This window comes from Planctobacterium marinum, assembly GCF_020687805.1.
Classification (GTDB): domain Bacteria; phylum Pseudomonadota; class Gammaproteobacteria; order Enterobacterales; family Alteromonadaceae; genus Planctobacterium; species Planctobacterium marinum.
The window spans coordinates 353079-410749 of the sequence record NZ_JAJEWQ010000003.1; the positions used below are offsets into that span (position 1 = coordinate 353079).

Sequence of the window (57671 nt, forward strand, 5' to 3'; positions counted from 1 at the left end):
TTTCAGGCTTCGTTGCCGCCTGGTTTTTTATGTTTCTGTTAGGCGCCTTGTTTGGCAAATTCATGGAAGACACAGGCGCTGCAGATGCTATCGCCCATACCATTATTGGTAAATTAGGTAAGAAGCACGCCGTCGCCGCAGTGGTGCTGGCCTGCGCCGTTTTAACTTACGGCGGTGTCAGTGTATTCGTGGTGGCCTTTTCTGTTTATCCCATGGCCCTTAGCTTGTTTAAAGACGCCAATTTACCCAGGCGATTTATCCCGGCAGCACTGGCCTTTGGCTCAGTAACATTCACCATGACCAGTGCAGGCTCACCGGAAATTCAGAACTGGATCCCCATTAAATACCTGGGCACTTCCCCCTTTGCCGCCTGGGAGGTGAGTCTGGTGGTATCGCTGTTTATGGCAATATGGGGGTTTTACTGGATCAATCGCATGATTGCGAAAGCGGTGGCCAATGGTGAAAAGTTTGAGGCCAGAGACATCGATCCGGACCTGTCACAACATCAGGATTTACCCAATTTCTGGTTGAGTTTGTTGCCGCTGTTTGTGGTCCTTACACTCTCTTTTATGTTTCATAAATCATTACAGCAACTGGCTTTAATCGTCGCGCTGGGGGGCGGTGTATTAACCCTGGTGTTGATACACCACAAGCGCTTTAAGGATATTTCAGCGGCGGTAAATCAGGGTACCATAGGCGCATTGCTGGCCATCGGCAACACCGCCGCGGTAGTGGGCTTTGGTTCTGTTGCCAAAGTCACGCCGGCATTTGAATCCGCCGTGGCGGTTATGACCAGTCTGCCCGGCAACGAACTATTGGGAGCCGCGGTTGCCGTCAGTGTAATTGCCGGTTTAACCGGTTCCGCCTCCGGTGGGCAGGCTATTGCTATGCCCCTTTTGGGGCCTCACTACCTTGAGCAGGGCGTTAACCCTGAGCAATTGCACCGCATTGTCTCCATTTCCTCGGGCGCTATCGATACCCTGCCCCACAACGGTTACATCGTTACAACTATCCGTGCCATCTGTCATGAAACCCACCAGCAGGCATACTGGCCCGTGGCAGCGTTAACGGTGGTAATCCCCATGGTAGGTTTAATGCTGGCAGTGTTGCTGTTTAGCGTTTTTTGAAACTAAAAAAGGCCGCGTTAAAAGCGGCCCTGGCGTAACTGGTTTAATACTAGGCTTTTTGCATTCGTATCACAACTCTGCGGTTTTTAGCTCTGGCATTGGCGGTAGTATTGGGAGAAGCATGGCGTCGCTCTCCGTGACCGGTAATATCGATACGCTCAGGATTAACCCCCATTCCAACAAAATAGGTTTTAATCGCATTGGCCCGTTGCTCGGATACCTCAAGGTTCTTCGACTTGCCACCATAACTGTCGGTGTAACCATCCAGGAGCACCAGCTCCAGGTCAGGGTCTTCCTGTAAGTAAGCCCCAATCATATCCAACTTGCGTTTTGATGCTTTGGTCAGATCCGAGCCACCAAACTTATAGGTAAGCACTGTATATTTAATGTCATCAAAACTGTAGGGCAACAGATTAGACACACAGTGTACGAACTGCTCATAAGGTTCGTGGAAGTTACTGGCATTTAACGCAACAGCGATTTTGTCATATTGGCTATACCAGTCCTGGTAATACAGTGTTGGCCAAAAGCCTTTCTCCAACTCGGAAAGCATTGTCCAGGCGGCCTGCTCCGGTAAATCACCGTCAAATTGTTTTCTGATGGTCATATCCGCGATGTTTTTATGCATCAGGCCGGGCATCCATTTCGGCGGTACTGAATACACTACCGCGACACCATAATTTTTGGGCAAGCGCAACATGTCCAGATTGAATTCCATATTCAGTAACTTACTGGCAGCGCTGGTAAAAGAGGCTGTACCGTAACCGGGAATTTGGTGATTAAGCGTACACTGCAGGCGATTTGGCTCCTCGTTGAACCACACGGACTCTTCCACATCGGCCTTGTACTGACGCAAATTGGCCTGAGCCAATAGCGGGATAATTAATAATAGTGCCAATAACTTTTTCATTATTGCCTCGTTCTATTGATTCTCTTCTTTTTTATTACAGTCACAAACAGAAGCACAGTTTCTGCTCTCTCCAATGCCTGTATCGACCACATTAAAAAAAGGTTGAACATTAATGCTGTTGTCTCATGGGTAATGACCCGGAACACCATCCAGCCTTTTTAGTTTATCAGTGCATGATGTGGATTGCACAAAATGTTAGCGAATAAAAGCAACAATTCGATTAATCATGGATAACTCCTGCCAAGCCTGCAATAATCGAGGTTTTTCGGCCTGAGGTTTCAGTTAGGATTTGTATGCAGGATGATGGACACGCCATAAACGAGCGTTTCAGAGGTTATTTCCCGGTTGTGGTAGATATCGAAACGGCGGGATTTAATGCTCAGACAGATGCACTTTTAGAAATAGCTGCCGTCACGCTAAAAATGAATTATGAGGGCTTTTTATCGATAGATAAAACCATTCATTTTCATGTAGAGCCGTTTGCCGGTGCTAACCTCGAAAAATCAGCGTTAGACTTTAATGGTATTGATCCCCATTGCGCTTTACGCGGTGCGGTTACCGAAGAATATGCATTGAAAGAAATGTTTAAGGAAATACGCAAGCATCAAAAAGATGCCGACTGTCAGCGGTGCGTGATGGTGGCCCACAACGCCGCCTTTGATATGAGCTTTTTAAATGCAGCGACCGAAAGACAAAGTATTAAACGCAGTCCTTTTCATCCTTTTGTGTCTTTTGATACCACCAGCCTGGCAGCACTGATATATGGTCAGACAGTGTTAGTTAAGGCGTGTGAAGAAGCAGGTATTGCTTTTGATCAGGATGAAGCGCATTCAGCGCTCTACGATGCCGAAAAAACCGCGCAGCTATTTTGCAAACTGGTAAATCGGGTTAAACACCTGGGTGGTTGGCCACTTTAACAGGTTATATCGGCATTAAAAAACCCGGCTGATGCCGGGTTTTTGCTATTCGGGAACACTGCGCCTTACAGGCCTTCAGCATTCTCAGACAGGTAAGCAGCAACGCCTGCAGGGCTTGCGTCCATACCTTTTTTACCTTCAGACCAACCAGCAGGACATACTTCACCGTGCTCTTCGTGGAAGTTCAGCGCGTCAACCATGCGTAGCATTTCGTCGATGTTACGACCCAGAGGCAGATCGTTAACAACCTGGTGACGAACAACACCTTCTTTGTCGATTAAGAAAGAACCACGGAAAGCCACACCAGCTTCTGGATGCTCAACATCATACGCCTGACAAATTTCGTGCTTAACGTCAGCAACCAGGGTGTATTTAACCTGGCCAATACCGCCGTCTTTCTCGGCAGTGTTACGCCACGCGTTGTGAGTGAATTGCGAATCGATAGACACACCGATCACTTCAACACCACGCTTTTGGAACTCTTCGTAACGGTGATCAAACGCGATCAACTCAGAAGGACATACAAAGGTAAAGTCTAACGGATAGAAGAAAACAACCGCAGCTTTGCCTTTAATCGCGTCTGCAAGATTGAATTCGTCAACAATTTCACCATTACCCAGTACTGCTGCAGCAGTGAAATCAGGAGCGGGACGACCAACTAATACACTCATTATATTCTCCAATGATAGTTAACTTAAACTTCCCCACCAACCGGAGCCAGTGGCGAATAAAATTCGAATACGGCAAGGATATAAGGACAATTCAGTAAAAACCAATCTATTAATTCAATCAAATGATTCAAATAATCTAATCACTCACTGAAAACATCATCCTTATTCTAATCCGCGGGCAACTGCCTGTACTGAATTCATTCCAAAATGGACCAGGTTTTGTGCTGGCCAACAGTAAAAATGCATCAACAAATGCTTGCAATATTATAAATAACAATTATTATCATTTGTAACGGCAAGTGAGAACGATTTTCAACTTCAAACTTACCCAAACATTAAATTTGTTTCATATTTAACCACAGGAAGCCATAGATGTACGTGTGTCTTTGTAACGCCATTACAGACAAAGATATAAAACAAGCTGTCACCGAACAAGGTGTTGGCAACATCCGTGATCTTCGCGCCCACATGGCAATTGCTAATCAGTGCGGTAAATGCACGCAGTTAACACAGCAAATCATCGACAGTACCATCATCGACGAATCACTTTTCAAAGAAGTTTGCTAACCCTGTAAATTTCAAAGGGCCAAAGACTTTGAAATTAATTTTGGTTTTCAGCGACGTTTATCTCTATATATTTCAGAAACAAAAAAGCTGCTCAGAGTAAAGCAGCTTTCGGTGTTTTTGGTGTTGGGATTTAGGCGTTGTCGCCTGCGGCGTTTGCGCGTTCCGCAGCCGCTTTTATCAGGGGTTGCAACTCTCCCTGCTGATACATTTCCAACAAGATATCACTACCACCTATTAATTCACCTTCGATCCACAGCTGCGGAAATGTTGGCCACTCTGCGTATTTGGGCAGCTCTGCGCGAATATCAGGATTTTGCAGGATATCAACATAAGCAAACTGCTCACCACAACTCATCATGATTTGCGCCGCCTGCGAAGAAAAACCACAGCTGGGTAACTTAGGCGAACCTTTCATATACAAAAGGATTGGGTTTTCAGCGATTTGCTGCTTAATTTTATCTAGGGTTTCCATCTTCAGGTCCTGTAAATTGCGTTACTGATGCAATCATAATTGCGGTAATTTGTATTTTTTCAAGATCCGAACCGCTTAGCAACCTGCTTTTAATAACGAATTTTGTGCTGACTGGTTTAAATATTTTAATACGTACCTATATATCGGAACTGAAATAGATAAACGTTTTCTTTTTAAGAAAAAAGGCACAGTGTCTTTTCATCCTGCGATTTAAGGACTAGGATTGTGCTTCACAAACTCATTAGCCGATTACTTGGAGATCATTATGGCGTTTGAATTACCCGCATTACCTTATGAAAAAAATGCTCTTGAACCACACATCTCTGCAGAAACCCTGGACTTTCACTACGGTAAACACCATGCCACATACGTAACTAAGCTAAATGGTTTAGTTGAAGGTACAGATATGGCTGGCAAATCTTTAGAAGAGATCGTAAAAACCTCTTCTGGCGGTGTATTCAACAACGCAGCTCAGATCTGGAACCACACTTTTTACTGGAACAGCTTAAGTCCAAATGGTGGTGGCGAACCGACTGGTGCATTGGCCGACGCCATCAACGCCAAATGGGGTTCTTTTGATGAGTTTAAAGCTGCGCTTAACGACAAAGCCGTTAACAACTTTGGTTCCAGTTGGACCTGGTTAGTTAAAACCGCTGACGGTGGTTTAGACATCGTTAACACCAGCAACGCGGCGACCCCATTAACTGAAGAAGGTGTAACTCCGCTGATAACTGTGGATCTGTGGGAACACGCTTACTACATTGACTACCGCAACCTGCGTCCTAAGTACATGGAAGCTTTCTGGGCGTTGGTAAACTGGGAATTTGCGTCTAACAATTTTGCTTAATTCCTAAGTAAAAGACCCGATTAAGGCCCGCTGATCCAGCGGGCTTTTTATTTGCCGTTTAGCGTAAATTTGCTTCTAAAAACCCCAGAACCCGGCGTTGCACGTCTTCCTGATGTTTGGAAAGACTGTGATCCCCACCCGGATAAACCACCAGCTCATGTGAATGCTGCAATTCGGTCAAACGCTGTGAAGCCATCTGTGATTGGGTCACGTCCACGCGCCAGTCCATGTCCCCATGCAGTATTAACACAGGTACCTCATTATTCAGTTCCTGCATCCAGTTTATCGCAGAGCGCTTTTTCAACTGGCTCTCGCGGTTTTCCGCAAAATCGGGGATCATTGAATGCATTAGTTTGTCCATTTCTGGTCTGCGCTGCAGTTCCGGTGCCATATCCACAACTCCGGCCCCTACGATGGCGGCGCTGATATCCTGAGTATTTTGGCGCAGGGCTTGCCAGGTCATCATGGCCCCGCGACTCCAACCATATAAGGCGATTTTACTGGCATCCGCATTGGGAATGGTTTTGGCGATTTCAATCAGGCGCAAAACATCATTGACGTCCTCTCCACCGAATTCATCCCTAATACCAATCAGTAATAATATGTGATCTACTCGGTGGGAATTGAAACGCATTTAGGCAAGGCAGATGTTTGCAGGTCTAGTGGGGCTAAATCAAAAACATCTAAAGCAGCATAAATGCGTTTCAAACCCATCTTCGACGTTGCTCATAGCCATGATCTCTTTGTTGCGCGAGACTCGAAAGACCACCAGTATTCCTTCACTCGCGCGTCGCGACCTCATGGCTAAGAGACTAACGCTGAGCGATCACATATTATTACTGATTGGTATATCCTCGCTGTATCGGGAGCCCCGATAATTACTGGCCAGTACCAGGTAGCCCTGTTCTGCGATGGGTAACAACCTCTTCACCAGTAAAACACGGCTAACATTTTGCCTGAAATTACCGCCGCGATTCATATACCCAAATCACCTCAAGATACTGTTTCAGAGCTATCACAGCGCTTTCAGTACAAGGCGCATGTGAGAAGGAATGTCGGCTACCTTTCAAACACATGCAACACAGTAATGGAAGTGCTGTGTTGCTCCCGAAGGGCGTGGCTAAAAAACGTTTATACTGCATTAAAATGACTTGACGTGAGAACAACCATGCCTACGTCATTTTTACTTGTCTAAACGTTTTTTATCTCACGCTGAAAGCTAGCATCTTGAGGTGATTTGGGTATACATAACTACCGGCAGCTTACCGCCCTGCCAGTTTTTAGGATACGCCATAACTCCAGAAATTTTCAGGCCATCTGACTGATAAGCAATCCAGTGACTTTCGGTATTGGCAAGCAAACGGTCAGTTGCTCCGTTACCAAGGTCTCTCTTAAAACCATTGACCACTTTCTCGTTTCTGAAGTTCTTTTTTACCTCTACCAGCCACTCTTGCAGGTTCGCAAATGGTAAAGCCTTATCCACCAAGGTAATCGCATCCGTATGATATCCCGCTGGCTCCAGAGGCACTTGCAAGGGAAAATTACTGGCAGACTCTGTGGCGCCTGAATTCTCAGGTATGGCTGATTGTGCGGTGTTACAGGCACTAACAAGCGCGAGCAACAATCCAGATATGAGGTACTTATTCATTTAAATTCCCTTTAATAATAATGCGTTACAGTAGACTCACAAAATAACAGCCATCGCCCTTACAGCCAAGCTGGCGAGCAAATATTGCCACAGTATAAATTGTAAAATTTTTTCACCGCCGCCATCTTTGCCGGGTAATCTGGTGAATAAATCCTTGCTGAAAACATGGCAATCTTGCCAATTGATACTATGCTGAAAGTGTCCGGTTTAACTATTTTCAAATTGAAACGGAACGCTACAACATATTGATATCCTAAAACAATTTGTTACTGGTTTTCTTAGCTAAATTTAATCTAAAGGTGCAACACATTAACGATTTTTAGGGTCTAAGATTAGAGAGCGTGTTGACCTTTGTGGTACGAAATTTGTTCCAGGTATAAGCGCTTTAATCGCGGAACAGTCCTACAGACCTGGTGGCTCTGAGTCAAAGGACTGTGACAAAGGGTAAAGCGCTTATATGACGATCACTTCGGGCAGCGCCTGTATGCAAAATTGTACCGCAAAAGTCTACACGCTCTAGAAGCGCTATCTAAATCTAGCCTTTTCAGGCTTGCCATGTTGGGGGTTTTTTCATGGGAATTTTCGAACATTATCAACAAAGGTACGAAGCTCACAAAGAAGAAGAATTCAGCATTCAGGAGTACCTTGAACTTTGTAAAAAAGACAAGTCAGCCTATGCCAATGCCGCCGAGCGTCTGTTGCAGGCAATCGGCGAAGCTGAACTGATTGATACGTCACAAACACCTGCGCTGAGCCGAATTTTCTCCAACCGGGTGATCTCCCGATATCCGGCATTTGCAGATTTTTATGGCATGGAAGACGCCATCGAACAAATCGTCTCTTATCTGCGCCATGCAGCTCAGGGTCTGGAAGAGAAAAAACAAATTCTCTACCTGTTAGGCCCTGTGGGTGGTGGCAAATCCTCGTTGGCTGAAAAACTCAAAGAATTGATGCAAAAAGTGCCCATTTATGCCATCAAAGGCAGTCCGGTAAACGACAGCCCTTTGTGCCTGTTCGATGCCCATGAAGACGGCGAGCTTTTACAGCGTGAATACGGTATTCCTCAGCGTTATCTGAAACCCATCATGTCGCCCTGGGCGCGCAAACGCTTGCACGAGTTCAACGGCGATATCAGCAAGTTTAAGGTGGTTAAGCTGTTTCCCTCAATTCTTGACCAAATGGGCATCGCCAAGACCGAACCTGGTGATGAAAACAACCAGGATATCTCCGCACTGGTAGGCAAGGTAGATATTCGCCGCCTGGAAGAATTCGCCCAAAATGACCCGGATGCCTACAGCTATTCGGGTTCATTGTGTAAGGCCAATCAGGGTCTGATGGAATTTGTAGAGATGTTTAAAGCTCCCATCAAGGTGCTGCATCCCTTGCTGACCGCCACTCAGGAAGGTAACTATAATCCCACCGAAGGATTTTCGGCCCTGCCCTTTGATGGCCTGATACTGGCCCACTCCAATGAATCGGAATGGCAAACCTTCCGCAACAATAAGAACAACGAAGCCTTTTTGGACAGAGTTTATATTGTCAAAGTGCCCTATTGCCTGCGGATCTCTGAAGAGATAAAGATTTACGAAAAATTACTTCAAAGCAGCGAGCTGACCAAAGCGCCTTGTGCCCCGGGCACACTGGAAACCCTGGCCCAGTTCAGCGTACTGTCGCGCCTGAAAGAACCCGAAAACTCCAATATTTACTCCAAGATGCGGGTTTACGACGGTGAAAGCCTGAAAGACACCGATCCCAAAGCCAAATCCTACCAGGAATATCGGGATTACGCCGGTGTCGATGAAGGCATGGAAGGTCTTTCTACGCGCTTCGCCTTCAAGATACTCTCCCGAGTATTTAACTTTGATCACCTTGAGGTCGCAGCTAATCCGGTGCATTTGTTTTATGTACTGGAACGTCAAATTGAGCGGGAGCAGTTTCCCACTGATCAGGAAGAGCGCTACAAAGAATTTCTGAAGGGTTACCTGATCCCCAAATACGTAGAGTTTATTGGCAAAGAAATTCAAACCGCTTATCTGGAGTCCTATTCTGAATACGGCCAGAACTTGTTTGATCGCTACGTGATTTATGCCGATTTCTGGATTCAGGATCAGGAATACCGGGACCCGGAAACCGGACAGCTGTTCGACCGTGAAGCGCTGAATGCCGAGTTGGAGAAAATTGAAAAACCCGCTGGCATCAGCAATCCTAAAGATTTTCGGAACGAAATTGTCAATTTTGTGCTGCGAGCCAAAGCCAATAAAAACGGCAAAAACCCGGCCTGGACCAGTTATGAAAAGCTACGCACTGTTATCGAGAAGAAAATGTTCTCAAACACAGAAGATTTGCTGCCGGTGATTTCCTTTAACACCAAAAGTTCAGCGGAAGACCAGAAAAAACACGACGATTTTGTCAAACGAATGCAGGAAAAAGGTTATACACAAAAGCAAGTGCGTCTGCTGTGCGAGTGGTATCTGAGAGTCAGAAAATCCTCTTAACGCCCCTATCAGCATTACAGGAGCGGCTATGGCGCATTTTATAGATCGACGTCTTAACAGCAAAGGTAAAAGCACTGTTAACCGACAGCGCTTTATCCGGCGCTACAAACAACAAATTAAAGAGGCGGTGTCTGATTCTATCAGCAAGCGCAGTGTCACGGATGTTGACTCAGGCGAAGAAGTGAGTATTCCCACTCGTGATATTTCCGAACCCGTATTTCACACCGGGAAAGGTGGCCGACGAGAACAGGTTCACCCTGGTAATGACCAGTTTACCACCGGTGATCGCATTAAACGCCCACCGGGCGGTGGCGGAAAAGGCGGCGCCGGTGAAGGTGACGCCAGTAATGAAGGTGAGGGCCAGGACGAGTTCGTCTTTGAAATTTCCAAAGACGAATATCTGGATCTGTTGTTTGAAGAACTGGAACTGCCTAATTTACAGAAGAACCAGTTAGATAAACTGGTGCAGTACGAAACCTATCGCGCGGGCTATCAGACCGATGGCGTTCCAGCCAACCTGGACATTGTGCGCAGCCTGAAAGGCTCATTAGCGCGACGGATTGCTCTGACCTCAGGCAAGAAAAAACGCCTCAAGGCACTGGAAGCGGAACTGGCTGAACTCAAGGCGGATAAACACGATCATCAGTTGCGCATCATCGAGCTGGAAAAAGAAATCGCAGAGTTGAAAAAGGCCATCGCGCGGGTGCCCTTTATTGATACCTTTGATTTGCGTTTTCGCAATTATGAAAAACGCCCCAAACCAACCAGTAAAGCTGTGATGTTTTGTCTCATGGACGTGTCTGGCTCGATGGACCAGGCCACTAAGGATATTGCCAAACGCTTTTACATCTTGTTGTACCTGTTTTTGACCCGAACCTACAAAAACGTTGAAGTGGTTTATATTCGCCACCACACCCAGGCCAAGGAAGTGGACGAGCAGGAGTTTTTCTACTCTCAGGAAACCGGCGGAACGATAGTTTCCAGCGCCCTGAAACTAATGGATGAAATCGTGCGGGATCGCTACGACGCAAAAGAGTGGAATATCTATGCCGCTCAGGCGTCGGACGGCGATAACTGGGCTGATGATTCCCCACTTTGCTCAGACCTGTTGCTGCAGCGCATTTTACCGGCCGTTCGCTATTACGCCTATATCGAAATCACCGAACGGCAACATCAGAGCTTGTGGCGGGAATACCAGAAAATTGCCGAAGTACGCGATCACTTCGCCATAAAACACATTCAGAGTGTCGAAGATATTTATCCGGTTTTCCGGGAGTTATTCCGTAAAAATGTGGCCAGGCCACAAGGAGTTGCTTAGTGGCAGTATCTCCACCCAAACGTAAAAGAGGGGTCAAACCGTTAAGCGATGGCCCAGACTGGAGCTTTGAGCTCCTTGAACAATACGAAACTGAAATTGACCGCGTCGCTAAACACTATGGTCTGGACATTTATCCCAATCAGATTGAAATCATCACTGCCGAGCAAATGATGGATGCTTATGCCAGTGTCGGTATGCCCATCAATTACAGTCACTGGTCTTACGGCAAAAAGTTTATATCCACTGAACAACATTACCGTCGTGGTCAGATGGGCCTGGCTTACGAAATAGTCATTAACTCCGACCCCTGTATTTCATATCTGATGGAAGAGAATACCATTACCATGCAGGCGCTGGTTATGGCTCACGCCTGCTACGGTCACAACTCGTTTTTCAAGGGCAACTACCTGTTTCAGACCTGGACAGATGCCAGCTCCATCATTGATTACCTGGTGTTCGCCAAAAACTATGTGGCCAAGTGCGAACAGCGCTATGGTATTACTGAAGTTGAAAACATTCTGGACTCCTGTCACGCCCTGATGAATTACGGTGTGGACCGTTACAAACGCCCGCAAAAAATCTCCATCCAGGAGGAAAAAGAACGCCAGAAAGAACGGGAAAATTATCTGCAATCGCAAGTTAACGAACTGTGGCGCACCGTGCCCAAAGGGGAACAAGGTAAATTGCCTCAGGAAAGACGTTTTCCGCAGGAGCCACAGGAAAACATTCTGTATTTTATTGAAAAAAGCGCGCCACTATTAGAGCCCTGGCAGCGGGAACTGGTGCGCATTGTGCGTAAAGTCTCTCAGTATTTTTATCCGCAAAAACAAACCCAGGTGATGAACGAAGGCTGGGCCTGCTTTTGGCATTACCATATCCTCAATCACCTTTACGATGAAGGCAAAGTCACCGATCGCTTTATTATGGAGTTTTTGACCAGTCACACCGGCGTAGTGTTGCAACCTGAATACAACAGCCCTTATTACAGTGGCATTAACCCCTATGCACTGGGTTTTAATATGTTCATGGATATTAAGCGAATTTGTACCGACCCGACCGATGAGGATAAAGAGTGGTTTCCAGAATTTGCTGGCAGCGACTGGCTGGAAACGGTGCATTTCGCCATGAAAAACTTTAAAGACGAGAGCTTTATCAGTCAGTTTTTATCGCCGCGTATGATGCGGGAATTTAAGTTTTTCGCTATTGAAGACGACGAGCGGGAAAACTTCCTGACGGTATCCGCTATTCACAATGAATCAGGTTACCGGAACATCAGAGAAAAGCTTTCTGCTCAATACAATCTGAGCAACTTAGAACCCAACATCCAGGTGTATAACGCTGATATCCGCGGTGACCGTTCGCTGACATTGCGCTACATACCACAAAACAGTATACCGCTGGCCAAATCCAGCAAAGAGGTGATAAAACATCTGCATCGCTTGTGGGGGTTCCCGGTCATTCTGGAAGTGGACGAAGACAACAATGTCCCCTATGTATTGGAAAGATGTCCGGCTGAATAATACAACAAGCCTTTGATATTAAATATCAAGGTGGCTTAACGGGCTCACCACCCCATTGCCGCCTTGCTGTATAACATGGGTATAAATTTGAGTAGTTCGGATGTCTGAGTGACCCAATTGAGCCTGTACGGTTCGGATGTCGGCCCCGCTTTGCAACAAGTGAGTCGCAAACGAATGCCGTAAAGTGTGGGGTGTTACATGTTTTATTATCTGAGCGTTTTCTCGCGCCTGCTTTACTGCCCGTTGGATCTGTTTTGCGTTTATATGATGACGACGAAACATTCCCGATTGCGGATCAACACTCAGCTGTCCAGCACCGAACAGGTACTGCCAGCTAAGCGACTTATTCAGTGAACCATATTTCTGTTCCAGCCGGTTCGGCATCCAGGCACCGGCAAAGCGCTCATCCAACAAGTCTTGTTTAAGGTGGGTATTACACAAATCAATCTGGGCACGTAATTGCGCAAATAAACTTTCGTCGAGTGTTACAACGCGGTTTTTCCCACCTTTACCATTCCATACACGAATACACCGGTAGTCAAAATCAATATCTCCCACTCTTAACCGCAGCAACTCCTGTAGTCGCAATCCACTACCATACAAGATAGATAAATGCAGCAGATAATTCACAGGGGCAGCGCGCAGTAATCGTTTAATTTCATCTCTGGTTAGTACTACAGGCAACTTTGCAGATTGTTTACTCCGTATGAAATTTAATTCCGCGTTCAGGGGTACTTCGACAATATGCTTGTATAAATATACCAAAGCATTCAGCGCTGTTTTTTGCGTCGCAGCAGCGACATTTTTGTTCAAAACTAAATATTCAAGGTAGCTTTCAACTTCCGCATCCCCCATTTTTGCTGGATGCTGCATATTGTTAATGCGGATAAAGTCAGCGATCCAATACAAATATGCCTGAATAGTTCGCATCGAATATCGTCTTGAAAGCAAATGGTCCTTAACTACCGACAAAAATAATGATTTCATTAGGCTATTTTTATTACCCTGAACACCTGTATATTTATACAGCACCTCTACTTTGTCAAATTTCTTTTGATAGACGACATTTGTCGTTTTCCTCCAACCGGAAAAAACGCCCGAACCTAAGCTGTTGAGTTTACAGGGGGAAAATTGCGCTTAAAGTGTATCGATGTGAAAAAACGACAAATGTCTCGATATTGTTGGACATTTGTCGTCGATAAAAATGTTAGTTGCCAGTATGAAAACCGAAGAATATACCCCAAATCATATTCCCAAAAGCACTCGAATCTTTAATTTTGTTTGGGGTACCGGGCTTGTTGCTTTAGCGGTTTTTGCTTGGACAGGAGGTTCTTTTCATTTGCCGGGTAAAGGGGCATCTGAGGGTGTCACTTATACCGGAAATGCGCTGACGTTGTTTATTTTTGCTGCTGCAATTGGGGCAATAAATCTGTTTATTACCATTGTTGATCATTACGACAAGCGCAATAACGAGCAATACTACAAAAAAGCCAGCCAATATTGTTCATGCATTGCCGTTTTCCTAGTTATTGCCGCAACCGCTGTTCAGTTCGCTAATGAGCAAGTTGCACCTGTAGTTATAAGTAATGGCAACTAACAAATGCAATTAATCCCGGACAAAAATCCATTGGCTCACCTTCGTCCCTCAGGCATTATAGCCAATAAATTTTCGCCGTTTATTGCGGCCGTTAGGCTCTTTCATCAGGTTTTCAGTACACTTTAAATCTTCAGGAAAAGCCCAATATAGAGAAAGTCGCTCAATATTTGGCATAGGAGGTATTTATGAGCAGAACGGCAATTTATCAAGTTGGTGATATTGTAAAATTAAAGTCTGGCGGGCCTGATATGGCGGTAAAAGAAGTCATGATAAATGGCTACGATGAATTCAAGGGAAATTATCGTTGCCAGTGGTTTGCAGGTAAAAAGCTCGACAATGGAGTGTTCCCCGAAGAGTCCCTTTTGAAAGTGGAAACATCTGAGTAATGGACGCTAAATCTGTTGCAAACTGGATGCAATCTGAACTCGTAGCCAGCGACTGTTTATATCAAGATGATGTCGTAGATTATGTCATCAAACAGCAAGCAGAAGAGTTACTGCGTGAAAATGCAGATGGTAACTTGGTTTTAGGACGTAAAATTCTAAACGAGTTTAGAAAATTAAACGAAACAGATGTTGTTTGGGTTCGTCCCGAAAAATACTGGCGGTTTCGAGTTCCAGAAGATGAAGAAAGCAGAGATGCAAGGGGTTAACCAGGGCCTAATCGGGTAGCCGGAGGTCTCTAACCTCCAGCCCCCACAACACCCTGCATGCGGCTCCGCACAGGGCGTTTCATTCAGGATAGTGAAGCGCTATCCAACCATCTCGTAGCGAATAAAGCCCTTCGGATTTTAAGTATTCAAGTGATAAGGCTTGATTGATCCCCGGGGATTTGGCACTGCGCCATGGTCCTTTGCTGGTGATACCACACGCCACTGCGGCTCGAACATGCACACCTCGTCTCATCAGATTTCTAACCTTGGTTCGGGGCTTGCGCCACTGTCGCCAGTAAGCCATTCTAACTCTGCGCCTGATCCAGTGATCCAGCTCGACGCATTGTTGATAGCAGTTGGCGATGCCAAAGTAGTTGATCCAGCCTCGTAGGTATTGGCTGAGCTTTGAGAGTTGGTAGCGCATCGACACGCCCCAGTTGCGGTTCGTTAGCCTTCTGACCTGCTGCTTAAAATTCAGCAAGGTTCTGGGGTGCCATTGAATGCGACCAGCCTTGAATGTGAACCCAAGGAATTTGCTTTTACTGGCTTTAACGGTGTGGCTTTTAGTCGTGTTTACGACCAATTTCAGACGGTGACTGAGGTATCTGCTGATACTGTTCAGGACACGTTTACCCGCACGCGGACTTCTCACCAGAATGGTGAAGTCATCTGCATAACGGGCAAACTGGTGGCCTCGCTTCTCAAGCTCTTTGTCCAAAGGGTCGAGCATGATGTTAGCCAGTAAGGGGGACAATGGTCCTTCCTGTGGCACACCTTCCCGGCTCTCACTGTAAAGCTGGTTATCGATAACCCCAGCTCGCAGGTAACGTTTTATCAGTTTAAGCAGACGCTTGTCCTTCACTTTGTAGCCAAGGCACGTCATGAGTAAATCATGATTAACACGGTCAAAGAATTTTGACAGGTCGACATCCACAGCAAAACGGCGTCCCGTTTTGATAATGTCTCGGACCTGTTTCACCGCCTGTTGCCCGTTTCGGTGTGGCCTGAACCCAAAGCTGTTGTCTGAGAAGGTGGAATCGAAAACGGGCGTTAACACCTGGGCAATGGCTTGCTGGATCACGCGGTCAACGATGGTCGGGATACCCAATTGGCGTTTACTACCATCGGGTTTATCAATCTCCACGCGTCGAACAGGTGATGGTTGGTATTGGCCTGAGCGAAGCTCAGACATTATACGTTTCCAGTTGCCATCTTTTGCCCAGGCCGGGAAGTCATCAATGGTCATCCCATCGATGCCAGCGGCTCCCTTATTGGCTCGAACTCGTTTCCATGCCGCTAAGATATTGGCTGGCTGCAGAGCGAGTTCAAGTAGATCTGCCCTAAAGGCTGGCTGTTCATCAATACGCTGAGTCACGTCACTACCGGTCGGCATTCGTGTATTCAGATTCAATAAGGCTCCTCCTTTATTCTAAATGTTCAGGCCTTCACCGTGTCCCACCCATTACGATGGGCATTTGGCTACTATACCGTCTGCTGACTTCTGCTTAATCATCGTCACAGTTACCTGTGACGACGCTATCGGTTTGCATCCGATTTGCTCGCAGTGGCTGATGCAATTCCTCTGCGCCAAGGCACTTGTATACCAGAGCCTCACTGGTAAATTACCGATCGCCTGTTAAGCAGACCTCCCCAGATAAGAGCATGAACTGTCTTTGCACTGCTGCATCATTTACGGTGGCCGTAAAGTCACGTGGTTTCGCTGTCTTGTGCCAGCTCACCTCCAGCCTACGCCTCATATGATGTTCTTGTTCATCAGTTCGCAAATTTGCTAGCGGCTTCCTCCAGACTAAACTTCACAATTTAGCCCTTGCCATTCGCTAGTAGTTAGCGTTGAATAACCTGAGTTAAACAACGGTGACTTTCCTACAGAGGACTTTCACCTCATTAGTTCATGCCCATGCTGGGCGTACACAAGTTTGTCAACGATCGCCCTTCGGGCTGGACCGCTAAAAGCGCTGCTTCGCAGCAACACGGCCCGTTACAAAGGCGTTGGTATGACTCCTTTTGTCAATCAGAACCGAGCGCTTCCTTGGCATTTTCTCGGCCCATAATTAGCTTATTTTTTCACAAATTAAATGAGCTAACGCACCGAATGAGGCAGTAATGTCGTCGGTTGTCATGCTGGTATCCGTAGATTACTTATTCGCTGAATAAGCAGAGCTGACCTTACTTGTTCCGCCGTGACACCTTCTCATCAGTCTATGCTCGTGGATCAATAACGTTAAGTTACTGCCATCATAACGCCCTCGTAGGTTGTGCCACTTTCCGCGGCCTGATCCGAATGCGTTTGCTCAAAACTAAAACTCATGCGGGTACTCGACTTAGTCGTAATTTAGGGTTGACAGGTGTCAGTACCACTTCTTTGGCAATAGCCCAGATATAGGCTGCCATTTCTCTGGCAATGGCAGCGATAATGAGATTGTGGTGTTTCCCTTTTTTGCTCATTCGTTGATAGCGCTTGCATAGTCGGAGTTGTGCCTTCCAGGCAATATCGACAATGTCTTTGGGAAGCCCTTCCTGGCGTACCTGCAACTGGATTGATACATTCGCCGGATATCGATAACTATGTGCGCCTTCAATCAACAATCGACGGGCCCGACCATTACCACATTTGGTAATGGCACCCACATGCCTCTTCCCTCCTGATGAATGTTCACCTGGAACCAGCCCCAGATAGGCCATCAACTTTCTGGGATGATTGAAGCGGCTTAAGTCCCCTAACTCAGCAATAACACCAACGGCCACTAACAGCCTTACTCCTCGCATAGCCTGAATCGCTTTTACGACAGGATAGTAACGCCACTGATGCACATGATGGGTGAGTTCATTATCTAATCGTTCAAGCCTTCTGATGCGCTCATCAATAGTGTGTAATTGTTCCTGCAAAACAATCTGTTGTGCCGGATGAGGGAGGATAAGTTCGGTGAGCCATCTCAAGTGTTTTTAGACCAGTTGGCTGTTCCGGCATAATTTATGTTGTTGCGTAATAACAGGGATTTAAGTTGGTATTTGGCTTCCTTTAAATCCTTCATTGCAGCTTCTCTGGCTCGAGATAAATCTCTGACGGCTTCATCTTCAGGCTCAGGGACGTAAATGGGTGTCAGATCTTCGGATTTGAGTAACTTAACCAGTTTCAGCGCATCACGCCGGTCGGTCTTAATTCGCTCACCAGGCTTTTTAGGGATAAGTGAAGGGGCGACCACATAACAGCAGTGGCCTAAACTGGTAATGAGGCGATAAATCCAATAACCACAGGGGCCAGCTTCATAAACAACATGGATTGTCGCTCTGGGATATTTTGATTCAAATTGTCGAATGAGCTTTTTAACACTCAATTTTGATGAGGGAATGCTCCCATAATGCACTGGGTTTGCCCCTCGTTGTTCTTCGCAATAGGCGACTTCATGGAATTCTTTATGGGTATCCAGCGCTAAAAAAATTATGCTATGTTTGTTCATGCTAGCCTCCAAATGATTTAGTCTTGAACAAACTAATTATGGCTCTGGTGAAAGCTAACCCACGAAAATGCGGAGGCTAGCACTTTCAAAAGGAGTCATTGTGTCTAGCCCCTCACTCTAATTTTGTACTTTTTCTGAAGAGTGGTATCTTTAGCAAATCTATTCAGTTAGTGGGTATTCAATGAAAAATCAACAATCTGATATTACTAATGCAGCTTTGTCACTTCCCTCTGAGGCTCGAATAGAACTTGTAGAAAGCCTCTTAAAAAGTTTGGATGCACCAACCACTGAGTTTGAGAATATTTGGGCTAAAGAAGTTGAATCTAGAGTAGATGCTCTAAATTCAGGGGTTTTAGAAACAATTCCAGCCAAGGATGTGTTGGGAAAGTATGCCAAAAAAGGTTGAATTCACAAAACTTGCTCAACTGGAGCTAGATGACGCATTCGAATATTACGAATCTCAGCTTGTAGGTCTGGGCACTCGGTTCATTTCAGAGGTAAATGCTGGACTTCAACGCGTTTTATCACATCCCACTTCTTGGCAGAAGATCACTAAGAGAACGAGAAGGTGTTTACTTCACAACTTTCCATTCGGTTTAATTTATACTGTAAACAATAACTCAATAGTTATCATAGCTGTAGCGAATCTACATCGTAAACCTGAATACTGGATCGACAGGCTCGGGGGCTAACAAATAGCGTTCGCTTCACCAACTATTCCAAGTATAAACCTTACTCCTAAATGGCCTTTTGTGCGGGCTTCACTTTGAAACGATCAACTGATGAATATGGAATACATGCTAGTGGATGGATTTGTTGTATCGGAAGTAGTGATTAATAATGATTACTTCGAGTCTGTTGGAATTATTGGTTCATACAATTACGGTGATGCTATAGGTACCAGCTTGTCTTTTTGTGGAAATTGGAAATCTCTCACTTTAAAAGAGCTAATACGAAATCAAGGCGGTTAAAAAGAAAACTTATGCCAGAGTACCTCAATGTCGTGCTGCTATCACTTTTCGCCGGTGCGGCGATGCCCGCAGGAGCTTTGCTGGCACGTCTTGACTTGCTCCACCCCGCGTTTCTTACCCGCCAGGCAAGGCAGTTTATTGTTGCTTTTGGCGGAGGTGCGCTGATCTCAGCCGTTGCTCTGGTTCTGGTCCCCGAAGGTGCGAAAAAACTGTCGGTTTTACCCGCTGTTTTGTGTTTTGCCTGTGGTGGTATTGTCTTTTACTTTCTGGATAGCGCGCTGAGCAAGTTAAAAAGCTCTGCAGGTCAACTGGCCGCTATGCTGTCAGACTTTATTCCCGAGGCTATTGCGCTTGGGGCGGCATTTGCGGTGGGTGAGAGCACAGGTTTAATCCTGGCATTATTAATGGTTTTACAAAATTTACCGGAAGGCTTTAACGCTTACGAAGAATTAGTCGACTCGGCAAACCTATCCGGGAATAAGGTGCTGGGTGCCTTTTTCTGCCTGGCGATTGTCGGCCCACTTTGCGCATTAACCGGCTATTTTTTGCTCGCTGATGCCCATGAATTTGTGGCAGGTATAATGCTGTTTGCAGGAGCCGGTATCCTCTATCTGGTATTTCAGGACGTTGCACCTGAATCAAAGGCGGTCAACGGTGGCATACCAGCATTAGGTGCGGTTGCGGGCTTTTTACTTGGTTTGGTGGGCAATATGGTACTTGCCCCTACGTAAATCCAGAGCATTGCCAACAGAATTGGTGCGTGCTATCTTTTCGCGTAATTCTTAGGGACGACCCTTTGAATCCTTTAACTGGCGGGGACGACCCCATTACAAGGTGTTGCTATGAGCTGGTTAATTCTTTTGCTTGCCGGGTTACTGGAAATGGGTTGGGCTGTGGGCCTTAAATATACCGATGGTTTCAGCAAACCCCTGCCGTCTGTTCTGACAATTATCGCAATGGCTGCGAGTATTTATTTTTTAAGTATTGCATTACGCACTTTACCACTCAGTGTGGCTTATGCCGTTTGGGTAGGCATTGGTATGGTGGGCGCCGTTATTTTTGGTGTAGTTGTGCTTAATGAATCATTGTCGCTAATCAAAATAATAAGCTTGTTATTGATATTAGTGGGGATAGTTGGTTTAAAAATAGCCTCGCCCGGCTGACAACCATCATCAGGCTGACATTGGCTTTAGTCGTGCGCCTGGCGCACGACTATTTCAGGTCTTGCCGGTCTTGAGAACAATTGTCTCAATACGCTTACTAACGCTTTCCGGCAATGCTTTGATGACGCCCAATAAGGGCATCCTCGGCAACTTTGCGTCGCTGTTTCATACCCTGAGATTTATTACTGGCGCCCCCTTCATAGGCAAAACCTGATTTTATATGCACCTGATCAAATCCCTGAGAATAGCCGCGTTGTGCGGTTTGTGGATCGGCGGGTTCACGTTTGGAGGGCGAAGTTCGCTCAATCAGGAAGTTGTTTACAGTATTTCCCGGACGCTGGGCACTGCTGGCTGATTTTTCCTGACTACTCATGTCGATGTTCTGAACAGACGGGTGTTCCAGTTTCATGGGTACCCATATGTCGGCGGTTTTTGCGGCTACCAAACGCCTGTTGTCATGGGATACCATTTCATTTTTTACCAGACTTCCTTTCATACTGCCGTGGCGTCTGTCAAACCCGGATTGCTGCATCGAGTTGGCCATCTGGTCGATATTGTTGCGGGAATGCGTGGGCCCCATTGAAAAATTTGCAGTAACGGATTGTTGCGAAAACTTGGCCTGCCGGGCTTCGACTAACACGGTTTGTGACGGAGCCCGGCGATTCGCCAGTCGCTGCAATCCGGGAGATGGATTTTGTTGTCGCTTTACTTCGTTTTCAGCGTTTCGACGACTGTATTCGTTTCCAAGACTCTTCGCCTGGGCCCGTCGGTAGGTATCCACCCGTTGCTCAGGAGTCTGATGCCTGATATTGGCCGGTCGATTAGACATAACAATGCTCACTTTTCACCCATTAATGGATGAATTATTACCATAAAATGAGAGCTGGTCAAAATTATAACCCTGTTTTTTTTTACAGAATCCTGAGTTACCGACGTGAATAACGTGCGTGTCCCTTGCTTCGCTCATTGGGATTGGTTATTTTGACGCGCTACGGCATTGTTCGGGTGATTACCCAGATTTCGGAAACAAACAAACTGATGAAACAATTGGATTACTGGCTGATAAAACAAGCGCATCTGATTTGGCTTGTATCAATCATCAACATCGGTATTGGTGTGATTATTCCCGGCTTCGACTTTCTTGCCAAGAGTATTAGCCATGTTGCACTGGAAGCGCCCGTGTTTGCCATTATTCACCGCACAGCGGATATCGTTATTGGATTATCAATGTGCGGTTTTGCATGTGCGATATCACGCACCTCTCCAAACCGCTTTTCGCTGGCGAGTCTGTCAACTTTGCTGTTGGGATTGAGTATGATCAGCGCAGGTATCTGGACACTGGAGACACCGCTGCACCTGCTTTATAACCTTTCCATTTTTATGATAATTGTGCCCCTCGCCTTCGCACTGGAGTTCAAAAACCGTTGTCATTCATTAAAATTCGAATATCTTTGTATGGCGATAACCTGCTTGCACGTGTTTATGTTCTGGCTGATTTACGCGGGGTTTATCCCTGCTGAATTCAATGGACTTGTACAGCGTCTGTGGGCTATACCGACTATGGGGTGGTTTGGTGTAGCTGCTTACCGGCTTCTGCAGAGAAACCAGCCAGATAACCCGCTATTCAACAACGCCAATACTGACGGTTAAATAGTGGGCTATCGCGTTCACAAATCTCCGTTTGAGCTTGTTCTACCTGCCAATTGTGCCCAGAAACTCGCGATATCGCGCCTGATCGGCCGCATCTTTGAGCATATTGCCGTGTGTGGCACCTGCAATCATCATTAATTGCTTGTTTTTTGACTGACTGGCTTCAAACAGTCTGACTGACAACTCTGGCGTAAAAACAGTATCATGTCATCGCTGTTTGGGGAGTCCAGGTAGATACCGCGTAAGCGGATTGACGGATCATCACTGGCAACATCAAGAATGTTGACTTCATTATCTGGAAAGCTTTCCTGAAACTTTTTTATGGCAATAACCACTTTACAGGCTCATTTCACGATTGCTAACTGTTGAGGAAGTCTCGGATAGTGGCGAGAAATTTAGCAGAAGCCGGCTCTCTGCCGAGCAGCAAATGACCATTGCTTTCCAACCCGACAAACTCAGCATTGGGAATAGAAGCAGCCAATTCTCGGCCAACTTCGACTGGGATTCTCCGGTCTCCCATGGAATGGATCACCAGTGTCGGCACCGTGATTTTAGACAATTGTTGCAGCACATTTATGCGGCTGAATACCTCCAGAAATCTGACTGCATTTTGAGGTGATGTGGTTAACCGTTGAAAGTCATTAAACCAGGTTAGCTCATCAGGTGTTGCGTCGGGCATAAAGGTGGAACTAAAGATGTGTCGATAAGCAGAGTTGTCCTGCCCCCACCCCACTTCTGTCAGCGTCATCACTGCTTCCCGCTCCCGCACTATTGCCTCTGTTGCATTGTGTCGCCAGCCTGCGGCGTATCCACCGAACAAGATCAGGTGGGACACTTTATCCGGATTGCGCACGGCATAATCAATCGAAACCGCCGCGCCCTGAGAAATTCCCAGCAGGGCAAACTTTTCATCGCAGGCGGATGCAACAACCGTTTCGAGATCCGTCACAAAAGACGTAAATGAGATGTCATCAACTTCCCAGTCGGACAACCCATTGCCGCGTTCATCATAGCGGATAAACCGAAAATCTTTCGCCAGCTCCCGGTACAAGGGACTCCAGATAGGCGCATCCCAGTCGTATTCCAGGTGGCTCAGCCAGTTGGCAGCTTTGACTATGGGTTTTCCTTTGCCAATACTGGCATACGCTAATCGCACGCCGTCGTATGCTCTGCAAAACTGGATACGTTGACGAAACAACAGTTCCCTGTCGCTGGGTTCGGGCAGGGTGGGAATATCTGCGACTTCAGATTGCGCCACTGGCTGCCCGGAAGCGGCAAACTGTGTGCGGGCTTCTGAGGACCAGCCAATACCCGCATTCATAAATCGCTTCTTAAACTCCCGCGTCAGACTGGCAACTTCAACAGGGAAATTCATCAATTCCAGCAACGTTACAAGGCTGGTCGCAGCTTTGGGGTTAAACGGGTCGGCTTTTTCCCATTCTCTGGCCCATTGTAACCTCTCCAGATAGGACAGCTCGCCACTATCGACCAGCCGGGAAAGCACTTTTGCTCGCGTTTTAAGCCATTCGTTGCGCTCGGCCACTAACCACTTTTGGTAAAGTGCCTGATCTGGCAAATCTAACCCACTGAGTAGCGGCAAATCGAATTTATCAGCCAATGCTTTAAGCGAATCAACCGTCAGTGATTGCTTGTCCGCAGCTTCACGGAGTCGCTTAATATCCAGATCGATATCAGCGACATCGAGGCGTACCCGTTCCCGGTCTGCTTTGAGGTATTCTGTCTCGAAATTGACCACCGACCTTAGTTTGCTGAGCGACCATCTTAATGCTCCGCGCGGATCGCTGGGAGATTCCCAGAAGATTTCACACAGACGATCCCGGCGATGTGGACGGGCGGTGATGGCCAGAAATGCCAGCAGCGCGCGCGTGCGCTTAGACGTCGGCAATGGCATAGCCTGTCCATTTTGAAGAACTTTAAGCTCGCCTAAAACACTCATGGAGATGCTCATAATTACGCCTTATTTACCCTTTTATTCCTAAACAACCGTCCATTAATGGTCACGAAAGCCATGACAAACTCTGGCACATCTTAATCAATTAATGCCTGATTCAACAGTGATTCTTGAGCAGTTTAGATCAAAGTAAGGGGGTGCCACAGTCAGTGCCGGACATCAGACAGCGGCCTGCTTTGTCGGCTCATTGAGATGAAAAAGATAATAGTGTCACGATAATGTGCGCCTATGCTTCACGGCATTCGCCTACAGTTAATGCCGCACTTTCAGGCTCATTATTACGCTTTACGTGCCCCCGCCAGTGCGGGGGCGATTAACCGCCAGTTCAGCGTCAGAATCGATATTCCAGCGCACCCATGATTTGATTTTGACTGACATCGGCTTGCTGGTCAGGGAACTGTAAACGGCTTGCGCGAAACCCGTCCAGATAGAGATATTCAGCACCTACTTGCCAGGCATCATTAATTTTGTATTTGTAACTCAATGTGATCCCATTGCCGTGCCCGTCATTGTCATCCGAGCTGATGTGATCGATATCTTTGGTTTCAAATTTGTCGAGCCGTAATGACACCCGATGTTGCTCCTGGGTGTAGTTCAGTAACAGGTAATATGCGGCAAAGTCGATGTTTAATTTACCATTCCACATTTCGCTATTGCCCACCATGGATTGAGCGATGAGACGCCACGACTTGTTAAATCGGTACTGCCAGGCGAGGCTGTGATAACGGGTGTCCCATGCGAACTGACCGCCATCAGCCCTGGGGGCATGAATGTCGCCATTATTGTCATAATAAAAATAGCGAAGCCGGCTTTTGCCGCGATAATTCCACTCACCACCGACATAGAAGCCGATGCGACCGTCAATTTCTCTGCTGGGTTCTGCCCAGGCTGCTTGTGCGGCAAGTTCCCCTTCTGGTCCAAGCGAGGGATACCTGTCAAAGAAGATAATCTCGTTGAGTACACTTTGTTTATTGTGTATTGCCCAGCCGCGCCAACCAAGCATAGAACCCAGGGTGTCATTTCCCTTGTACAATGCCCCGGTAACACTGAATTTGTGCGCAGAGCCTTGATTAACGATATCCAGTTTAGCTTCAATACCACCGGTGCGTTGTTCCTCAGCGATCCAGCTGTTGATGGCTGAAAAGCTATAAGTATAGGGCGAAAGCCAGCCCATATCGGTGTTTTCAAACGACATTTCCGGATAAAAAACGCCCACTTTAAAGGTCGGTCGGTAGGTTGCTGACCATATGGGCTTGTACTTCAGATACAATTGACTGGTGCCAAATCCGGCGTCCTGCTCAGTCTGGTAATGCACTACGCTGTGTAAACTTGTATAGCTGTTGATATCGTAGGATAAAGCGGCCAAAGCCTGCCCCAATTCCAGGCTGTCATCCTCGTCGTATCGGGTCTGCCCGGTTTGTCGTTGCAACCAACTTTGAGTTCCTTCACTGTGCACCAGGTTGAGCTGAAGCAATGCTTCGAAGTTGAAAGCGGCACCAGCCTGATGTGACATACCACAACACAACGCCGTCAATAGCAGCGATGGACACCTAAATACTTTTTTTGCTTGATTTGATAAAGTCATTAGTAAGTTCCCAGGTCATCAATATCGAAATCATCGGCTTCGATAAGGGTTGTTTCAAGCTGTATTGCGTTGTGCTCCTGCAGCGCAATTTCCCGCTCTGTAATTTCACCATCGTGCAACAGAGGATGCCAAAGTTTAACGGATTTTACGCCACTGTGCAGACCATCAAGCGTTGCGTTGCCATTTTCATCAGTGAGTGCAAAAAACGGCGAATCCACCACAAAAATATAGCCCAACATCCAGTCATGCACGTTACAGCCGAGTTTTACAATACCGGCGTTTTCAAAGACCACAGGTGTCTGGTCATCGCCGCGATAAATCTTCTTTTCAAACTGTTTCGCCTCTGAAAATGAATAAACGTGATGGGCAATGTCGTCCTCATTTGGAAAGACCACAGGTGTGCCTTGCTGCACCGCCAGGATGTGAGGCGTGAACTGCTTGTCCCGTTGCGACATTTTGGCCTGTTGCAGGGTTACCGGTTTCGCGGTCTGATTATCACCAGGCAGCATCACCAGCACATTTTTAAGGGGTTTGTCATTGGCGTCCTTTACGGTAATTTGCACTGCATAAATCTGAGAAGATAAACTAAGCAGTATCCCGGATAAAATAAATTTAAAATAAATCAATGTGTTAACCTCACTCTGTTTTGAACTGATTTAGCAAATGCTGAAGACTCAATGCATTATTTTTCAACATTTGCATTTTTTCGCTGACCTCTGACGACAAGGTTTTTGCGTCATCTGCCAGCGACTTAAGACCACTAACCCTGGTTGTTGTGGTAACCACAATCTGCTGCTGCTCTTTGACTTGCAGGGATACCGATTGATTGGCAACCAGTTGTTCTTCACTGGCGTCATTGATGTGCGACATTAAGCGGCGAATGTTGGTGGCTCGCTCGCTTAACTGACGGGAGTGTTCCAGGCTTTGCACCATGACACAATCAGCATGACGCGATGCTTCAAGTAGCATTTGCAAATTTTTGCCAATATCCTGGGTCAGCTTTTGAGTTACCTTCGACAGGTTTCTCACCTCCCCTGCCACCACCGCAAATCCCCGCCCGTGTTGCTGCGCCCGGGCCGCTTCAATGGCGGCATTAAGAGACAATAAATTGGTTTGTTCAGCAATCTCGTTGATAGCACCGGTCACTTGTTCAATATCTTTGGTACAGCCCGACAAAGCCTTGATAGCAGAGGCGATACGCTCTACTTCCTGGCTCATGTTGCCGATAGTTTCGCTGGCCAGTATCAGAGAATCGTCAGCGTCATTGACTAAGACACGGGCCTGCTCTGCAAGGGTGAGCGCAGTATTCGTGCTTGTTTGGATGCACTCAATAGAGTTAACCATCATTACCATGTCATTGTTGACCCGTTCGCTGTTAGAAGTTGTATCATCAGCATTTGACTGAGACGCCTGCATGCTGCTCATAACATTTGCACAGCTGATATTGACCTGCTGCAAGGTGCCCTTGATGTCACTGATTAAGGCACTTTGATTTTTACAAAACCGGTTAAATGCCAACGCCAGATCCGTAAATTCACTGTCCCCCTGAACAGGTAACCGGGTGGTGAGATCTCCCTGTCCGGAGGCAATGACGTCAAATTGCTTTTTCAACTTATTGATGGGAGCAACAATGGAACGGGAGAGCAAAAAGCAAACCAGGATCACCATGCCCGTTGAAAGTACGGCAATGCCTGAAATGGCCAGTTGGAGGTTGCGTTGACTGTGTTCCGAGTCAGTTACAACCTGCCTGGCACCTGTGTTGATTTGTTGAATCAGACCGCTCATCGTGTCTTTTAACAGGGCAAATTCGAAGTTGGCGTCTTTCATGGTGAGCTCAAGTGCCTGACGACGACTTTCACGACTATTTTGCTCGCGCAGTAAAAACACCCTGAAAGAGATCTCACTCCACTTGTGCAAAGCGTTTTCCGCAGCCTGGATCAGATCCTCATCGACATCATCTAGTTGCAATGCTCTCACGTCATTCAATAACCTGATTGCAGAGGCAATATTGGTTTCATGATAGGTTTTAAGGCCAGAAAAAAGCGGTTTAGCCGGGTCAACAAGGATAATAGTGCGCTCTGTAGATATCGCCCGGTTAAGGTTAGCTTCCGCCGATAAAACTGCCTGAACGGCAACCAGGTATTTTTTTGAGATAGTGTCGATGCTATTACCCATGATTGCTGTGCTGAAATACAGCGCGGCAATGTTTCCCAGCACTACTGACGTCACCATGCAGGATATAAACAGGATTTGATGACGAATTTTCATGGAAAGGCGCTCCTCGCAACTAACATCAAGCTTTCCCGTGAACTTATGCCTGATTGCTGTGTAACCAGATAAAACTGAAATTTCACTGAGGTTAGAGTACCCCCGTGGATCTTTTCGTGGTAATTAGCGTTGTATTTTGATTGATTTACTTGCCACTCGTCGGATGAGCAGCAGGTCAACATAGAAAATCCCGTAGGCGAAACTACGCACTCATCACAGGAAGCAAATCAGGCGGCTGTGAGTTCATTGAGCGTATTGCCCCATAAATTCTGATGACGGGAATAAGCAAAGTACTCATAGGGCAACCAAAAACTGGGGATTAGACTGCTAACCATCATTCGTCGCGAAGCATCAAAGTACAACAGAGCCAGTATTTCTCGTAATCGTTTTTCCGGCACTCTTTCTAACTTCTTTCGGGCAAACCGGAAATACAGGTTGTTCTCTTTAGCAATGATCATATCTTGCCCAACGGCGGAGTATGTCAGGTTGCGGGTGACGGCCCGACAGCGCGGATGCTTTGGTGAAGCCGGATACAGGCTGGTCACAATGGCGAATTCATACCGGTCCTGGTCCTTTTCTTCCCCACATTTCGGAATATAAGCGATGCCATAGCCAGGCGGAAAGTACCCCAGGATGGTTTCCAGACTTGTCACGGCATCTTTTCCGACTAATCCACGCCTGGCTCGATCGCAAATGACACGGGTAATTTTGGGAATGTTGTCATAGTGGCAGGCCGGAGACATCAATAAGTTGGTATACATTTGCGGCAAACGCAACAAATCCCCAACTGTACCGGGTTTAAATGCCGCACAATGTAATAACGTTCGGATGAATTTGAATTTTTCTTTGTTTTCTTCGGCCTGTTGATGTTGTTTACGACACAATCTGTTTAGTGGTTGGTTGCCCGCTTCAATCCCCTCAGAGAGATAATTCAGGGTAAAACCATACGCTTCCTGGTCTATGCGCACTGTCATTTTTCTGCGTTTTGTTGGGCACAAGTCAGTCTCTTGCTCCAGTGCCTTGTTCAGTGCCCTTATTTCCGGGTGAATGGTCCCCACTTCCTGCAGTAACGAAGCCATGATCATCGGTATCTGAATATGGGTTTTAAAGGGACAGGTTGCATCAACAATGTCATCATTGTCATTGTTATCGCTGTATGTTTTGGGCCCTTCTATTCGTTGCTCAGCGTATTTCAGAACATAGCTATTTTTAATCAATCCCTGGCTGAGCATATGATCTAACAGCAATATACTTAACGTTGCGCGATACAAATGTCGCCCGGCCTGAAACATTGGCTTGTCTCTTTCCCAGCGACTTAACAACAAAATAGTACTCATTAGACGGGCACACTTTTGCTGCCGGCGCTCCGGACTTGCGGCCCCGACCAGGGTATAAATCTCCTCGCATACGGCACACCATTCTGCATAGTTATCTTGCAGTTTTTCTTCGAGTTTTTCTTTTAAGAAATTGCGATGATATGGGCCATAAGGATTGCCTCTGGCTAAATTATCAGCACCCAGATTTGATTGTTTATTCTGGGTTGCCTGATGCTCTATTTGATGAGATTCAAATAATAAAGAAGCGTGTTTGTATAGCGAACTTTGCTTTCCGGAATATTGCTCTATTCGCGCGGCCAGTGACTTTACGGCCTGAGTAAAGTAGTTTTCACTCATCTTGTGTTTGCTCATGCTTGTTCCTTCATGCTTAACCGGAGCTGTTTGGGAGCGTGAATATACAGACGGTTCGTGTGAATGAGCGTGTGAAACAACGTTGTTTTTTGCCAGTTTTTAACAGACACTCTCGGTATTCATGGGCAGACACACTGCCCCCTTGTCTCCAAAACACCGGCGATGATAATTTATCGCTGTGAATACAAATTCAGGATAGGTTATGACACTGCTATCAGCGTTCGCCTTATTTGGCGCTTTGGTAATCCTGGCCGTTATTCCCGGCCCGGGAATTTTTGCTGTTGTCGCCCGCACCCTTGCTTCCGGGTATCGTCATGGCGTTGTGGCATCAATAGGTATCGTTGTCGGGGATTTTGTGTTTATTACTTTAGCCCTGCTCGGTCTGGCGGCCCTGTCTGAAGTGACGGGAACCTTTTTTACCCTGGTAAAATACCTGGGTGCAGCTTACCTTTTCTGGCTGGGTGTCTCCCTGATTCTGGTACAAAACAAACGCACCAGGGTGACGCCGGTTGCATCCTCCCGATACGGATTGAGCTTTGCCGCCGGACTGTTTACCACGCTGGGCAACCCCAAGGCCATTTTGTTTTATCTGAGCTTTTTCCCGGCTTTTGTGGATCTTGCCGACATTACACTTATCGAGACGGCCGCATTGTATGTCATCGCGGCTATCGCCGTTGGGGGTGTGATGCTGTGCTATGTATTGGCGACCCACAAAGCCCAGGCATCATTGTCATCAGCCTCTGACAAACCCTTTTTGCGCTTCGGGGCCGGGTCTTTGTTGCTGGGCAGTGGCTTTTGGGTTGCCATGAAAGGCTAAATCATTCACACACTGATTATAAAGGAACATCGCTTATGCCATACGTAAATGTACAAATCACAAAAGGAGCCAGCAGAGCTCAAAAAGCTGAACTGGTGAAAGATATCACTGCGTCGCTGAACCGGGTGTTGGGCAAAAAGCCAGAATACACCCACGTGGTTATTCAGGAAATTGACGAGCAGGACTGGGGTTATGCCGGTATGCTCACCGATGACTGGAAAAAGACTCAAACTGATTAATCCTTGATGCAACACAACTATAACGCAGCCCCCAGGAGAGCGCTTTTGCACTGTTTAAAATCAATAATCACAGTTATTACGCTGTTTGTCACCGGCACCTGTTACGCTACACATTTAGAGGGTGTTTGGGAGCTGGAGTCCGGTGAATACCGGGATCACAAGGGTAAACTGGTGGCCTATAGTGAACTCAACCTCAAGGCCATCAAAATCATAAATCAACAGCACTTTAGCTTTGTTACCCTGTCTGGAGAAACGTTTTGGGGATCGGGAACGGGCACCTTTGAAGATACTGGCACTCAGTACATTGAAACACCGATTTTTACCTCTTACCAGGCTCCTAAAGGCCAACAATATGTTTTCGATTACGAACTGGAAGGTGACTACTGGCGCACATCACGATGGGAAGACGCAGTGCGGGTAGAATACGAAGTCTGGCGGAAAAAACAATGACACCTGAACAAAAACAACACATTATTGACACAAGTTGGGAGCTGCATGAAGCAGTAGAAAAAGCCTACCTTGAGCATCAAGCCAAAAAAGGCGATGCCAGTTGGCCTGAAAAACAGCGCTTGTTACTGGCAGATATGGCTCTGCATTTGCTGCAAACGGCAATGTCACCGCAAGCGTTATCGCAGGATAAACTGAGAAACAACTTGCACGCCATCATGACGATTTCCGACCAGTATTTACCTTCAGCGCAATTAGCAAAGGCCACTGAAAGGCTCTATCTCCCAAATGAACAATAGCATTACAGGTAAGCGCATCAGGTGACAACTAAAAGCAAGCCGATTTCCATGGCGAATGCCGAACACTATCGCTGGGGTGACGTATGTGATGGGTGGCATCTGGTAAAAACCCAACAGCTCAGTGTGATTCAGGAACGCGTCCCACCGGGCGCTGGTGAGCAGCGTCACTTCCATCGACATGCAGAACAATTCTTTTTTGTAGTGTCGGGCATTGCAACCCTGGAAGTAGATAACACCGTGTATACCCTCGCCCCCCAACAGGGTATGCATATCAGCGCCGGAATTCCGCACCAACTCAGCAATCAACAGGATGAAGCACTGATTTTTACAGTCACGTCTACCCCGCCAAGTCATGGTGATCGCTTTCCTGCTAAACCTGCTAATAAGTAGTAAATTGTGAACCAGCTATCATTTTTGCCACTTGTTTAAAACGCCACTGGCGTTAACATTGTTGCCATCTTCTCAGGAATTCAAGAAGGGAAAGCGATGGAGTGCTTTACGCAAGGATGCGGACGTTTACTTCAGATTAAAAGCGCACCGTCTGAAATCGGGCATTTGGAGTAATAACCTGAATTTCCTCAATCTCTTCTGTAACAACTTCAATCTGATCTTGATCTACCGTTTTAATGCGCAGTACTTCCTGTCGTTTATCTGATAGCAAAACATCCTCTGCAAGACCTGAGTGGCTGGCGCCCTTTTTGGTTACAACCTTGACGTTATAATGAAACATGCAAATGATTTCCAGATAGTCGTGTAAATCGCATTTCAACATGATTAAATTCCTTTGATTGCTTCGCGTCTCAATGAAAGACCGGACAACAACGGCAAAAATAACAGCATAAGACATTGTTCTTCTGACAAGAATAGCGCTAACATTAGCCTATTATTGACTAAATTAATGCCCCAATCGTGAGACTTGTTGTTGTTCTGCTAAGTGGACTACTGGCCCTGTCCATTGCGTTAAACGTATATTTCTTTGCACAACTCACTCTGGGCGATTTTAGTCAGGAGCAGAGTGAATTTAAAACTCAACGCGCTGATCTGTCCGCGCCCCGAAGCGTACCGCAAACCATTAACGAGCCTTCACCATTGGAAATTGCATTCAGCGAATTTGATTTTGATACTGTCCTGTCCCTGTATGAAACGTTAGCGCAGACGTCTCCCGAGCAGGCTGAGCAAATCAAACAGCAATGGTTTGAACGTATCCATTCGGCGATTAGGCAGTCACAATCCAGTGAATCTACGCACCCCTACAGCCTGTTTATTCAGGATTACCTCAAACTTTGGCCCTATGACAGCGAGTTTCTGTATCTGGAAATTCTCAACAACCAACACAACGAAGCCCCGACTGATCTGCTGGTAAGCCTTTATACCCTGCTCCAGAGCGATATCAATGAACACCTTGAGGCGCTTATCGCCGGTAAGATTAAGCAAGACCTGAATGCCATGATGACTCAGCTTGCCGAAGTAGGCGCCTGGGATATTTTAGCCACATCGCTGGAAACCCTGATGGCCTATGATCAGAACAACCGTGAAATTCTGGTTAACCTTGCCTATGCCTATGCGCAATCAGGACAATTTAGTTTAATGGAAAACGTTCTGTCCTATTTACCTCAACAAGATGCAGAAATAGCCCGGTTGCGACAATTCAGAGACAAGCAATTAGCCAAAGAAGAAGTGGCCAGCACCACTGACAGCGGCATCGCTTTGGATAAGATTGGAGACCACTACCTGGTTCGCACACTCATTCAGGACCGGTTCGAAGCCGTATTGATGATAGATACCGGCGCATCGACCACGGTGATCAGTCGGGAATTGTTTCGCGCGATAAATCACAGCCTGGATACAGAGTACCTTGGCAGGTATTCAGTAAATACTGCCAATGGCCGGGTGCGGGCTCCGGTTTACCGTTTCAAAAGCTTGAGTATCGAAGGCAATCGGGTTAGCAACATTGCAATGGTGGTGCTGCCGCTGGAAGAGTTGCAAGCCGATGGCTTGTTAGGCATGAATTTTTTACGGGCGTTTCGGTTTTTAATCGACCAGGATGAAAACAGCCTGCATCTGTTTGCCCGCTCTTCTTAGCCGGGCGCTGTTGACCTGCGCATATCCGCTGACTTTACCAGCCCTAATAACAATGCTCCGAACACCGATGCGGCGGCAGCGATGAAAAAAGTCAGCCCGGCGCCAGTGCCTTGTTGCCACAAGTGACCAGCCAGGTAACTGCCTAAAGAACCGCCGAGCCCAAAAGACACACTGACATAAATCGCCTGGCCACGGCTTTTTTGGTTCTCACCAAAATGATGATGAATAAACTGCATGGCAGCGGCATGTGCCAATCCAAAACTAAAGGCATGAATACACTGACTTAACAGTAAAATAACCGGTTGGTCTGCGAACAGCGCCAGCGCCCACCAGCGCAATCCGGTGATCAACAGACAAAAAATCAGGGTGTATTTAACCCCCATGCGATTGATCAGTTTACCGGCCAACAAAAAGATGATGACTTCAGCAGCAACCCCTAACGATACCAGCCAGCCAATTTGCTGTGCGTCATAGCCCATATCCCGCATATACAGCGCAAAAAATCCATAGTATGGCGCAAAGCTCAATTGCAATAACACGGAGGCGACAATAAAGATGACAAACGCAGGGTGCAGAGCAGCCTGCCAGATGGAGCGGGTAACCTGTTCCGATACTAAGGTGCTTTTACCGTCCCGGATAAGCAGGCTCATCACAAACAACCCTGTCAGTATTACTGTATTCAGTAACAGTATGCTTTCTGAGCCACTGTGATCTACGAAGATGCCGGCCACAATTGAGGCAACAATAAATCCGACGCTGCCCCACAGGCGAATATTACTGTAGCGCTTCGCATCTCCTTCCACGGCGTTTAAGGTGATGGTTTCCATTTGCGGTGCGATGGCTGTCCAGAACATCATCACTAATCCAAAAGCTAAACTTATGCCCCAGAAATCCTGTACCTTAAACAACAACAAGTAACTCAGCAGCGTTATCAGGCAGCCCGCCTGCATCACTCGCAGGGTTTGCCCGGATTTATCAGCAATAATAGCCCACAGATTGGGCCCCAAAATACGCACAAACGTGATTACGGCAATGAGCTCGCCAATTTGCACAGAAGTAAAACCACGACCATCGAGAAATACACCGAGAAAGGGAACTGTGACGCCAAAATAGCCGAAATAACAAAAGTAAGTCAGAGCCAACAACAGCAAATTTTGCCCTGTGGCTCTGGTGGCTGAGTGCGCTGACGGTGGATTATTCAGATGCCTGTCCTGGTATTGCAGGCGTGGAGCAGTGCACATGGGCATTTTGCGCGCGATGGCGCAACAGATGATCCATCAGCACCAGTGCCAACATGGCCTCTGCAATAGGAACAGCTCTGATACCTACACACGGATCGTGGCGCCCCTTTGTGATAACTTCTGCACTTTGCCCCTGAACATCAATCGTTTCACCAGGTACGCTGATGCTGGAGGTCGGTTTTAGTGCCATATGAGCGACGATGTCCTGACCGGTGGAAATGCCACCTAACACGCCACCGGAACGATTCGAGGTAAAGCCTTTGGGTGTCAAAGTGTCGCGATGCTCGCTGCCTTTTTGCGTCACTACGTCAAACCCGTCACCGATTTCGACGCCTTTAACTGCGTTAATGCCCATCAATGCATGGGCAATTTCTGCGTCAATGCGATCGAATACCGGCTCACCCAGCCCGACCGGCACGTTACTGGCCACAACGGACACCTTAGCACCAACGGAATCACCTTCTTTTTTCAGATCCCGCATGTAACTGTCCAGCGCTTCCAGCTTGCTGGCATCAGGACAGAAAAACGGATTATCGTTGATAATTTCTTTGTCAACTGAGTCTATTTTAACCGGCCCTAACTGCGACAAATAACCATAGATTTCAATATTGTGTACCTGCCTGAGGTACTTTTTGGCAATACCACCGGCAGCCACTCTGACCGCAGTCTCGCGGGCTGATGAACGCCCACCCCCACGGTAATCCCGGGCACCGTATTTGTGCTGATAGGTGTAATCAGCGTGGCCAGGTCGGAAAATATCTTTGATTTTGGAATAATCTTTTGAGCGCTGATCGGTATTTTTTATCAGTAAGCCAATGGATGTCCCGGTGGTTTTACCTTCAAAAACGCCAGACAGGATCTGCACTTCATCTTCTTCTCGACGCGCCGTTGTATATCGGGATGTACCGGGTTTGCGACGATCCAGATCGGGCTGTAAATCAGCTTCACTGAGTTCCAGGCCAGGAGGGCAACCATCCACTACTCCGCCAATGGCTATGCCGTGACTTTCGCCAAAAGTACTGACTGTAAATAATTTTCCAAAGGTATTTCCCGACATTATTCGCTCTTTTCTCCGTTATTCCAGGCTTCTAAACTTGCTTTGTTAATGGCAAAAATTCCGTCTCCCCCTTGCTCCAGGTTAACCCAATGCAAAGGTAAATCAGGATAGACTGCGGGAATATGTACCAGAGAATTACCCACTTCGACAAATAACCAACCGTTATGACTTAGGTGTTGTCCAGCAGTTTTAAGGATGTTGTCCACCAAATCCAGACCAAAATTACCCGCGGCCAGGCCCAATTCTGGTTCGTGATGGAACTCTTCCGGTAGATCTGACATATCTTCAGCGTCTACGTAGGGAGGATTACAAATAATTAAGTCGTATTCCTGTCCTTGCAGGTTGCTGAACAAATCCGACTGAATAGGAAAAACGCGTTCACTCAGCTGATGTTCCTGAATGTTGATCTCCGCGACTTCCAGCGCATCTTCGCTGATGTCCACGGCGTCTACAGATGCCTCAGGGAACACATAGGCCGCTGCGATTGCGATACAGGCGCTACCGGTACACATATCCAGAATGTTTTGCGGTGCAGTTTCGTACCAGGAACTAAACCCATTTGCTAACAATTCGGCAAACGGTGAGCGAGGTACCAGTACCCGTTCATCAACGTAAAACGGTAGTCCGGCAAACCAGGCCTGATGCGTCAGATAGGCCAAAGGGATGCGCTTTTCAATACGGATCTTGACCAGGTCCATTACCTGTAATTTCTCAGAGGCCGTTAAACGGGCATTAAAGAAGTCATGATGCAAAGGTTGCGGCAACTGTAAAACCTGCGCAATCAGGCTCAGAGACTCATCCCAGGCGTTATCAGTACCATGACCAAAATAAATGTTGGCCAGATTGAATTGGGTCATCGTCCAGCGGGCAAAATCCAAAACGGTTTTCAGATCCTGTTGAACTTCATTAATGTGCTGCTCTGTTAATTGATATTCGCCTGACACATCTACTCCCCGTCGCTATTGGAAAAACCTGAAGTTTACCCCAGTTTCACTGAGAAGCCGAAGTTAATTGCACAACCGACACCAAAAATCCGCTTGATTTTGGTAAACTAGCGAAACTATTAACAAGCAAACCCCATTAAGCTGACAGCAATGCATAAACCCGGCAAAAAAACCGATAACGATGACTGGCAATTATTCCAGCAGGCGGTACAAGGCATTGCGCCATTAGCCCAGGACAAAGTGGTTCATCAGACCAAACCAACGCCCGTTAGCCGCGCTAAACAAAAACAACAGCGTAGTAGCCTGGAACAGCGTCGGGTGCGGGCCAGTTTTCAATTTTCCGACGGCTATGAAGCCTGGTTTGATCCCGCCCAACCGGTTAAGTTCTCCCGCTCTAAAACCTTATCCGGTGAGGTAAAGCGACTACGTCGCGGCGAATATCCGCCGGATCTGACTCTGGATTTACACGGTTACAATAAAGAAGATGCCAAATGGGAGATTGCCGAATTTATTCACACCGCTAAAAAATATCATCATTATTGTGTGTGTATCGTACATGGCATAGGCAGTCGGGTGTTAAAGCAGCAAATACCCAACTGGTTAGTGCAACACCCGGATGTATTGGGGTTTCACCAGGCGCCACTGGAATGGGGCGGTAAAGGCGCTCTGTTAATTTTACTGGATGTTCAGGATCAGGAATCCGGTGAGTGGCGGTCCAGATAATAGAGTTTGGCTTTGCACTAATGCGCTTTTTAACCTGCCTGCAGGCCGTTAATGAATTATTTTGGTAAGTCGAAATTTATTTCGATACAGAAATCTCAATCAACCACTATCATTTGATTACAATCATTGTCGGGGCGCCGACGGCGCCTTAAGAATCCCCCGCAGCCCCTGACGCGCAAAAACATAAACTCCGGGGTCAGCACTTCTGACAATTTTCGACTTAACCGAAGCCCAAAAATAGTCAGTCTGGCTTTAACTTGATATTTACGAACCTGGTTTCAAAACATTATGCTCAAGATATAAGCATTCATGCTCTCACACCAATTTGTATCCCCACCCTAACGATTAAAAAATGCCAAAGAACCAGCCGCTGTTTAATTCCTCTTCACAACTCTTAAGTTGTTTTGCATAGCGCAACGAACGTGCTTTAACCTTCTTTGAGACATCCACCAACCAGGCTTTTTTCAGATAGGATTTGCGTTTATATCCCCCCCATCCTTCGTGGTAATTAAGATATTGGGCATACGCATCCCACTTGGATATACCGTTGATTTTATATGTTTTACTGATAAACCAACCCATGAAATCAATGGCGTCTTCAAAATCATCACGGTCTGCGCCGGAGTTGCCTGTTTCGCGAATATAGTCAGCCCAGGTGGGCGTTTTTGCCTGTGAATAGCCGTACGCAGAGCTGACCCTGCCCCATGGGATCAACCCAAAAAAGACATAGTCGCGGGGCGGCCGGGCATCATCCCGAAAAGAACTCTCCTGATACATCATGGCCATGGGAACGTGAATGGGTACGCCCCACTTTTCCTTCATGTCGACGGCGGCGTCATACCAGTCGTCTTTCTCTTCGAAGATCTTACACAGGTCATTTTTGTTTTTCGGCGGTGTTGTGCTGCACGCCACACACAAAAGTGTAATCAGGAACACAATAAAATTTTTTTTAATTTTTTTTGCATCTTTCAGGAACTTTTTGCTCACTTACGACGTCCTAATTCATGTGTGTTCTAGTTATTGTGTTTTCCCTGGAAGTAACTTACGCCTGACCTTGCTGTCAGGCGTTTTTTTTTGCGTTTAGTTCCGGAAAATATCCTCTGTATCCGTTATACACCAAACTGTTGCTGCATAAAGGTATCAAAATCCACCTTGTCATTGGCTTCTATTTTGGCACGCGCCTGATCCGATAACACCGCCTGCTGACGGAAAAACTCATCGTCATGAACCTTATACGGTGTATCTTTCAGGGTCTGTTTATGTTGCTGTGCCAGATGTATGGCTAAATCACCATTATCCATTTTATCGTCTCTGAGCAGGGTCAGAATGCGCCCCGATAACGTCAGATCTGGCTCCAGAATCTTTTCCATTTCTGCCGCTAAAGCCTGGGTATAATCTTTACAACGGTTAACGCTATCCAGTAACTCGGCGATTGGTTGCATCTCAGCTACCAGTTGTTTCGCCCAGTCACGTAATAACACAGGCTGACCTTCACGGCTCAGGGTCGCTTGTGGACTACGCCCGGTTTCCACGGCCACTTTAATATTCGCTTCAGACTCCTCGAAATCACCGTCCGCAAACGGCGCACTGGGTCGCAATAAACAATGCAATAAGAACACGTCTAAAAAGTGCAATTGTTGCGCTTCAACACCAACCGGAGAGAAGGGATTGACGTCTAACGCTCTCACTTCAATATAACTGATACCGCGGTCCCGCAGGGCATCTGTTGGTTTTTCCAAACTGCGCGTGGGCTGCTTCGGCCGGATAGGTGAATAAAGCTCATTTTCTATCTGCAAGACATTGCTGTTCAATTGCTGAAACTTGCCGTTCAGTTTGCCACTGAATTTTTCAAATTTCGCAGAGGGAGTTTGAATAGCTTTGCGCAATGAGGCGACATATTCATCCAGTTCGTTATAACAAATCTGTAAGCCCGACTGGGCGTTGTTGGTATAACCCAGATCACTCATACGCAGCGATGTCGCTCCTTTGAGATACACTGAGCCTTTGCCAATTTGCTCAAACGGCAATGCTGAATGCTTACCGGCTAAAAACGATCCACACAGTGCCGGCGAGGAACCATACAAATAAGGGATCAACCAGCAAATACGACGATAATTGCGCACCATCCCAAGGTACGCCGCAGAAATATTTTCCTGAGTACAGCTTTGCCCCATGGCTTCAGACAGATAGGGGGTCCAGAAATGACAAGGCATAGAAAAATTAAAATGAACCCCGGCAATGGCCTGCATCATGCTACCGTAGCGATTTTTCAGTCCCTGACGATAAAGTGTCTTCATTCGCCCGACATTGGATTCGCCGTAGTAGGCAAGACGAATTTCATCTTCGTTTTTGATAAAGCAAGGCATACTCATAGGCCAGAGCATTTCATCACCAATGTTCTGTACTACAAACTTATGGATGTCTTGCAATTGCTCCAGGGTTTTATAGGTATCGCGTTCCGGTGGCGTGATAAATTCCATTAACGATTCTGAAAAATCCGTTGTAATGAAATGGTGGGTTAACGCCGAGCCCAATGTTGCAGGGTGATCACTGGTGGCAAGAGTGCCATCAGCATTGATGCGCAGACTCTCGCGTTCAATACCATGCTGAATATCTCTCAACGTGGATGCTACATGCGGCTGCTGTAAAATTGTTAACCGTTTAAAAAATGCTTTATCTGTGCTCTGCAAAACCAGTTCCTATAATCTCACCGCGTATCATTGCGGCTTTTCTACGGCAAACCTGATATGCGGAGCATATCGGTTATTTCAAGGGCTTACCAGGGCCTGTTATTCATTGCCCGGCACATTTCGTTATAAAACAGAAACGTCACTGGCAGCGCAATGCCACAGGCCAGGGCATCAGTTCCACCCCAATTCAAGGATATGTATACCCGTAATTAAATTTCCAGATGTATGATTTTTCTGTTTCGGGTTTTGGCCCACTGCGTAATTTGTTCGCCCAGAGTGGCGACATCAGCCACCAGCACCACCTGCATACTATCGCTGTCCAGATGTTTATCTGCAAGAGCATTGAGTTCCTGCAAAGAGATACTGGCGATAATGTTATTTTGCTGATCAGGGTAAGATTTATCCAGTCCATACACCGACATATGTCGTAAAAAACCCGCCTTGCTGCCCGGAGTTTCATACTTTAACGCGTCGCCCTGGGTATAGGCACGACGCATGAATTGCAATTCGGACCCGGTCATCCCGTTGAGTCGATACGTGTCGATTTCGGCAAACAATTCCTCCAGTGCCGCGACTGTGTGTTCCTTGTTAATTGCCCCCCCGGCCTTAAACTGGCCAAGAGTTTTACCTCCGGCAAAAGCGCTGCGGACGCCGTAGGTGTAACCCTTATCTTCTCTGAGGTTCAGATTAATACGACTGTTAAACATGCCTCCCAGCGGAAAGTTCATCAGGTTAGTTTTAAAGTGTTCGCCTGTGGCATCATAGGCCAGGAACGGCTTAACAATGGACACAATTGATTGTGCCGCGTCAGGATCATTGACCAGATAAACCGCTTTGTCCTGTAATCCTGGGAAAGGCTCATAATCCGGAATTTGATAAGGCTCAGTGCGCCACCCGGCCAAAAACTGCAAACTCGCTAACAAAGACTTTTTCGCCAGGCTGCCTACCGCAACCACACTGGCCATGTGGCCATTGTAATATTGCTGGTAAAACTGCTGCACATCCGCCAGTGTAATATTGCTGATGGTAGTAACTGTGCCACTGTCGGGCAAACTAATGCGATTATTTTCACCGTAAAGTACTTTCGAAACCGCTTTGGCAGCCAGCGTTTCGGGATTTTTATCTGCCTGCTGCAAAGACTGTATTAAGCGTGCCTGAAGACGCAGAAAATCATCTTCGTTAAAGGCCGGACGAAAAAGCTTTTCCTCCAGCAATGCCAGCGTTGCCGGGACGTTTTCCTGCAAGCTATTAACCACTACAGAAGTAAACCGGCCACCCGCTGAAAAGCTGATACTACTGCCCAGTTTTGCTAATTCATTGGCCATATCTTCGTTACTGAAGTTTTGCGCCGCTTCTGACATCATCATCGCGGTAACACTGGCCAGCCCGGCTTTATCAATTGGGTCCAAAAGCGGGCCACCTTCCAGATTGAGTACCAGGGTCAGCGTAGGTGTTTCATGCGATTCATGCGCCATCAGACTGATGCCGTTGGCCAGCGTGGTTTGCCAGAAATCTGGTACCTTAACAGCGGGATTTGGGCCAGGTCGCGGCACAATAGCGCGGTCAAAGTCATCCTTGGGGGCTTTGGCTGCACTAAATTCAGAGGCAGACGGTTGGGCAATTTCCCGGGCTCCGGGTTCAAACGATGGCACACTGGCCTGCATTGCAATTTGCCCACGGGGAACAATACTTAAAATCACACTGGCTTTATTTTTCAGATACTGCCGATATACCCGCATCACATCTTCTTCAGTTACCTGACTATATCGCTCCAGATCGTATGCCACCATGTCAGGCTCATTCTCAAAGATCTGATTGGACGCCAGAGTGCTGACTTTACCAGCGACACTTTGCAACCCGAACACAGTGCCGGATTTGATGGCGGCTTTAGTGCGCTGCAGATCGTCCTGACTGACACCGCGCTGCTCAAACTCCAGTAAAGTGTCCTGCATGATCTTTTGCAATTCAGCTAACGACGCCACGCGTTGTGGGTTAGGTAAGGCAATCAATTCAAATTCACAGGCCAGTTCCCGACATGGGTGCCCTACCCCGGCATGTACAGCCCAACCGCCTTTAACCAGATTTTTGTAAAACAGCGAGGTTTTACCGCCCCCCAGAATATCTGACAGCACATCCAATGGGGCTTCATCTTCATGGCGCACATGCACAGTGGGAAAGGTCATTTGTAATAGTGGCAAGTGCACATCGTCTTCAATGGTTACATAGCGTTCTTCCTGCAATGTCACCGGCATCTTAGGGAGCTTTTCCACTTCCTGCCCACGGGGAATACTGCCAAAGTATTTACTGACCCAACTCAGAACCTGCGCTTCATCTATGTCGCCACCAATGCTCAAAACCGCATTATTGGGGCCATACCAACGCTGAAAGAAAGCTTTTAGATCATTCACATCAACGCGATTCAGATCTTCGATGTAACCAATCACAGGCCAATTGTAAGGATGCTGCGCGGGATAAAGTGCCTCGGCTATTTTTTCCGAGCGCAACCCATAAGGCTGGTTATCCACCCGTTGAGCCCGTTCATTTTTAACTGTTTCACGCTGTACTTCGAATTTTTGTTGGGTAACGGCGTTTAGCAAAAATCCCATGCGGTCTGCTTCTAACCAGAGTACCTTTTCCAGTTGATTAGCCGGCACTGTTTGATAGTAATTGGTGCGATCGGAATTGGTGGTGCCATTCATATCACCACCGGCTTCGGTGATCAGCTCAAAGTGTTGTTCATCCGCAACGTTTTCCGACCCCTGAAACATCATATGTTCGAAGAAATGAGCAAAACCGGACTTTCCTGGCGCTTCCCGTGAAGACCCCACATGATAGGTGACATCCACATGAACCAACGGATCTGAAGCGTCCTGATGCAACAATACAATTAAGCCATTATCAAGCTGGAATTTCTTGTAGGGAATGCGGTAATCCCCTGAAACCTCGCTGTTGTCTGCGAGCAATGAGATGCCGGCGGGTATGGCATCTTGCGGGGCTTGTTGTGAACGGTAAGAGCCTGCGTGTTGACAGGCTGCCAGAAACAGTACAGTTAGTACCAATAACGGGGTGTATTTCAACGACATTCATCAATCCTTATATTTACTACTGCTAATAATGACATCTGTCACGGTAGCTGAGAACCGCCAATATGTAACATTCTCTGCGTTTAGGCGTCGACAATAATCTCACCGGGTTCAATATGGATGGCGTGGCAATGCCGGTTTGCGGTGCAGCAAACAACTAAACAGGTTGCAATTTTCGTCACAAAGCTCAAAAATGACGAAATTGGACAGCACGGATTTCTGCAGAGGCGTTTTATGAATCAGGACAAAAACACATTATTTGACACCGAGTTTGGGTTAAACCAATTAAGCGGCAACAGAGAGTTGCTGATCAAAATGTTAGATCGATTTAGTTCAGATTACGCATCCGTCAGCCAGGAGTTGAGTGACGCTATTCAGCAACAGGATATGGCAACCGGCAAGGCCAAAGCACACACCATCAAAGGTGTGGCAGGTAATCTGGGGTTGTGGAAACTGCATCACGCCAGCAAAGACCTGGAGGAAATGTTCAAAGCTTCTGACGCGAATTTTGATGCCTGTTTGGCGGAGTTTTCCACGGTGATGACTGACACATTTGCAGCTCTGGAAAGATTTAAGTCCGGTGACCCGGTAGACACCGATGAGGCTCCGGCAGCAGACTCCGGCAGCGCCACAGACAATGACGCCAAAGCGGAACTACAAAGCTTGTTAGAGAACTTTGAGTTCATCGATGCCGAAAAACTGGCCCGGCTAATGGCCGATGCGGGCATAGACACCGCCAAACAAGCCGAATTAACGCAGGCAATCAGTGACCTGGACTACCCTACCGCCATTGAGTTATTGAATAATTGATGCTGATTTTGTGTCACATTTAGTCAATGCTGAAATCCCGATGTTAGCTGAACACCGGGATTTTTTTATCGTTCACAAGCCCGCCGGGATTTCTGTGCATCAGCAAGGTGACATCAACGGCCTGATGACCTTGTTAAAAGCCCAATTAGATACTGATTCGCTGTGGCTGGTGCACCGATTGGATCAGGTCACCTCGGGTTGTTTGATTGTCGCCCGTAATAAACCCACAGCCAGTCAGTTAGGGGCACAGTTCGAGCGACGTGAAATTACCAAGTATTATCTTGCCTTGTGTGATAAACGCCCGAAAAAACGCCAGGGCTCGGTCATTGGCGATTTAAAGAAAGTCCGCTCAGGCAAATGGACACTAACGCGAAGTCAGGTAAACCCTTCCGTAACCCACTTTTATGATACGGGCATTGGTAATGGACTGCGCCTGCAAGTTTTAAAGCCCTACACCGGACAAACCCATCAATTGCGGGTGGTACTCAATAGTTTAGGCAGTACAATATTGGGAGACAGTCACTACGGCGGCCTGCAAGCAGACCGAACCTATCTGCACGCCTGGCAAATCGGCTTTTCACTGAACGGCGAAGATTTCCACTTTCACTGTTTGCCCGATTCGGGAGAACACTTCCAGACTCCTGAATTTTTACACAAAGTCAGCGCTATCTCACCGGTTGCGGAACACTTCAGCTGGCCCGACAGCAAGCTCAAACGTATCAGCGGTGGCAGCGGTGCTTAATCTGACCATTGTGGGGCGTGGAGCCATAGGCACCTTGCTGGCTGCCAGATGCATCGAACAGAATATTGCTTTTCAAATGTGGTGGCGAGACGCGGTGACTACACCTTTATCTATCACAATGAAAGACGGGAAACAGCACCAGTTCCAGCAGGGAAAAGGCCAGGCACCCGATATCTTGATTTTGCCCCTGAAAGCCTGGCAAATAGCCCCGGCGTTGGATGAGTTTGCTGAACATATTCCCACAAGCTGTTGCATAGCGCTGTTACACAATGGTATTGGCACAGAAACGCTGGCTCTGAATGCATTCCCCGACAATCCGTTGGTGAGACTCACCACCAACCGGGCAGCCAAAAAGCAACAGGATACCGTGCTGGAAACCGGGTATGGCAACAGTCAGGCTGGCTGGTTGCGAACGCCTGGCGATCAGGTTAAACAAGAAACTGAAGCGCTGTTCAACCGGTTGTTATCCCCATGTGAATGGCATCGAGATATTCGCATCCCGCTGTGGAATAAACTGGCAATCAACTGTGTTATCAATCCGCTGACCGCGATCCATAATATTGCAAACGGTGGCTTACAATCGCCACACTATCAGCAACTTATTGCGCAACTACTGGACGAGTTTCTGCTTGTTGCTCAGGCAGAAAAGCTAACTTTCGAAAAGTCCGATTTAGAGCACAATGTGAGCCAGGTCATTGCAATGACTGCCGAAAACTATTCATCCATGCATCAGGACATACATTTTAAACGTCCAACGGAAATTGATTACATCAATGGCTACTTGCTGCAGGTAGCGGCCAGCCACGGTATCACCCTGACGGCACACCAGGCGTTGTATGCTCAGATCCGACAACTGGAATCTGTATAGGCAATAATCAGGGCCGATAAACTTTCACGTTGTCAAAGCCACGTTCTTTTAACACCAACGCCTGCATTTTGCTCATCACACCGCGATCGCAGTAGAGGTAATAGGTTTTTGTCTGATCCAGCTCACTGTACTCTGAGGACAACTTGTAAAAAGGAATGTGTGCCATGCTGCAGTGTTCGATTTGCAGAGGGTTGTGATCTCGCTCAGCAGGGGCGCGAATATCCAGCAACACGTCGCCGGGGGCCAGCTGATTACTGGATTCAACAGCAACGATTTGTTGCTCACTTTTTTCACCCAGGTTTTTAATATCTTCAACATTCGCGTCGGCAACCACCTTGTCAATCAGGCTTAGATCACATTTGGTTTCTTCTTCCAAAACCTTGTCCAGAGGCGCTCTGACATTGGGTTTGATGGAGATTACACCACAGTATTCCGGCATAGATTTGGCAAAATCTTCGGTACCGATTTTACGGGCAACATCGATGATGTCGCTTTTATCTGAACAAATCAGCGGCCGCACTACCAGTTTGCTGGTGGCCTGATCAATGACATACAAATTACTTAACGTTTGACTGGATACCTGACCCAGACACTCACCGGTTACCAGACCATTGATTTGCAAATTATCGGCCACAATGCTGGCTGCTCTTAGCATCATGCGTTTTAAAACCACCCCCATGTAGCCGTTTTCCACATTCTGCAGAATATCAGCAACAATGGGTTCAAAGTCCACCGCAATAAATTTTACCCGATGAGATGGGCTGTAGTTTTTCCACAAATAATGGCTGACTTCCCGCACGCCAATTTCATGCTCTCTGCCACCCAGGTTAAAAAAACAAAAATGCGTTTTCGCACCGCGCCGTATCATCTGGTAACTGGCAACACCGGAATCGAATCCGCCGGACATCAGTGACAATACATCTTCCTGGCTGGGCAATGGCATACCGCCAAGGCCTTTAAATTTGCGTTCTACCAGAATGAGTTTGTTGCGGTCGATTTCCAGGCTAATGGTGACATCCGGGTGCTTTAATTTGACGCCGCCGGTTTCACAAAACTGATTGATTCCGCCACCAACGTAAGCTGCCACTTCCGTTGAGGAGAAAGGCTGATCGCCTTTGCGTTTAACCCGCACGGCAAAGGTCTTGCCTTTTAATTGATGCTGCCAAACCGCTTTTACCTGCTGGTAAATGTCATCCATATCGGTATATTCAGATTCCTGAACCACCAGACATTGGTCAATACCGGGTATCCGGGCCAACAGGTATTCTGCCCGTTCACCAAAGCGGGCGGCATCCGATTTGATATTAACCAGAATTTTATCCCACTGATTCTGAATCGCGCAGGGAATGTGGTTTTGCCCGAGGATTAGACGTATATTGGATTCCAGTAAACGAATAAAGCGCTTTCGCACATCTTTACTTTTGATGGTGATCTCAGGATGTAGCTTTACCAGGAATCTCACGTCTCTCTCCGGCCGAAAAAAGCGCCGATTATACTCTCATCGCAATCCCAGTAAACCTTATATTGTCCGGTCCCGGAAAACCCGTTGATTGGCTTAGGATTCTTCTTCTGATATCGAGATAGGTTCAGAGAATTTAGGCTTGCCCTGATTAATGGCGATCTCAACCCGACGGTTGCGGTTGTCATCAGACTCCTGACCAGGCATTTCCAGCGGTTGGGTGTCGGCTCGTCCCACGACTTCCATGCGACCTTCATCGAACCCCGGCACTAATCTGAGGACTTCGGCCACTGCGACCGCCCGCTGCGAAGACAGATCCCAGTTTGAACGATATAACTCATTAGAAATATGCTGGCTGTCGCTGTGACCTGACACCGCAATTTCACCGGGCATATCCACCAACAGAGCGCCGACTTTTTGAATCACCGGAATAAACTGCGGCTGTAAAAACGCCGAACCCGCCGAGAAGGACCCTTTTTCCCGAATGCGTATTACGATTTGCTGACCCAGGGATTCCATCTCGATGGAGCCGTCCACAATTTCCTGTTGCAGCTTTTCAGCAACTTTTTTCATGTTTTCGTTGATCTGTTCCTGACTCTGAGGTTGCGTAGGCGAAGAAGAGGATGAATCAGTAGCCGTTTGCTGCGCCTGACCACCTCGCTCCTGTCCCCGCTGTTTCTGACGGCCACCGGCTGAGTCTTCATCGCCAGCCTGAAACTCCAGCATTTGCTGAGTCATTTCAATGGTTTGCTGTTGGATATTTTCTATGGGAGTGGGATCAGGTCTGCCAGGACGGAATTCCATGGCAATAACACTGGTGCCTTTGGGGATATCTTTAACTTCTATCTTGTTTTGCACACCAAACGCAAATTTCATAGAACCGGCAATTTGCTTAAACTTGAGTACATCCATTTCTGAGAACGCCAACAACAGTACAAAGAAGCACATTAACAGTGACATCAGATCAGCGAATGTTCCCATCCAGGCGGGCAGGCCTTCGGGGGGGCATTTGGGACATTCTTCAGCTTCTTCACTCATTGACTTTACTCAATTAATCTTCGGGCTTAGCCGCACCGCGTTTTGTGGAAGCAAGGTAACTTTTCAGAATACCTTCGATAACTCTGGGGTTTTGCCCATCGGCAATACCAATAATGCCATCTAATACCAGACTTTGATTTACCTTCTCTTCGTCTTTGCGGTTTCCCAGTTTAGTCGCTACCGGTAAACAAATAACGTTGGCAAAAAACGCCCCATACAGTGTGGTCAGAAGTGCCACCGCCATCGCCGGCCCAATGGCTTTAGGGTCATCCATATTAGATAGCATGGCCACCAAACCTATTAGTGTGCCGATCATACCCATCGCAGGTGCAACATCACCCATGCCTTTGAATATAGTGGCGCCAAATTCATGTCTTTCAGTAGTTAACGAAATATCTTTGTGCAACGTAGTGCGCACAACATCGATATCGTGACCGTCCACCAGCATATCTACGCCCTTTTGCATAAATGAATTTTCGATTTCCGCTTCTTCAAGCGCCAAAAACCCCCCCCTTTCTGGCGGCATCAGCCATTTCAACAATTTTCTGAATTAACTCATCCGGGGCTTCAATTTTAAACATAAAAGCTTTTGCAGCAATTTTACCTGCGCCAAAAAATTGCCCTAAGGTTACCTGTGACAGTACGACAAAAATAGTGCCTCCAAATACGATAAGTAATGATGGAACATTGATAAACATGCCCATCTCGCCACTCATCACCATGGACATCACTACAAAACCAATGGCGCCTATCATGCCTATTAGCGTTGCCAGATCCACACTGTCCTCCCCGAATAATTATAATCTGATGGTCAACAACACCAACCTCTGGCGCATTTTATTGCTTTACTTCATGCATTAAGTTGCTGACTTAACAACCATTCTATCGGCAAAGTGACATTTTTCCAGAGGAATAAAATCATTTTATTTCAGGAATGCTGGTATTCTGGTCTCTGCAACGGCGCCAGAATTTTAATTGACCCCTGGTTTTTGCTTATGTATCTTGCGCCTTCACATTCTGGCAGAGCGAACGAAATGACGACCGACAACAGGAATACCGATACCAGTTTCGAGCAATCCTTGCAGTCACTGGAAAAAATAGTGAGCGCAATGGAGCAAGGCGAATTGTCCCTGGAAGACGCATTGAGTTCTTTTGAGCAGGGCATAAAATTGGTACGGGACTGCGAGGAAAAGTTAAAATCAGCAGAGCAACGTGTCAGGATACTGACCCAAACGGATGATGACATGACCCTGCAATCGTTTGAAGAATCCCCGGATCAAAACTGACCGCTATGAAATGGAAAACCGCCGCGTCGCGCTACGCCGAAGAAATCACGCATTTGCTGGAAAAGGTGTTGGGTGAATACCCGATGCTACCCGGTGAACTACAAAAGGCTATGGGCTATAGTTTGTTTTCCGGCGGTAAACGGGTCAGGTCTTTCCTGGCACTTTCCAGCGCGGAAATGTTGCACCTGCCACATGAAAAAATGCTGCATTTTGCAGCCGCAGTTGAATGTATTCACACCTACTCACTGATCCATGATGACCTACCCGCTATGGATAATGACGACCTGCGCCGCGGTAAACCCACCTGCCACATTGTGTATGGTGAAGATATTGCAATTTTAGCCGGTGATGCGTTACAGACCATGGCGTTTGAGATAATTAGTCAGGCACCTCAATTGACTGCCAGTGAAGCCATCAGCGCGATTCGGATACTGAGCTCTGCCTCCGGGTTACAGGGCATGTGTGGGGGGCAATCGGTGGATTTGTTTCAGGCAGGAAAGTCCATCGCCCAACAAGATTTGGAATTGATGCACCGCCTGAAAACCGGTGCACTGATAAATGCCAGCATCCGTTTTCCAACCCAGTTGGCGGGGCTACCAGCTCACGAAAACGAATTGTTGCATAAATTTAGCCAGGCAATTGGCCTGGGCTTTCAGGTCCAGGATGATATTTTGGATATTGAAGGCAGTACCGAGCAACTGGGTAAACCTCAGGGTTCAGATATTAGTGCTGATAAAAACACCTATCCGGCATTAATGGGCATGGCTGGCGCTAAACAATACTTACAACAACTACACGACGAAGCTAAACAGGCCTTGTTAGCACTACCTTACAACACAGAAATTTTGCTATCATTCACCGATTACCTGTTTAGTCGTAACCACTAAGGCACTCTTTACCTAACATGACCCTGGATATTTCTCATTACCCTTTACTGGCTAAGATTCATAGCCCTGAAGATTTAAGGCTTTTACCCAAAGAAGACCTGAAGCAGGTGGCCGATGAATTAAGAGCTTACCTGTTAGCCAGCGTCAGTCAAAGTAGTGGTCATTTTGCCTCTGGATTAGGTACCGTTGAGCTGACTGTGGCGTTACATTATGCCTATAACACGCCTTTTGACCGCTTGTTGTGGGATGTAGGTCATCAGGCTTATCCACATAAGATTTTAACCGGGCGGCGCGATCGCATTACCAGTATCCGTAAAAAGGGCGGGCTGCATCCGTTTCCCTGGCCACCGGAAAGTGAATTCGACACCTTTGCAGTGGGTCACTCCTCCACCTCCATTTCCGCTGCTCTGGGCATGGCTATCGCCGCGGAAAAAGAGCAAAAAGGTCGCAAAGTTGTTGCCGTAATCGGTGACGGCGCTATGACCGCCGGTATGGCATTTGAAGCGCTTAACCACGGTGGTGACATCAGCAAAGACATGCTGGTTATCCTAAATGACAATGAAATGTCCATTTCGGAAAACGTGGGCGCTCTGAACAGCCATCTTGCCCGTCTGCTGACCGGGAGTTTCTTTAACTCCATCCGCGACGGAGGCAAAAAACTGCTGTCAAATGTCCCACCCATCAAAGAATTTGCCAGCCGTGCAGAAGAGCACATCAAAGGCATGGTGGTACCGGGCACTATTTTTGAAGAATTGGGGTTTAACTATATCGGGCCAATTGATGGTCACGATGTTAACGGCGTGGTGGATACCCTCACTAATATGCGCAACCTCAAAGGCCCACAGATACTGCATGTGGTCACCAAAAAGGGCAAGGGTTACGAAGAAGCAGAAAAAGATCCGATTAAATTTCACGCTGTACCAAAATTTAATCCGGCGGAAAATGCCTTACCCAAGTCCAGTGGCAGTGCCCCCACCTTCAGCAAGGTGTTTGGTGACTGGATTTGCGACATGGCCGCTCAGGACAAAAAACTCATGGGCATAACACCGGCCATGCGGGAAGGCTCAGGACTGGTTCAGTTTTCACAGCAATATCCAGAGCAATATTTTGACGTGGCGATTGCCGAGCAACACGCTGTGACCCTTGCAGCCGGACTGGCCATTGATGGCTTAAACCCCGTAGTGGCTATTTATTCTACCTTTTTACAGCGGGCGTATGACCAGCTGATCCACGATGTTGCTTTACAGAACCTGCCGGTGCTGTTTGCCATAGACAGAGCTGGCATAGTGGGCGCTGATGGCCCCACCCATCAGGGTGCTTTTGATATTTCTTATTTGCGCTGCATTCCTAATATGGTGATTATGACACCTGGCGATGAACAGGAGTGCCGCGATATGTTGTATACCGGCCACCTGTTGCAACAACCTGCTGCGGTGCGTTACCCCAGAGGTGCGGGTAAAGGTATTGAGGTCAGTGCCACCATGAACCAATTGGCCATCGGTAAGTCGCGTAAACTGAAGGATGGCGAGAAGGTTGCCCTGTTGAACTTCGGCACCTTATTGCCCTATGCCGAAGCGGCCGCAGACGCACTTAACGCCACCTTGGTAGACATGCGATTTGTTAAGCCATTAGATGAGAATGCCATTCAGGAGGTGATCAAAACTCACAGCCTGATTGTGACCCTGGAAGACAATGCCATTGCCGGAGGTGCTGGAAGTGCTGTTGCAGAATACATTAACAGCCAGCCGCAGATGGTAAAAGTGCTGCACCTCGGCATACCGGATGAATTTATTATGCAGGGCACGCAGGAAGAAATGTATCAGGAGTTAGGTTTGGATACCCAGGGCATTACCCATAAAGTGCAGTCATTCTTGCAAACGCTGGGCGCATAACTCAGCGCCTCTGCAACGGGTTGTGCCTTGTTTCAGACGGTCAGCAAGCCGTAATGTAACAGAGCCTGCATGGTCAGTAACGACAATACGCCAGCAATAATATCGTCCAACATTATGCCCAGTCCGCCATGAACCTGCCTGTCAAAGTAACTGATAGGCCAGGGTTTCAGGATATCGAATAAACGAAACACCAGAAAACCAACTGCGAGATTAGTGATGCTCAGCGGTACGGCAATCATGGTGATCATCATACCAGCCACTTCATCCCAGACGATTGCAGAATGATCGTGAACGCCCATGTCTCTTGAAGCGACTTCACAAATGTAAATACCAATCAGTGAAACCGCCAACACCAGGGCCACCTGACCCGACACCGGCAACAAGGGTAATAAAAAGACGAAAGGCAGCGCCGCTAAGGTGCCGAAAGTGCCCGGCATAAATGGCGCCAGTCCACTGCCAAAGCCCAGCGCCAGAAAGTGCCATGGATTGCTCAGCCTGAGCTTTTTCAGAGCCGTTTTTTTAGTGGCGCGATCCATGTCAGCGGTAACTCCTGACGTTAGTGATTAAAGTGTTGAAAACCGTTTTCCGGCAAATGGAAGGGTTTGTCACCTTTGGTGAGTTCCATTTTTTCAGCAACGCCGTTTATGCGTCCGATACAGGTTGCCGAAACGTTGCAATTGGCCAGCGCGGTTTCCAGGCTGCCTTTTTGCTCATCCGCTACCGTGAACAGTAACTCATAATCATCACCCGATGTCAGGGCGTATCGAATCCCTTCTTCCTGACCGACTGTAGCCAGCATCGCTTCTGACAAGGGTAAACGCGTTACGTCCACCTGAGCACCAGTTTGGGAAGCAAACAAGATATGTTGCAGATCAGATTTTAGCCCGTCTGACAAATCGATACAGGAGGTCGCGATACGTCTCAGTGTTGTGCCTACCAGCAATCGCGGGGTCGGAAAGTTAAGCCGGTCGATCAGAAAATTGCGATGTATCGGCTCTGCCGGTTTCAGGTTTTGCAACAGATCCAGACCAAGTCCAGCATCCCCCAGCGTGCCGGTGACATAAATCCAGTCGCCGGGTTTTGCCCGGGAGCGCATTAACGCCTGACCTTCAGGAATAAAACCTTGTGCAGTAATGGTGATGGACAAAGGCCCCTGCACCGTATCACCGCCAATCAACTGAATAGAGTAGTAATCAGTGAGTTCCTGCAGGCACAAGGAAAAATCCCTGAGCCAGGTTTCATCGTATTGCGGAATAGACAAAGACAAACTGATCCAGGCCGGTTCGGCACCCATGGCCGCCAGATCGCTCAGATTTACCGATAGAGCCTTATGAGCTACAGCCCTGCCAGAGGTATTTTTCGGAAAGTGCACACTCTCGGCCAGGGTATCTGTAGTGGTCACTAACTGTTGCCCTTCGGGTACTGTTGTGAGCGCACAGTCGTCGCCTATGCCAAGCTGAACATCCCGGCGCTGATAGCTTTTAGACAGGAAGTAGCTTTTGATAATATCAAATTCTTTCACATTTTCACCGGATTAGCGCTTAACTTCATCCTTGCGCAACAGGCGGACGGCTTTGTCCAGTACCCCGTTGATAAACTTGTGGCTGTCAGCCGCACCAAACTGTTTACCCAACTCAATGGCTTCATTGATAACCACTTTGTAGGGTACGTCGAGGCGTTGTGTCAGTTCGAAGGCAGCAAGGCGTAAAATAGCCTTTTCAATCGGGTCAATCTCGCTTATTGGACGGTCTGTTACATACAGTTTATAGCTGTCGTCCAACTCATCGACATGCTCAGCGACATAGCGCAATGCTTCCTGAAAGAAGCTCATGTCCACTTTATTCATATCTTGTTGTGTGGCGACATTTAACTCGATTTCAGAAACCGGGTTACCCGTCATCTGCCAGGAATAGATGGCTTGCATCGCCAGTTCTCTGGCTTTTTTACGTCCGGCTACTTTCACGACTTATACTCCAGCCAACTGGTCAATAACGTTGGCCATTTCCAGGGCGGAATGCGCCGCTTCTGCACCTTTGTTGCCTGCTTTGGTACCTGAGCGCTCAATCGCCTGCTCAATACTGTCTGTGGTGATCACACCAAAGGCAACCGGAATGCCGAACTCTAAAGACACCTGTGCCAGGCCTTTATTACATTCTCCGGCAACAAAATCAAAATGGGGAGTGCCACCACGGATCACCGCACCAATGGCAATAATGGCGTCAAATTTACCACTTTCTGCGGCCTTTTTAGCCACCAGGGGTAACTCGTACGCACCCGGTACTTTAATGACTGTAATATCTTGCTCATTCACTTCACCTGCTCTGTCCAGGGTGTCAATCGCACCTTCGACCAGATGGTCAACAACAAAGCTGTTAAAACGCGACACCACAATGGCGAATTTTTTGCCTGTGGCTCTGATATTACCTTCCACAATGTTCATATAATCTTGCCTCAATAATTGGTCCGGAATTTGGCTGGCGCGGATTCTACCACACCTGCCCGCTATTCACCGGATTTTTTGTATTATTTCATCAGACCCTGCCGGGTCTTCAATCTTTAGTCAGAAAGCGTTTCTACCACTTCTAAACCATACCCGGACAAGGCATGATATTTAACCGGTTTACTGAGCAATCGCATCTTCTGCACACCCAGTGTTTTTAAAATCTGACAACCGACACCAACGGTTCTGGAAGTGCCCTTCCACAAATTAGTGACCGCCTTCTCGCCTTTGTCTTCAGCTTCAAATTGCTGTACCACGTGTACCAGCTCGTCACTGGTTTCTTCACGGCCTAAGATCAACAATACGCCACCGTCAGCGGCAATGCGTTTCATGGCTTGCGGTAAATCCATGGAGCGATCAATAGAACGGCCTGAACCCAGCACATCACTGAAGGTATTGCGCAAGTGAACCCTTACCAGGGTGGGCTCTTCCGGTGTGATATTGCCTTTACACAACGCGAAGTGTACCTGATTGTCGATAGTGTCTTTAAAGGTAGCCAGTTCAAATTCCCCGTGTTCGGTGGGCAATTTGCAGGTGGCCACCTGCTCGACTGTAGCTTCGTTGATATTGCGGTATTCGATGAGATCGGCAATTGTGCCCAGTTTCAGATCGTGTTTTTTGGCAAAGGCTTCCAACTCCGGGCGGCGCGCCATGGTGCCATCGTCGTTGAGCACTTCCACGATCACGCCAGCCGGTTCACAGCCCGCCAAACGCGCCAAATCTACCGCGGCTTCAGTATGACCAGCCCGGTTGAGCACCCCGCCTTCTTTGGCAATCAGCGGGAATATGTGGCCTGGCTGAACAATATCTGTCGCCACCGCGTCGGGCGCAACGGCAGCCAAAATGGTTCGGGCCCGATCAGCGGCTGAAATCCCGGTAACAACCCCTTCAGCGGCTTCAATCGATACGGTAAAATTAGTGGAAAACTGTGCGCCATTGTTTTCCACCATTAATGGCAATTTTAACTTTTTGCAGCGCTCCTGGGTCATAGGTAAGCACACCAGTCCTCTGGCATGAGTTACCATAAAGTTAATCGCTTCCGGCGTAACATGTTCTGCGGCCATGATGATATCGCCTTCATTTTCACGATCTTCGTCATCCATCAGGATGACCATTTTACCGTTGCGAATATCTTCGAGGATTTCTTCTGTGCTGTGTAATGACATAATTTAATTTACTGTAGGGTTGATGGCACAGTGAATGTAGTGCGTCTGCATTCACCAGCCAGATTTTTATTGCGAACAATTGCGGTGGCGAATTGTACTATCGTAGATAACCATTTTCAGCTAAAAACGACAGATTAATCGCATTTCCTGTGGTCTCGGCCGCTTTATCGCCCAACATCAGCCGTTCCAGATAGCGGGCGATCACATCCACTTCCAAATTAACCCGGGTGCCGGTTTGATAATGTTGGATGATGGTCTCCTGCAATGTGTGCGGTACCAATGTCAGCTTAAACTTAGCGCCCTGCACATCATTGACGGTCAGACTGACACCATCTACGGTAATCGAGCCTTTCTCAGCGATGTAGCGCGCCAGATTATCCGGCGCTTTCACCCAAATCTCCCAGGTCTGACCGGTGTTCTCGATACTGGCAATTTCGCCCACGCCATCGACATGACCACTGACGATATGTCCGCCCAGCCGGGATGTTGCCATCAGGGCCTTTTCCAGATTCACAGCCATACCTTGTTGATACGCCGCAAATCCGGTGCGCTTGATGGTTTCCATGGATACATCAGCAACATAGTGTTGCGCGGAGAACTCTACAACCGTCAGACACACACCATTGGTGGCAATGCTATCACCTAATTGCACATCAGCCATATCCAGCTTGCCAACATTAATGCTGACTCGCATATCACTCCCCCGGGCCTGCATTGAAGCAATACTGCCAACAGATTCGATGATTCCGGTAAACACGGTGACTCCTCTGATTTTTGTTTATACAAAGTGGGCGGTGATTTTCAAATCTTCGCCCACCATTCGGGTGTCTGAAAAACGCATTTCCGGCACCTGATCCATTGATTTAAATTCGGGTAATTGCAACAGACTAAAGCCTGCACTGCCCATTAGCTTCGGTGCTAAATAGACAATCAGCTCATCCACTAAATTGGCCTGCACAAATGCCCCCCCAAGACGACTGCCCACTTCCAGCCAAACATCATTAATTTGTCGCTGCGCCAGACAGGTTAAAACTGCGTGTAAATCAATCTTATCCGCTGACGTTGGCGCTTGCCACTGCTCGATTCCGGCCTGGGTTAGCAACGGATTCGGCTGGCGGTTAACCACCAAAACACGGTTATCGGCGAAGACCTTAAGTGCCGGGTGCAGCTGATTACGGCCATCCAGAATCACCCGCAATGGCTGGCGGATATCACCGGGGTATTGTTGTTGCACTGATCCGGGAAGTTCGTCAGCCCTGATCGTCAGAGCCGGGTTATCCGCCAACACCGTACCCGATCCACTCACAATGGCGCAACTGCGCGCTCTGTGTTCCTGCACATCACGACGTGCCGCGGTGCCGGTAATCCACTGACTAACGCCATTGGACAGGGCGGTTTTTGCGTCCAAAGACGCGGCCATCTTTAATGTGACTCTGGGTAAGCCCTGCAACTGTCGCTTGAAGAACCCCTTATTTAACGCGGTAGCCTGAGTTTCCATTAAACCAATGTCCACCTGAATACCCGCGTCACGCATCTTTTTAATGCCGTTTCCGGCCACTTTGGGATTCGGGTCCTGCATTGCCACTACAACCCGTCGCACCCCCGCCTTTATCAGCGCATCAGAGCAAGGCGGCGTGCGCCCATGATGGGAACAGGGTTCCAGGGTTACATAAGCGGTTGCCCCCCGGGCGCGGTTATTCGCCTTGTTTAGTGCTTCTGCTTCGGCGTGGGGGCCACCGGCTTTTAAATGAAAGCCTTCTGAAATAATGTCACCGTTTTCTGCCACCAGAACACAGCCGACATTGGGATTGGGAGAAGTAGTATAGCGGCCCTGTTCCGCTAATTTCAGGGCGCTGGCCATGTGTCTGGCGTCGATATCAGAAA

59 protein-coding genes and 2 pseudogenes (2 of these 61 cut by a window edge) are annotated in these 57671 nt (G+C 47.4%); 28 read left to right on the plus strand and 33 right to left on the minus strand.

Features of this window, described 5'->3' with window-relative positions; genetic code table 11:
• Positions 1–1127 carry the 3' portion of a GntP family permease gene (locus LJ740_RS11330; protein ID WP_229529205.1) on the plus strand. 172 nt of this gene lie to the left of the window's left edge, so 1127 of the gene's 1299 nt are visible here — the last part of the coding sequence; its start codon lies off the left edge, out of view; it ends in the stop codon at positions 1125–1127.
• A 49-nt stretch (positions 1128–1176) separates the two neighbouring features.
• Here LJ740_RS11330 and LJ740_RS11335 read toward each other — a convergent pair whose 3' ends face one another.
• Positions 1177–2037 carry a flagellar protein MotY gene (locus tag LJ740_RS11335; RefSeq protein WP_229529206.1) on the minus strand — a complete coding sequence of 287 codons (861 nt, stop codon included), beginning with the start codon at positions 2035–2037 and terminating at the stop codon, positions 1177–1179.
• A gap of 293 nt (positions 2038–2330) precedes the next feature.
• On the opposite strand from LJ740_RS11335, the gene rnt reads away from it, so the two are divergent.
• Positions 2331–2954: a ribonuclease T gene (rnt, locus tag LJ740_RS11340; protein ID WP_229529207.1), complete on the plus strand. Its 624-nt coding sequence runs from the start codon at positions 2331–2333 to the stop codon at positions 2952–2954.
• Positions 2955–3019: 65 nt separating this feature from the next.
• Here the strand turns inward: rnt and LJ740_RS11345 are convergent, their stop codons facing one another.
• The gene (locus LJ740_RS11345; RefSeq protein WP_229529208.1) at positions 3020–3625 is read right to left on the minus strand and encodes a peroxiredoxin; all 606 of its coding nucleotides are present in this window, start codon (positions 3623–3625) and stop codon (positions 3020–3022) included.
• Positions 3626–3997: 372 nt separating this feature from the next.
• On the opposite strand from LJ740_RS11345, the gene LJ740_RS11350 reads away from it, so the two are divergent.
• Positions 3998–4192: a (2Fe-2S)-binding protein gene (locus LJ740_RS11350; RefSeq protein WP_229529209.1), complete on the plus strand. Its 195-nt coding sequence runs from the start codon at positions 3998–4000 to the stop codon at positions 4190–4192.
• Between the two features lie 130 nt (positions 4193–4322).
• Here LJ740_RS11350 and grxD read toward each other — a convergent pair whose 3' ends face one another.
• A complete protein-coding gene (gene grxD, locus LJ740_RS11355; protein ID WP_229529210.1) occupies positions 4323–4664 on the minus strand; it encodes a Grx4 family monothiol glutaredoxin in 342 nt (113 codons plus the stop codon).
• A gap of 265 nt (positions 4665–4929) precedes the next feature.
• Here grxD and LJ740_RS11360 point away from each other — a divergent pair, with 265 nt between their 5' ends.
• Positions 4930–5511: a Fe-Mn family superoxide dismutase gene (locus LJ740_RS11360; protein ID WP_229529211.1), complete on the plus strand. Its 582-nt coding sequence runs from the start codon at positions 4930–4932 to the stop codon at positions 5509–5511.
• Between the two features lie 58 nt (positions 5512–5569).
• Here LJ740_RS11360 and LJ740_RS11365 read toward each other — a convergent pair whose 3' ends face one another.
• From LJ740_RS11365 to LJ740_RS11375, 3 genes are all read right to left on the minus strand, one after another.
• Complete coding sequence (locus LJ740_RS11365) at positions 5570–6145, minus strand: alpha/beta hydrolase family protein (protein WP_229529212.1); 576 nt, start codon at positions 6143–6145, stop codon at positions 5570–5572.
• A gap of 192 nt (positions 6146–6337) precedes the next feature.
• On the minus strand, positions 6338–6490 hold the full coding sequence (locus LJ740_RS11370) for a hypothetical protein (protein WP_229529213.1): 153 nt from the start codon (positions 6488–6490) through the stop codon (positions 6338–6340).
• Between the two features lie 240 nt (positions 6491–6730).
• Positions 6731–7159, minus strand: coding sequence for a hypothetical protein (locus LJ740_RS11375; protein WP_229529214.1), 429 nt, complete (start codon positions 7157–7159; stop codon positions 6731–6733).
• 572 nt (positions 7160–7731) lie between these two features.
• Here LJ740_RS11375 and LJ740_RS11380 point away from each other — a divergent pair.
• The 3 genes from LJ740_RS11380 to LJ740_RS11390 are packed head-to-tail and all read left to right on the plus strand — an operon-like array spanning position 7732 to position 12492.
• On the plus strand, positions 7732–9654 hold the full coding sequence (locus LJ740_RS11380; protein ID WP_229529215.1) for a PrkA family serine protein kinase: 1923 nt from the start codon (positions 7732–7734) through the stop codon (positions 9652–9654).
• A 28-nt stretch (positions 9655–9682) separates the two neighbouring features.
• The gene (locus LJ740_RS11385; RefSeq protein ID WP_229529216.1) at positions 9683–10972 is read left to right on the plus strand and encodes a YeaH/YhbH family protein; all 1290 of its coding nucleotides are present in this window, start codon (positions 9683–9685) and stop codon (positions 10970–10972) included.
• A complete protein-coding gene (locus LJ740_RS11390; RefSeq protein WP_229529217.1) occupies positions 10972–12492 on the plus strand; it encodes a SpoVR family protein in 1521 nt (506 codons plus the stop codon). Before LJ740_RS11385 ends, LJ740_RS11390 begins: the two co-directional genes overlap by 1 nt.
• A gap of 18 nt (positions 12493–12510) precedes the next feature.
• Here LJ740_RS11390 and LJ740_RS11395 read toward each other — a convergent pair whose 3' ends face one another.
• On the minus strand, positions 12511–13479 hold the full coding sequence (locus LJ740_RS11395; RefSeq protein ID WP_229529218.1) for an integron integrase: 969 nt from the start codon (positions 13477–13479) through the stop codon (positions 12511–12513).
• Between the two features lie 232 nt (positions 13480–13711).
• Between LJ740_RS11395 and LJ740_RS11400 the strand changes: the two genes are divergently transcribed.
• The 3 genes from LJ740_RS11400 (at position 13712) to LJ740_RS11410 (ending at position 14741) form a co-directional block, all read left to right on the plus strand.
• Positions 13712–14089 (plus strand): hypothetical protein, encoded by a 378-nt coding sequence (locus tag LJ740_RS11400; protein ID WP_229529219.1) that lies wholly within the window; start codon positions 13712–13714, stop codon positions 14087–14089.
• Between the two features lie 185 nt (positions 14090–14274).
• Positions 14275–14475, plus strand: coding sequence for a YodC family protein (locus LJ740_RS11405; RefSeq protein WP_229529220.1), 201 nt, complete (start codon positions 14275–14277; stop codon positions 14473–14475).
• Positions 14475–14741 (plus strand): DUF6953 family protein, encoded by a 267-nt coding sequence (locus LJ740_RS11410; protein ID WP_229529221.1) that lies wholly within the window; start codon positions 14475–14477, stop codon positions 14739–14741. The genes LJ740_RS11405 and LJ740_RS11410 overlap by 1 nt, the downstream gene beginning before the upstream one ends.
• A 79-nt stretch (positions 14742–14820) precedes the next feature.
• On the opposite strand, the gene ltrA is transcribed toward LJ740_RS11410, so the two are convergent.
• A complete protein-coding gene (gene ltrA, locus LJ740_RS11415) occupies positions 14821–16134 on the minus strand; it encodes a group II intron reverse transcriptase/maturase (RefSeq protein ID WP_229529638.1) in 1314 nt (437 codons plus the stop codon).
• Between the two features lie 932 nt (positions 16135–17066).
• Positions 17067–18220, minus strand: a pseudogene (locus LJ740_RS11420) (IS110 family RNA-guided transposase).
• A 181-nt stretch (positions 18221–18401) separates the two neighbouring features.
• Between LJ740_RS11420 and LJ740_RS11425 the strand changes: the two are divergent.
• The 4 genes from LJ740_RS11425 (at position 18402) to LJ740_RS11435 (ending at position 20354) form a co-directional block, all read left to right on the plus strand.
• The gene (locus tag LJ740_RS11425) at positions 18402–18626 is read left to right on the plus strand and encodes an addiction module protein (protein ID WP_229529222.1); all 225 of its coding nucleotides are present in this window, start codon (positions 18402–18404) and stop codon (positions 18624–18626) included.
• On the plus strand, positions 18610–18912 hold the full coding sequence (locus LJ740_RS23455; protein ID WP_407676416.1) for a type II toxin-antitoxin system RelE/ParE family toxin: 303 nt from the start codon (positions 18610–18612) through the stop codon (positions 18910–18912). The genes LJ740_RS11425 and LJ740_RS23455 overlap by 17 nt, the downstream gene beginning before the upstream one ends.
• A 290-nt stretch (positions 18913–19202) precedes the next feature.
• A complete protein-coding gene (locus tag LJ740_RS11430; RefSeq protein ID WP_229529223.1) occupies positions 19203–19922 on the plus strand; it encodes a ZIP family metal transporter in 720 nt (239 codons plus the stop codon).
• A gap of 111 nt (positions 19923–20033) precedes the next feature.
• Positions 20034–20354, plus strand: a complete 321-nt coding sequence (locus tag LJ740_RS11435; protein ID WP_229529224.1) for a DMT family transporter — start codon at positions 20034–20036, stop codon at positions 20352–20354.
• 97 nt (positions 20355–20451) lie between these two features.
• On the opposite strand, the gene LJ740_RS11440 is transcribed toward LJ740_RS11435, so the two are convergent.
• The gene (locus LJ740_RS11440) at positions 20452–21183 is read right to left on the minus strand and encodes a hypothetical protein (protein ID WP_229529225.1); all 732 of its coding nucleotides are present in this window, start codon (positions 21181–21183) and stop codon (positions 20452–20454) included.
• A gap of 209 nt (positions 21184–21392) precedes the next feature.
• Between LJ740_RS11440 and LJ740_RS11445 the strand changes: the two genes are divergently transcribed.
• Positions 21393–22004, plus strand: coding sequence for a DUF998 domain-containing protein (locus LJ740_RS11445; RefSeq protein WP_229529226.1), 612 nt, complete (start codon positions 21393–21395; stop codon positions 22002–22004).
• 134 nt (positions 22005–22138) lie between these two features.
• Here the strand turns inward: LJ740_RS11445 and LJ740_RS11450 are convergent, their stop codons facing one another.
• The 6 genes from LJ740_RS11450 to LJ740_RS11475 all read right to left on the minus strand — a co-directional run bounded on the left by LJ740_RS11450 (position 22139) and on the right by LJ740_RS11475 (position 29517).
• A complete protein-coding gene (locus tag LJ740_RS11450; protein ID WP_229529227.1) occupies positions 22139–22339 on the minus strand; it encodes a hypothetical protein in 201 nt (66 codons plus the stop codon).
• Between the two features lie 23 nt (positions 22340–22362).
• Positions 22363–23973: an alpha/beta hydrolase gene (locus tag LJ740_RS11455; protein WP_229529228.1), complete on the minus strand. Its 1611-nt coding sequence runs from the start codon at positions 23971–23973 to the stop codon at positions 22363–22365.
• A gap of 334 nt (positions 23974–24307) precedes the next feature.
• Positions 24308–25561 (minus strand): porin family protein, encoded by a 1254-nt coding sequence (locus LJ740_RS11460; protein ID WP_229529229.1) that lies wholly within the window; start codon positions 25559–25561, stop codon positions 24308–24310.
• Positions 25561–26187 carry a methylamine utilization protein gene (locus LJ740_RS11465; RefSeq protein WP_229529230.1) on the minus strand — a complete coding sequence of 209 codons (627 nt, stop codon included), beginning with the start codon at positions 26185–26187 and terminating at the stop codon, positions 25561–25563. Before LJ740_RS11465 ends, LJ740_RS11460 begins: the two co-directional genes overlap by 1 nt.
• A 10-nt stretch (positions 26188–26197) precedes the next feature.
• Entirely contained in the window at positions 26198–27829 is a 1632-nt protein-coding gene (locus tag LJ740_RS11470; RefSeq protein WP_229529231.1) for a methyl-accepting chemotaxis protein, read from the minus strand.
• A gap of 227 nt (positions 27830–28056) precedes the next feature.
• Entirely contained in the window at positions 28057–29517 is a 1461-nt protein-coding gene (locus LJ740_RS11475) for a hypothetical protein (RefSeq protein WP_229529232.1), read from the minus strand.
• Positions 29518–29719: 202 nt separating this feature from the next.
• Between LJ740_RS11475 and LJ740_RS11480 the strand changes: the two genes are divergently transcribed.
• From LJ740_RS11480 to LJ740_RS11500, 5 genes are read left to right on the plus strand one after another with little or no spacing between them, the layout of a single operon-like run.
• Positions 29720–30334, plus strand: a complete 615-nt coding sequence (locus LJ740_RS11480) for a LysE family translocator (protein ID WP_229529233.1) — start codon at positions 29720–29722, stop codon at positions 30332–30334.
• Between the two features lie 35 nt (positions 30335–30369).
• Positions 30370–30573, plus strand: a complete 204-nt coding sequence (locus LJ740_RS11485) for a tautomerase family protein (RefSeq protein ID WP_229529234.1) — start codon at positions 30370–30372, stop codon at positions 30571–30573.
• A 45-nt stretch (positions 30574–30618) separates the two neighbouring features.
• Entirely contained in the window at positions 30619–31023 is a 405-nt protein-coding gene (locus LJ740_RS11490) for a hypothetical protein (RefSeq protein ID WP_229529235.1), read from the plus strand.
• Positions 31020–31319: a hypothetical protein gene (locus LJ740_RS11495; protein WP_229529236.1), complete on the plus strand. Its 300-nt coding sequence runs from the start codon at positions 31020–31022 to the stop codon at positions 31317–31319. The genes LJ740_RS11490 and LJ740_RS11495 overlap by 4 nt, the downstream gene beginning before the upstream one ends.
• 21 nt (positions 31320–31340) lie before the next feature.
• On the plus strand, positions 31341–31709 hold the full coding sequence (locus LJ740_RS11500) for a cupin domain-containing protein (RefSeq protein WP_229529237.1): 369 nt from the start codon (positions 31341–31343) through the stop codon (positions 31707–31709).
• A gap of 136 nt (positions 31710–31845) precedes the next feature.
• Here the strand turns inward: LJ740_RS11500 and LJ740_RS11505 are convergent, their stop codons facing one another.
• Complete coding sequence (locus LJ740_RS11505) at positions 31846–32091, minus strand: Rho-binding antiterminator (protein WP_229529238.1); 246 nt, start codon at positions 32089–32091, stop codon at positions 31846–31848.
• A gap of 137 nt (positions 32092–32228) precedes the next feature.
• Here LJ740_RS11505 and LJ740_RS23295 point away from each other — a divergent pair, with 137 nt between their 5' ends.
• Positions 32229–33401 carry a retropepsin-like aspartic protease family protein gene (locus LJ740_RS23295; RefSeq protein ID WP_229529239.1) on the plus strand — a complete coding sequence of 391 codons (1173 nt, stop codon included), beginning with the start codon at positions 32229–32231 and terminating at the stop codon, positions 33399–33401.
• Here the strand turns inward: LJ740_RS23295 and LJ740_RS11515 are convergent.
• Genes LJ740_RS11515 through prmB form a run of 3 tightly spaced genes read right to left on the minus strand, consistent with a single transcriptional unit; the run spans position 33398 to position 36643 of the window.
• Positions 33398–34642 carry an MFS transporter gene (locus LJ740_RS11515; protein ID WP_229529240.1) on the minus strand — a complete coding sequence of 415 codons (1245 nt, stop codon included), beginning with the start codon at positions 34640–34642 and terminating at the stop codon, positions 33398–33400. The genes LJ740_RS23295 and LJ740_RS11515 overlap by 4 nt on opposite strands.
• Entirely contained in the window at positions 34596–35699 is a 1104-nt protein-coding gene (gene aroC, locus LJ740_RS11520; protein WP_229529241.1) for a chorismate synthase, read from the minus strand. Before aroC ends, LJ740_RS11515 begins: the two co-directional genes overlap by 47 nt.
• Positions 35699–36643, minus strand: coding sequence for a 50S ribosomal protein L3 N(5)-glutamine methyltransferase (gene prmB / locus LJ740_RS11525; protein WP_229529242.1), 945 nt, complete (start codon positions 36641–36643; stop codon positions 35699–35701). The genes aroC and prmB overlap by 1 nt, the downstream gene beginning before the upstream one ends.
• Positions 36644–36793: 150 nt before the next feature.
• Here prmB and smrB point away from each other — a divergent pair, with 150 nt between their 5' ends.
• Positions 36794–37366, plus strand: coding sequence for an endonuclease SmrB (gene smrB / locus LJ740_RS11530; RefSeq protein ID WP_229529243.1), 573 nt, complete (start codon positions 36794–36796; stop codon positions 37364–37366).
• Positions 37367–37711: 345 nt separating this feature from the next.
• Here the strand turns inward: smrB and LJ740_RS11535 are convergent, their stop codons facing one another.
• The 3 genes from LJ740_RS11535 to LJ740_RS11545 form a co-directional block, all read right to left on the minus strand.
• Positions 37712–38320 carry a transglycosylase SLT domain-containing protein gene (locus LJ740_RS11535; RefSeq protein WP_229529639.1) on the minus strand — a complete coding sequence of 203 codons (609 nt, stop codon included), beginning with the start codon at positions 38318–38320 and terminating at the stop codon, positions 37712–37714.
• Between the two features lie 155 nt (positions 38321–38475).
• Positions 38476–40056, minus strand: coding sequence for a glutamate--cysteine ligase (gene gshA / locus LJ740_RS11540; RefSeq protein ID WP_229529244.1), 1581 nt, complete (start codon positions 40054–40056; stop codon positions 38476–38478).
• A gap of 209 nt (positions 40057–40265) precedes the next feature.
• Entirely contained in the window at positions 40266–43139 is a 2874-nt protein-coding gene (locus LJ740_RS11545) for a M16 family metallopeptidase (RefSeq protein WP_229529245.1), read from the minus strand.
• Positions 43140–43373: 234 nt separating this feature from the next.
• On the opposite strand from LJ740_RS11545, the gene LJ740_RS11550 reads away from it, so the two are divergent.
• From LJ740_RS11550 to LJ740_RS11560, 3 genes are read left to right on the plus strand one after another with little or no spacing between them, the layout of a single operon-like run.
• Positions 43374–43949 carry an Hpt domain-containing protein gene (locus LJ740_RS11550; RefSeq protein ID WP_229529246.1) on the plus strand — a complete coding sequence of 192 codons (576 nt, stop codon included), beginning with the start codon at positions 43374–43376 and terminating at the stop codon, positions 43947–43949.
• Positions 43950–43959: 10 nt separating this feature from the next.
• Positions 43960–44691: a TIGR01621 family pseudouridine synthase gene (locus tag LJ740_RS11555; RefSeq protein ID WP_229529247.1), complete on the plus strand. Its 732-nt coding sequence runs from the start codon at positions 43960–43962 to the stop codon at positions 44689–44691.
• Entirely contained in the window at positions 44684–45559 is an 876-nt protein-coding gene (locus LJ740_RS11560; protein ID WP_229529248.1) for a ketopantoate reductase family protein, read from the plus strand. The genes LJ740_RS11555 and LJ740_RS11560 overlap by 8 nt, the downstream gene beginning before the upstream one ends.
• Positions 45560–45566: 7 nt before the next feature.
• On the opposite strand, the gene thiI is transcribed toward LJ740_RS11560, so the two are convergent.
• From thiI to pomA, 3 genes and pseudogenes are all read right to left on the minus strand, one after another.
• Complete coding sequence (gene thiI / locus LJ740_RS11565) at positions 45567–47021, minus strand: tRNA uracil 4-sulfurtransferase ThiI (protein WP_229529249.1); 1455 nt, start codon at positions 47019–47021, stop codon at positions 45567–45569.
• 93 nt (positions 47022–47114) lie between these two features.
• Entirely contained in the window at positions 47115–48056 is a 942-nt protein-coding gene (locus LJ740_RS11570) for a flagellar motor protein MotB (protein ID WP_229529250.1), read from the minus strand.
• A gap of 13 nt (positions 48057–48069) precedes the next feature.
• Positions 48070–48835, minus strand: a pseudogene (gene pomA / locus LJ740_RS11575) (flagellar motor protein PomA).
• A 255-nt stretch (positions 48836–49090) separates the two neighbouring features.
• On the opposite strand from pomA, the gene LJ740_RS11580 reads away from it, so the two are divergent.
• From LJ740_RS11580 to dxs, 3 genes are read left to right on the plus strand one after another with little or no spacing between them, the layout of a single operon-like run.
• A complete protein-coding gene (locus LJ740_RS11580; RefSeq protein ID WP_229529251.1) occupies positions 49091–49342 on the plus strand; it encodes an exodeoxyribonuclease VII small subunit in 252 nt (83 codons plus the stop codon).
• A 5-nt stretch (positions 49343–49347) separates the two neighbouring features.
• The gene (locus LJ740_RS11585) at positions 49348–50229 is read left to right on the plus strand and encodes a polyprenyl synthetase family protein (protein ID WP_229529252.1); all 882 of its coding nucleotides are present in this window, start codon (positions 49348–49350) and stop codon (positions 50227–50229) included.
• A 17-nt stretch (positions 50230–50246) separates the two neighbouring features.
• Positions 50247–52121 (plus strand): 1-deoxy-D-xylulose-5-phosphate synthase, encoded by a 1875-nt coding sequence (gene dxs / locus LJ740_RS11590; RefSeq protein ID WP_229529253.1) that lies wholly within the window; start codon positions 50247–50249, stop codon positions 52119–52121.
• A 32-nt stretch (positions 52122–52153) separates the two neighbouring features.
• Here dxs and LJ740_RS11595 read toward each other — a convergent pair whose 3' ends face one another.
• The 7 genes from LJ740_RS11595 to ribD all read right to left on the minus strand — a co-directional run.
• Positions 52154–52657, minus strand: a complete 504-nt coding sequence (locus LJ740_RS11595; RefSeq protein ID WP_229529254.1) for a phosphatidylglycerophosphatase A family protein — start codon at positions 52655–52657, stop codon at positions 52154–52156.
• Positions 52658–52677: 20 nt separating this feature from the next.
• Positions 52678–53643: a thiamine-phosphate kinase gene (gene thiL / locus LJ740_RS11600; protein ID WP_229529255.1), complete on the minus strand. Its 966-nt coding sequence runs from the start codon at positions 53641–53643 to the stop codon at positions 52678–52680.
• A 12-nt stretch (positions 53644–53655) separates the two neighbouring features.
• A complete protein-coding gene (nusB, locus tag LJ740_RS11605) occupies positions 53656–54084 on the minus strand; it encodes a transcription antitermination factor NusB (RefSeq protein ID WP_229529256.1) in 429 nt (142 codons plus the stop codon).
• 3 nt (positions 54085–54087) lie between these two features.
• Positions 54088–54561, minus strand: a complete 474-nt coding sequence (gene ribH, locus LJ740_RS11610) for a 6,7-dimethyl-8-ribityllumazine synthase (protein ID WP_229529257.1) — start codon at positions 54559–54561, stop codon at positions 54088–54090.
• Positions 54562–54677: 116 nt separating this feature from the next.
• The gene (gene ribBA, locus LJ740_RS11615) at positions 54678–55787 is read right to left on the minus strand and encodes a bifunctional 3,4-dihydroxy-2-butanone-4-phosphate synthase/GTP cyclohydrolase II (RefSeq protein ID WP_229529258.1); all 1110 of its coding nucleotides are present in this window, start codon (positions 55785–55787) and stop codon (positions 54678–54680) included.
• A 97-nt stretch (positions 55788–55884) separates the two neighbouring features.
• Positions 55885–56544, minus strand: coding sequence for a riboflavin synthase (locus LJ740_RS11620; RefSeq protein WP_229529259.1), 660 nt, complete (start codon positions 56542–56544; stop codon positions 55885–55887).
• Positions 56545–56565: 21 nt separating this feature from the next.
• Positions 56566–57671, minus strand: the 3' portion of a protein-coding gene (gene ribD, locus LJ740_RS11625; protein WP_229529640.1) for a bifunctional diaminohydroxyphosphoribosylaminopyrimidine deaminase/5-amino-6-(5-phosphoribosylamino)uracil reductase RibD. Its footprint extends 10 nt past the window's final position; only the last 1106 of its 1116 coding nucleotides appear in the window; its start codon lies off the right edge, out of view — the gene reads right to left on this strand; its stop codon occupies positions 56566–56568.

Coding starts and splice junctions, on each gene's coding strand:
- LJ740_RS11335 (WP_229529206.1), bottom strand. CDS start 2,037: ATGAAAAAGTTATTGGCACTATTATTAATTATCCCGCTATTGGCTCAG.
- rnt (WP_229529207.1), top strand. CDS start 2,331: ATGCAGGATGATGGACACGCCATAAACGAGCGTTTCAGAGGTTATTTC.
- LJ740_RS11345 (WP_229529208.1), bottom strand. CDS start 3,625: ATGAGTGTATTAGTTGGTCGTCCCGCTCCTGATTTCACTGCTGCAGCA.
- LJ740_RS11350 (WP_229529209.1), top strand. CDS start 3,998: ATGTACGTGTGTCTTTGTAACGCCATTACAGACAAAGATATAAAACAA.
- grxD (WP_229529210.1), bottom strand. CDS start 4,664: ATGGAAACCCTAGATAAAATTAAGCAGCAAATCGCTGAAAACCCAATC.
- LJ740_RS11360 (WP_229529211.1), top strand. CDS start 4,930: ATGGCGTTTGAATTACCCGCATTACCTTATGAAAAAAATGCTCTTGAA.
- LJ740_RS11365 (WP_229529212.1), bottom strand. CDS start 6,145: ATGCGTTTCAATTCCCACCGAGTAGATCACATATTATTACTGATTGGT.
- LJ740_RS11370 (WP_229529213.1), bottom strand. CDS start 6,490: ATGAATCGCGGCGGTAATTTCAGGCAAAATGTTAGCCGTGTTTTACTG.
- LJ740_RS11375 (WP_229529214.1), bottom strand. CDS start 7,159: ATGAATAAGTACCTCATATCTGGATTGTTGCTCGCGCTTGTTAGTGCC.
- LJ740_RS11380 (WP_229529215.1), top strand. CDS start 7,732: ATGGGAATTTTCGAACATTATCAACAAAGGTACGAAGCTCACAAAGAA.
- LJ740_RS11385 (WP_229529216.1), top strand. CDS start 9,683: ATGGCGCATTTTATAGATCGACGTCTTAACAGCAAAGGTAAAAGCACT.
- LJ740_RS11395 (WP_229529218.1), bottom strand. CDS start 13,479: ATGAAATCATTATTTTTGTCGGTAGTTAAGGACCATTTGCTTTCAAGA.
- LJ740_RS11400 (WP_229529219.1), top strand. CDS start 13,712: ATGAAAACCGAAGAATATACCCCAAATCATATTCCCAAAAGCACTCGA.
- LJ740_RS11405 (WP_229529220.1), top strand. CDS start 14,275: ATGAGCAGAACGGCAATTTATCAAGTTGGTGATATTGTAAAATTAAAG.
- LJ740_RS11410 (WP_229529221.1), top strand. CDS start 14,475: ATGGACGCTAAATCTGTTGCAAACTGGATGCAATCTGAACTCGTAGCC.
- ltrA (WP_229529638.1), bottom strand. CDS start 16,134: ATGCCGACCGGTAGTGACGTGACTCAGCGTATTGATGAACAGCCAGCC.
- LJ740_RS11425 (WP_229529222.1), top strand. CDS start 18,402: ATGAAAAATCAACAATCTGATATTACTAATGCAGCTTTGTCACTTCCC.
- LJ740_RS23455 (WP_407676416.1), top strand. CDS start 18,610: ATGCCAAAAAAGGTTGAATTCACAAAACTTGCTCAACTGGAGCTAGAT.
- LJ740_RS11430 (WP_229529223.1), top strand. CDS start 19,203: ATGCCAGAGTACCTCAATGTCGTGCTGCTATCACTTTTCGCCGGTGCG.
- LJ740_RS11435 (WP_229529224.1), top strand. CDS start 20,034: ATGAGCTGGTTAATTCTTTTGCTTGCCGGGTTACTGGAAATGGGTTGG.
- LJ740_RS11440 (WP_229529225.1), bottom strand. CDS start 21,183: ATGTCTAATCGACCGGCCAATATCAGGCATCAGACTCCTGAGCAACGG.
- LJ740_RS11445 (WP_229529226.1), top strand. CDS start 21,393: ATGAAACAATTGGATTACTGGCTGATAAAACAAGCGCATCTGATTTGG.
- LJ740_RS11455 (WP_229529228.1), bottom strand. CDS start 23,973: ATGAGCATCTCCATGAGTGTTTTAGGCGAGCTTAAAGTTCTTCAAAAT.
- LJ740_RS11460 (WP_229529229.1), bottom strand. CDS start 25,561: ATGACTTTATCAAATCAAGCAAAAAAAGTATTTAGGTGTCCATCGCTG.
- LJ740_RS11470 (WP_229529231.1), bottom strand. CDS start 27,829: ATGAAAATTCGTCATCAAATCCTGTTTATATCCTGCATGGTGACGTCA.
- LJ740_RS11475 (WP_229529232.1), bottom strand. CDS start 29,517: ATGAGCAAACACAAGATGAGTGAAAACTACTTTACTCAGGCCGTAAAG.
- LJ740_RS11480 (WP_229529233.1), top strand. CDS start 29,720: ATGACACTGCTATCAGCGTTCGCCTTATTTGGCGCTTTGGTAATCCTG.
- LJ740_RS11485 (WP_229529234.1), top strand. CDS start 30,370: ATGCCATACGTAAATGTACAAATCACAAAAGGAGCCAGCAGAGCTCAA.
- LJ740_RS11495 (WP_229529236.1), top strand. CDS start 31,020: ATGACACCTGAACAAAAACAACACATTATTGACACAAGTTGGGAGCTG.
- LJ740_RS11505 (WP_229529238.1), bottom strand. CDS start 32,091: ATGTTGAAATGCGATTTACACGACTATCTGGAAATCATTTGCATGTTT.
- LJ740_RS11515 (WP_229529240.1), bottom strand. CDS start 34,642: ATGTGCACTGCTCCACGCCTGCAATACCAGGACAGGCATCTGAATAAT.
- aroC (WP_229529241.1), bottom strand. CDS start 35,699: ATGTCGGGAAATACCTTTGGAAAATTATTTACAGTCAGTACTTTTGGC.
- smrB (WP_229529243.1), top strand. CDS start 36,794: ATGCATAAACCCGGCAAAAAAACCGATAACGATGACTGGCAATTATTC.
- LJ740_RS11545 (WP_229529245.1), bottom strand. CDS start 43,139: ATGTCGTTGAAATACACCCCGTTATTGGTACTAACTGTACTGTTTCTG.
- LJ740_RS11550 (WP_229529246.1), top strand. CDS start 43,374: ATGAATCAGGACAAAAACACATTATTTGACACCGAGTTTGGGTTAAAC.
- LJ740_RS11570 (WP_229529250.1), bottom strand. CDS start 48,056: ATGAGTGAAGAAGCTGAAGAATGTCCCAAATGCCCCCCCGAAGGCCTG.
- LJ740_RS11580 (WP_229529251.1), top strand. CDS start 49,091: ATGACGACCGACAACAGGAATACCGATACCAGTTTCGAGCAATCCTTG.
- LJ740_RS11585 (WP_229529252.1), top strand. CDS start 49,348: ATGAAATGGAAAACCGCCGCGTCGCGCTACGCCGAAGAAATCACGCAT.
- dxs (WP_229529253.1), top strand. CDS start 50,247: ATGACCCTGGATATTTCTCATTACCCTTTACTGGCTAAGATTCATAGC.
- LJ740_RS11595 (WP_229529254.1), bottom strand. CDS start 52,657: ATGGATCGCGCCACTAAAAAAACGGCTCTGAAAAAGCTCAGGCTGAGC.
- ribH (WP_229529257.1), bottom strand. CDS start 54,561: ATGAACATTGTGGAAGGTAATATCAGAGCCACAGGCAAAAAATTCGCC.
- ribBA (WP_229529258.1), bottom strand. CDS start 55,787: ATGTCATTACACAGCACAGAAGAAATCCTCGAAGATATTCGCAACGGT.